Origin of the sequence: Nocardioides sp. (assembly GCF_035576065.1) — a bacterium.
Classification (GTDB): domain Bacteria; phylum Actinomycetota; class Actinomycetes; order Propionibacteriales; family Nocardioidaceae; genus Nocardioides.
Genome location: NZ_DATLWX010000009.1, coordinates 1 through 56,720, shown reverse-complemented (window position 1 = coordinate 56,720; position 56,720 = coordinate 1). Strand labels below are relative to the sequence as shown.

At 69.8% G+C, this 56,720-nt stretch carries 54 protein-coding genes, 1 tRNA gene, 1 rRNA gene and 1 riboswitch; of the genes, 40 read left to right on the top strand and 16 right to left on the bottom strand.

Annotation, left to right across the window (positions count from 1 at the left end):
* The first annotated feature begins 17 nt into the window (after positions 1–17).
* Together rrf and VNJ48_RS04610 are read left to right on the top strand one after the other, a co-directional pair.
* Positions 18–134, top strand: a 5S ribosomal RNA gene (gene rrf / locus VNJ48_RS04615).
* A 173-nt stretch (positions 135–307) separates the two neighbouring features.
* Entirely contained in the window at positions 308–652 is a 345-nt protein-coding gene (locus tag VNJ48_RS04610) for a single-stranded DNA-binding protein (protein WP_325599576.1), read from the top strand.
* On the opposite strand, the gene VNJ48_RS04605 is transcribed toward VNJ48_RS04610, so the two are convergent.
* Positions 612–1,748 (bottom strand): DUF1015 family protein, encoded by a 1,137-nt coding sequence (locus VNJ48_RS04605; RefSeq protein WP_325599574.1) that lies wholly within the window; start codon positions 1,746–1,748, stop codon positions 612–614. The two genes, VNJ48_RS04610 and VNJ48_RS04605, sit on opposite strands and share 41 nt — an antisense overlap.
* 47 nt (positions 1,749–1,795) lie before the next feature.
* On the opposite strand from VNJ48_RS04605, the gene VNJ48_RS04600 reads away from it, so the two are divergent.
* From VNJ48_RS04600 to VNJ48_RS04565, 8 genes are all read left to right on the top strand, one after another.
* The gene (locus VNJ48_RS04600) at positions 1,796–2,812 is read left to right on the top strand and encodes an HAD-IIA family hydrolase (RefSeq protein ID WP_325599572.1); all 1,017 of its coding nucleotides are present in this window, start codon (positions 1,796–1,798) and stop codon (positions 2,810–2,812) included.
* Between the two features lie 10 nt (positions 2,813–2,822).
* A complete protein-coding gene (locus VNJ48_RS04595) occupies positions 2,823–3,005 on the top strand; it encodes a hypothetical protein (RefSeq protein WP_325599570.1) in 183 nt (60 codons plus the stop codon).
* A 2-nt stretch (positions 3,006–3,007) separates the two neighbouring features.
* Entirely contained in the window at positions 3,008–3,847 is an 840-nt protein-coding gene (locus VNJ48_RS04590) for a TlyA family RNA methyltransferase (RefSeq protein ID WP_325599568.1), read from the top strand.
* Positions 3,844–4,821, top strand: a complete 978-nt coding sequence (locus VNJ48_RS04585) for an NAD kinase (RefSeq protein WP_325599566.1) — start codon at positions 3,844–3,846, stop codon at positions 4,819–4,821. The genes VNJ48_RS04590 and VNJ48_RS04585 overlap by 4 nt, the downstream gene beginning before the upstream one ends.
* Positions 4,814–6,565: a DNA repair protein RecN gene (recN, locus tag VNJ48_RS04580; protein ID WP_325599564.1), complete on the top strand. Its 1,752-nt coding sequence runs from the start codon at positions 4,814–4,816 to the stop codon at positions 6,563–6,565. Before VNJ48_RS04585 ends, recN begins: the two co-directional genes overlap by 8 nt.
* Before the next feature lie 104 nt (positions 6,566–6,669).
* Complete coding sequence (gene steA / locus VNJ48_RS04575; protein ID WP_325599562.1) at positions 6,670–7,893, top strand: putative cytokinetic ring protein SteA; 1,224 nt, start codon at positions 6,670–6,672, stop codon at positions 7,891–7,893.
* Positions 7,890–8,774 carry a copper transporter gene (locus tag VNJ48_RS04570; RefSeq protein ID WP_325599560.1) on the top strand — a complete coding sequence of 295 codons (885 nt, stop codon included), beginning with the start codon at positions 7,890–7,892 and terminating at the stop codon, positions 8,772–8,774. Before steA ends, VNJ48_RS04570 begins: the two co-directional genes overlap by 4 nt.
* A gap of 11 nt (positions 8,775–8,785) precedes the next feature.
* Positions 8,786–10,495 carry a CTP synthase gene (locus VNJ48_RS04565; RefSeq protein ID WP_325599558.1) on the top strand — a complete coding sequence of 570 codons (1,710 nt, stop codon included), beginning with the start codon at positions 8,786–8,788 and terminating at the stop codon, positions 10,493–10,495.
* Here the strand turns inward: VNJ48_RS04565 and VNJ48_RS04560 are convergent.
* Both VNJ48_RS04560 and VNJ48_RS04555 read right to left on the bottom strand, forming a co-directional pair.
* Entirely contained in the window at positions 10,492–12,282 is a 1,791-nt protein-coding gene (locus tag VNJ48_RS04560; RefSeq protein ID WP_325599556.1) for a M1 family aminopeptidase, read from the bottom strand. The genes VNJ48_RS04565 and VNJ48_RS04560 overlap by 4 nt on opposite strands.
* Positions 12,279–12,935, bottom strand: coding sequence for a hypothetical protein (locus VNJ48_RS04555; RefSeq protein ID WP_325599554.1), 657 nt, complete (start codon positions 12,933–12,935; stop codon positions 12,279–12,281). The genes VNJ48_RS04560 and VNJ48_RS04555 overlap by 4 nt, the downstream gene beginning before the upstream one ends.
* Before the next feature lie 69 nt (positions 12,936–13,004).
* Between VNJ48_RS04555 and VNJ48_RS04550 the strand changes: the two genes are divergently transcribed.
* The 4 genes from VNJ48_RS04550 to VNJ48_RS04535 all read left to right on the top strand — a co-directional run bounded on the left by VNJ48_RS04550 (position 13,005) and on the right by VNJ48_RS04535 (position 18,331).
* A complete protein-coding gene (locus VNJ48_RS04550) occupies positions 13,005–13,616 on the top strand; it encodes an NUDIX hydrolase (RefSeq protein WP_325599552.1) in 612 nt (203 codons plus the stop codon).
* A 76-nt stretch (positions 13,617–13,692) separates the two neighbouring features.
* Complete coding sequence (gene ald, locus VNJ48_RS04545) at positions 13,693–14,808, top strand: alanine dehydrogenase (protein ID WP_325599550.1); 1,116 nt, start codon at positions 13,693–13,695, stop codon at positions 14,806–14,808.
* On the top strand, positions 14,805–15,737 hold the full coding sequence (gene xerD / locus VNJ48_RS04540) for a site-specific tyrosine recombinase XerD (RefSeq protein WP_325599548.1): 933 nt from the start codon (positions 14,805–14,807) through the stop codon (positions 15,735–15,737). Before ald ends, xerD begins: the two co-directional genes overlap by 4 nt.
* A complete protein-coding gene (locus VNJ48_RS04535) occupies positions 15,737–18,331 on the top strand; it encodes a DEAD/DEAH box helicase (RefSeq protein WP_325599546.1) in 2,595 nt (864 codons plus the stop codon). Before xerD ends, VNJ48_RS04535 begins: the two co-directional genes overlap by 1 nt.
* Before the next feature lie 12 nt (positions 18,332–18,343).
* Here VNJ48_RS04535 and VNJ48_RS04530 read toward each other — a convergent pair whose 3' ends face one another.
* Entirely contained in the window at positions 18,344–18,883 is a 540-nt protein-coding gene (locus VNJ48_RS04530) for a gluconokinase (protein WP_325599544.1), read from the bottom strand.
* A gap of 323 nt (positions 18,884–19,206) precedes the next feature.
* On the opposite strand from VNJ48_RS04530, the gene VNJ48_RS04525 reads away from it, so the two are divergent.
* From VNJ48_RS04525 to der, 10 genes are read left to right on the top strand one after another with little or no spacing between them, the layout of a single operon-like run.
* Positions 19,207–20,202, top strand: a complete 996-nt coding sequence (locus VNJ48_RS04525) for a ParA family protein (protein ID WP_414689909.1) — start codon at positions 19,207–19,209, stop codon at positions 20,200–20,202.
* The gene (locus VNJ48_RS04520; protein ID WP_325599540.1) at positions 20,187–20,534 is read left to right on the top strand and encodes a hypothetical protein; all 348 of its coding nucleotides are present in this window, start codon (positions 20,187–20,189) and stop codon (positions 20,532–20,534) included. Before VNJ48_RS04525 ends, VNJ48_RS04520 begins: the two co-directional genes overlap by 16 nt.
* Entirely contained in the window at positions 20,531–21,448 is a 918-nt protein-coding gene (locus tag VNJ48_RS04515; protein ID WP_325599538.1) for a ScpA family protein, read from the top strand. The genes VNJ48_RS04520 and VNJ48_RS04515 overlap by 4 nt, the downstream gene beginning before the upstream one ends.
* Entirely contained in the window at positions 21,441–22,142 is a 702-nt protein-coding gene (gene scpB / locus VNJ48_RS04510) for an SMC-Scp complex subunit ScpB (protein ID WP_325599536.1), read from the top strand. Before VNJ48_RS04515 ends, scpB begins: the two co-directional genes overlap by 8 nt.
* Entirely contained in the window at positions 22,139–22,939 is an 801-nt protein-coding gene (locus tag VNJ48_RS04505; protein WP_325599534.1) for a pseudouridine synthase, read from the top strand. The genes scpB and VNJ48_RS04505 overlap by 4 nt, the downstream gene beginning before the upstream one ends.
* Positions 22,940–22,957: 18 nt before the next feature.
* Positions 22,958–23,344, top strand: coding sequence for a chorismate mutase (gene aroH / locus VNJ48_RS04500; RefSeq protein ID WP_325599532.1), 387 nt, complete (start codon positions 22,958–22,960; stop codon positions 23,342–23,344).
* Positions 23,337–24,410 carry a prephenate dehydrogenase gene (locus tag VNJ48_RS04495; protein WP_325599530.1) on the top strand — a complete coding sequence of 358 codons (1,074 nt, stop codon included), beginning with the start codon at positions 23,337–23,339 and terminating at the stop codon, positions 24,408–24,410. Before aroH ends, VNJ48_RS04495 begins: the two co-directional genes overlap by 8 nt.
* Before the next feature lie 11 nt (positions 24,411–24,421).
* Entirely contained in the window at positions 24,422–25,084 is a 663-nt protein-coding gene (cmk, locus tag VNJ48_RS04490) for a (d)CMP kinase (RefSeq protein WP_325599528.1), read from the top strand.
* Positions 25,081–25,869: a lysophospholipid acyltransferase family protein gene (locus VNJ48_RS04485; RefSeq protein WP_325599526.1), complete on the top strand. Its 789-nt coding sequence runs from the start codon at positions 25,081–25,083 to the stop codon at positions 25,867–25,869. Before cmk ends, VNJ48_RS04485 begins: the two co-directional genes overlap by 4 nt.
* Positions 25,866–27,221: a ribosome biogenesis GTPase Der gene (der, locus tag VNJ48_RS04480; RefSeq protein ID WP_325599524.1), complete on the top strand. Its 1,356-nt coding sequence runs from the start codon at positions 25,866–25,868 to the stop codon at positions 27,219–27,221. Before VNJ48_RS04485 ends, der begins: the two co-directional genes overlap by 4 nt.
* A gap of 2 nt (positions 27,222–27,223) precedes the next feature.
* Here der and VNJ48_RS04475 read toward each other — a convergent pair whose 3' ends face one another.
* The 5 genes from VNJ48_RS04475 to VNJ48_RS04455 all read right to left on the bottom strand — a co-directional run bounded on the left by VNJ48_RS04475 (position 27,224) and on the right by VNJ48_RS04455 (position 31,326).
* Positions 27,224–27,931, bottom strand: a complete 708-nt coding sequence (locus VNJ48_RS04475) for a M23 family metallopeptidase (protein ID WP_325599522.1) — start codon at positions 27,929–27,931, stop codon at positions 27,224–27,226.
* Between the two features lie 145 nt (positions 27,932–28,076).
* Positions 28,077–28,286: a hypothetical protein gene (locus VNJ48_RS04470; RefSeq protein WP_325599520.1), complete on the bottom strand. Its 210-nt coding sequence runs from the start codon at positions 28,284–28,286 to the stop codon at positions 28,077–28,079.
* Between the two features lie 57 nt (positions 28,287–28,343).
* Positions 28,344–29,948 (bottom strand): NAD(P)/FAD-dependent oxidoreductase, encoded by a 1,605-nt coding sequence (locus VNJ48_RS04465; protein ID WP_325599518.1) that lies wholly within the window; start codon positions 29,946–29,948, stop codon positions 28,344–28,346.
* Positions 29,945–30,895, bottom strand: coding sequence for an SDR family NAD(P)-dependent oxidoreductase (locus VNJ48_RS04460; RefSeq protein WP_325599516.1), 951 nt, complete (start codon positions 30,893–30,895; stop codon positions 29,945–29,947). Before VNJ48_RS04460 ends, VNJ48_RS04465 begins: the two co-directional genes overlap by 4 nt.
* Complete coding sequence (locus VNJ48_RS04455) at positions 30,895–31,326, bottom strand: SRPBCC family protein (RefSeq protein WP_325599514.1); 432 nt, start codon at positions 31,324–31,326, stop codon at positions 30,895–30,897. The genes VNJ48_RS04460 and VNJ48_RS04455 overlap by 1 nt, the downstream gene beginning before the upstream one ends.
* A 135-nt stretch (positions 31,327–31,461) precedes the next feature.
* Between VNJ48_RS04455 and VNJ48_RS04450 the strand changes: the two genes are divergently transcribed.
* Positions 31,462–31,911 carry a hypothetical protein gene (locus VNJ48_RS04450; RefSeq protein WP_325599512.1) on the top strand — a complete coding sequence of 150 codons (450 nt, stop codon included), beginning with the start codon at positions 31,462–31,464 and terminating at the stop codon, positions 31,909–31,911.
* Here VNJ48_RS04450 and VNJ48_RS04445 read toward each other — a convergent pair whose 3' ends face one another.
* Together VNJ48_RS04445 and VNJ48_RS04440 are read right to left on the bottom strand one after the other, a co-directional pair.
* The gene (locus tag VNJ48_RS04445) at positions 31,912–32,544 is read right to left on the bottom strand and encodes a DUF998 domain-containing protein (protein WP_325599510.1); all 633 of its coding nucleotides are present in this window, start codon (positions 32,542–32,544) and stop codon (positions 31,912–31,914) included. It lies immediately after the preceding gene.
* A gap of 27 nt (positions 32,545–32,571) precedes the next feature.
* Positions 32,572–33,144: a hypothetical protein gene (locus VNJ48_RS04440; RefSeq protein ID WP_325599508.1), complete on the bottom strand. Its 573-nt coding sequence runs from the start codon at positions 33,142–33,144 to the stop codon at positions 32,572–32,574.
* Between the two features lie 123 nt (positions 33,145–33,267).
* On the opposite strand from VNJ48_RS04440, the gene VNJ48_RS04435 reads away from it, so the two are divergent.
* On the top strand, positions 33,268–34,158 hold the full coding sequence (locus VNJ48_RS04435; protein WP_325599506.1) for a MerR family transcriptional regulator: 891 nt from the start codon (positions 33,268–33,270) through the stop codon (positions 34,156–34,158).
* A 14-nt stretch (positions 34,159–34,172) separates the two neighbouring features.
* Here VNJ48_RS04435 and VNJ48_RS04430 read toward each other — a convergent pair whose 3' ends face one another.
* The 5 genes from VNJ48_RS04430 to VNJ48_RS04410 all read right to left on the bottom strand — a co-directional run bounded on the left by VNJ48_RS04430 (position 34,173) and on the right by VNJ48_RS04410 (position 43,189).
* Entirely contained in the window at positions 34,173–39,428 is a 5,256-nt protein-coding gene (locus VNJ48_RS04430) for an AAA domain-containing protein (protein ID WP_325599504.1), read from the bottom strand.
* Positions 39,425–40,669 carry a M48 family metalloprotease gene (locus VNJ48_RS04425; protein WP_325599502.1) on the bottom strand — a complete coding sequence of 415 codons (1,245 nt, stop codon included), beginning with the start codon at positions 40,667–40,669 and terminating at the stop codon, positions 39,425–39,427. Before VNJ48_RS04425 ends, VNJ48_RS04430 begins: the two co-directional genes overlap by 4 nt.
* Before the next feature lie 117 nt (positions 40,670–40,786).
* Entirely contained in the window at positions 40,787–41,143 is a 357-nt protein-coding gene (locus VNJ48_RS04420) for a hypothetical protein (protein WP_325599500.1), read from the bottom strand.
* Between the two features lie 386 nt (positions 41,144–41,529).
* Positions 41,530–41,603 (bottom strand) — tRNA-Pro (locus VNJ48_RS04415).
* A 98-nt stretch (positions 41,604–41,701) separates the two neighbouring features.
* On the bottom strand, positions 41,702–43,189 hold the full coding sequence (locus tag VNJ48_RS04410) for a sulfatase (protein ID WP_325599499.1): 1,488 nt from the start codon (positions 43,187–43,189) through the stop codon (positions 41,702–41,704).
* 119 nt (positions 43,190–43,308) lie between these two features.
* Between VNJ48_RS04410 and VNJ48_RS04405 the strand changes: the two genes are divergently transcribed.
* From VNJ48_RS04405 to VNJ48_RS04340, 14 genes are all read left to right on the top strand, one after another.
* Positions 43,309–44,658, top strand: coding sequence for a hemolysin family protein (locus VNJ48_RS04405; protein ID WP_325599497.1), 1,350 nt, complete (start codon positions 43,309–43,311; stop codon positions 44,656–44,658).
* On the top strand, positions 44,651–45,718 hold the full coding sequence (locus VNJ48_RS04400) for a hemolysin family protein (RefSeq protein ID WP_325599495.1): 1,068 nt from the start codon (positions 44,651–44,653) through the stop codon (positions 45,716–45,718). The genes VNJ48_RS04405 and VNJ48_RS04400 overlap by 8 nt, the downstream gene beginning before the upstream one ends.
* 52 nt (positions 45,719–45,770) lie before the next feature.
* Positions 45,771–46,382 (top strand): CDP-alcohol phosphatidyltransferase family protein, encoded by a 612-nt coding sequence (locus tag VNJ48_RS04395; protein WP_325599493.1) that lies wholly within the window; start codon positions 45,771–45,773, stop codon positions 46,380–46,382.
* Entirely contained in the window at positions 46,379–47,269 is an 891-nt protein-coding gene (locus tag VNJ48_RS04390; RefSeq protein ID WP_325599491.1) for a DUF881 domain-containing protein, read from the top strand. The genes VNJ48_RS04395 and VNJ48_RS04390 overlap by 4 nt, the downstream gene beginning before the upstream one ends.
* Positions 47,266–47,598: a small basic family protein gene (locus tag VNJ48_RS04385; RefSeq protein ID WP_325599489.1), complete on the top strand. Its 333-nt coding sequence runs from the start codon at positions 47,266–47,268 to the stop codon at positions 47,596–47,598. The genes VNJ48_RS04390 and VNJ48_RS04385 overlap by 4 nt, the downstream gene beginning before the upstream one ends.
* Positions 47,591–48,373, top strand: coding sequence for a DUF881 domain-containing protein (locus VNJ48_RS04380; protein WP_325599487.1), 783 nt, complete (start codon positions 47,591–47,593; stop codon positions 48,371–48,373). Before VNJ48_RS04385 ends, VNJ48_RS04380 begins: the two co-directional genes overlap by 8 nt.
* Before the next feature lie 35 nt (positions 48,374–48,408).
* Positions 48,409–48,795, top strand: coding sequence for a glycine cleavage system protein GcvH (gene gcvH, locus VNJ48_RS04375; RefSeq protein WP_325599485.1), 387 nt, complete (start codon positions 48,409–48,411; stop codon positions 48,793–48,795).
* A 126-nt stretch (positions 48,796–48,921) separates the two neighbouring features.
* The gene (locus VNJ48_RS04370) at positions 48,922–49,449 is read left to right on the top strand and encodes an FHA domain-containing protein (protein WP_325599483.1); all 528 of its coding nucleotides are present in this window, start codon (positions 48,922–48,924) and stop codon (positions 49,447–49,449) included.
* On the top strand, positions 49,446–50,177 hold the full coding sequence (locus tag VNJ48_RS04365; protein WP_325599481.1) for a MerR family transcriptional regulator: 732 nt from the start codon (positions 49,446–49,448) through the stop codon (positions 50,175–50,177). Before VNJ48_RS04370 ends, VNJ48_RS04365 begins: the two co-directional genes overlap by 4 nt.
* A 31-nt stretch (positions 50,178–50,208) precedes the next feature.
* Positions 50,209–50,676 (top strand): bifunctional nuclease family protein, encoded by a 468-nt coding sequence (locus VNJ48_RS04360; RefSeq protein ID WP_325599479.1) that lies wholly within the window; start codon positions 50,209–50,211, stop codon positions 50,674–50,676.
* Positions 50,677–50,893: 217 nt separating this feature from the next.
* Complete coding sequence (locus tag VNJ48_RS04355; protein WP_325599578.1) at positions 50,894–51,466, top strand: MerR family transcriptional regulator; 573 nt, start codon at positions 50,894–50,896, stop codon at positions 51,464–51,466.
* 38 nt (positions 51,467–51,504) lie between these two features.
* A riboswitch (glycine riboswitch) is annotated at positions 51,505–51,613 on the top strand.
* 75 nt (positions 51,614–51,688) lie between these two features.
* A complete protein-coding gene (gcvP, locus tag VNJ48_RS04350) occupies positions 51,689–54,562 on the top strand; it encodes an aminomethyl-transferring glycine dehydrogenase (RefSeq protein ID WP_325599477.1) in 2,874 nt (957 codons plus the stop codon).
* A complete protein-coding gene (locus VNJ48_RS04345; RefSeq protein ID WP_325599475.1) occupies positions 54,559–55,893 on the top strand; it encodes a serine hydrolase domain-containing protein in 1,335 nt (444 codons plus the stop codon). The genes gcvP and VNJ48_RS04345 overlap by 4 nt, the downstream gene beginning before the upstream one ends.
* A 41-nt stretch (positions 55,894–55,934) precedes the next feature.
* Positions 55,935–56,582 (top strand): hypothetical protein, encoded by a 648-nt coding sequence (locus VNJ48_RS04340; RefSeq protein ID WP_325599473.1) that lies wholly within the window; start codon positions 55,935–55,937, stop codon positions 56,580–56,582.
* Positions 56,583–56,720 lie beyond the last annotated feature (138 nt).

Below are 56,720 nucleotides of genomic sequence, written 5' to 3'. Positions count from 1 at the left end.
GTGTGTTCCGCCAGAGTTACGGCGGCCATAGCGAAAGGGAAACACCCGGTCCCATACCGAACCCGGAAGTTAAGCCTTTCAGCGCCGATGGTACTGCAACCGAGAGGCTGTGGGAGAGTAGGACGCCGCCGGACATACATTGCGAAAGAGGGGTCACCGCGAGGTGGCCCCTCTTTTGCGTTCCCGGACGGATGGTCCGTAGGACGTCCACAGGCTGCGGTGTGCCGAGGTCATCCACAGCGTCGCCGTACGACCTCACGCCCATGTCGGAGGGAGTCGCCAACCTTGGTCTCGGAGGTGATGTGCAATGTCTGCACAGGACAGCGATGCAGTGAACACCGTTCGCCTGGTTGGCAGGGTCGGGGCCGAAGCGACCGAGACCGACCTACCCAGTGGCGACACGATTTCGAGCTTTCGGGTCATCGTGGCGCGACCGGAGAGGCACGGGTCGACCCAGCGCGTCGACACCCTGGACTGCACGGCGTGGACGTCGCGGGTCCGCAGGTCGGCCAGGACGTGGCGCAAGGACGATCTCGTGGAGATCGAGGGAGCCGTGCGCCGACGGTTCTTCGCCACGGCAACCGGACGAGCGTCCCGGGTGGACATCGAGGTCAGCGCGGCTCGGATGCTTCGTCGTGCACCGAGCGCATGAGCACTCCGAGGCTCGGTTTGGGTTGGAATGACGTGGCCTTCTCCGGGAGGAGCCCCCCGCGGTTGACCACGTCCCGCACCGCTCGGAAGTCCGGGGCCGGCAACAGGACTGCGACCGTGTCTCGTCCGGCGCGAGTGAGGGCTTCGTCCGCCGCGTGATGGAAGGCCACGACCGGCACGTGCTCGGCCAGCGCGGGGACGAGCACGGACTGGAGCCACTCGACCAGCTCGAGACCGAGGGCGCTGGGTGGCGTGATCACGGACCACTCGGCTCCGTCGGTGAGGACGAGGCTGTGAGAGGACAGCTCGGCCAGCGCGTCCTCGCGCGGCAACGCTTTCACCTGTGCCCCGGTGCCCAGTGCGGCTGCAGTGACGTCGGTCAGGGTGACGTGTCCGAGGGTGCGGTGAATGGGGCCGAGGAACAGCGGGGTGTCTGTCTGGTCCACCAACATCGCAAGTCCGCGGTCCCACGCGGTGCCCGGGTGCTCCTCCTGCAACTGCAGGTAGGCGGCGTAGCGGTGGTGTCCGTCAGCGATCAGGGCGGCACTGTTCCTCAGTGCATCGTTGATCGCGGTGATCTCCGCGTGGTCGCTGATGGCCCAGATGCGTTGCTGTCGTTCGGTGCGGTCGAGATACTCCACGTCCGGAGACCGAGCCGCAACCTTCTTGAGCAGCGCCCGGGCGTCGGTCGGGCCTTCGTGCACGAGCAGGATCGGTGCGGGATTCATCCCCATCTCGTGCATCCGGGATGCAAGCTCCCTGGCCTGTTCGGGATGGATGCCCTCATGCGGCCAAACGGCACGGTCGTCGAGCCCGGTAGCGCGTCGATCGATCGCCAGCGCGCCGACAAGGCCTCGCACGGTGAGCCCACCGGAGGTGTACTCGTGCAGGTAGAGGGCCGGCTGGTCCTCGCGGGTCAGCCGGCCGGCCGCCTCCCAGGCGCGCAGTCGCGCGCTGACGCCGCGATAGGGTCGGGCGAAGGCTCGCGCCGATGAGGGGTCGCCCACACGGGTGGACGTCAACAGCAGTGCTCGGAACGGAACGAGTCGCAAGGGCTTCGCCACATACGGAGGCGTGATCACCGGCGCGACGTCCATCGGAGCATCGTAGGGGCCAAAGAGTTACGGCCAACGGGAGGGTGAACGTGCTCAAGGCCTGTGGGGAACCACTGCTGAACAGCTACGACCTGGCGATGTTCGACCTTGACGGCGTCGTCTATGTCGGGGGCAGAGCGATCCCGGGGGTCCCGGACCGGCTCGAGCGCGTCCGCGCCTCCGGTGTACACCTTGCGTTCGTCACCAACAACGCGTCGCGAACGCCCGACCGAGTGGCCGAGAAGCTGACCACGATGGGCATCGAGGCCACCGCTGCTGACGTGGTGACCTCAGCGCAGGCCGCTGCCAGAGTCGTGAAGGAGCGGTTCGGCTCCAGTGCCTCGGTGCTGCTGCTCGGGGGCCGAGGTCTGGAGGCCGCTCTGGCAGCGGAGGGGCTGACGATCACGACCGAGCCGAGCGAGGCCGCGGCTGTCGTCAGTGGCTATGGCCCGGACGTGCTGTGGAAGGACGTCATGAGGGCTGCCACGCTGGTCCGCGGCGGACTGCCCTACGTCGCCAGCAACACCGACATGACCATCCCCACCGACTACGGCCTGGCGCCCGGGCACGGAGTGCTGGTCGGTGCGATCACCCGCTTCGCCGGGGTGGAGCCGATCGTGGCCGGCAAGCCCGCCCGGCCACTGCTGGACGAGACGATCCGTCGGGTCGGAGGCGAGCGACCGCTGATGGTCGGGGACCGGCTCGACACCGACATCGAGGGCGCCCACGCGGTCGGGGTGGACTCGCTGCTGGTCATGACCGGCGTCACCGGCCTACCCGAGCTGGTGGCCGCCCCACCGCGCCTGCGGCCCAGCTACGTCTCGCCCGATCTGGAGGGCCTCTTCCACACCCACGACGTGCCTGCACAGGCCGAGGGCCGGACGCGGCTGGGCGGCTGGGTCGCGACCGTGGAGGACGGAACGCTCCTCGTCGAGGGCGAAGGCCCGACCGCCGACTGGTGGCGGGTGGTGGCGACCTCCAGCTGGGACGCGTTCGACACGTCTGGCTCCGTGGTGGACGTGACGCAGGTGCAGCCACCGGACGGGGACGGTCGTGGTGGGCGGTAACCTCGCGTCCATGAGCGAGTTCGACGAGCACACCGGCGCCGACAGCGTCGAGTCCGACGGCGAGGTCTCCGCCGTGGCTGACGTGCTGGCCTCGATGGAGGGTCTCGAAACCCAACCTGTGGCCGACCACGCGGCCGTCTTCGAGCAGGCCCACGAGCGGCTACGCCGCGCGCTCGATCCGCGACACGGCTGAACGTGCCGCCTCGTCGCCTTCGGCTCGACGCCGAGCTCGTCCGGCGCGGACTGGCCCGATCACGCGAGCACGCCAGCGAGCTCATCGCCGACGGACGCGTCAAGGTGTCGGGCGCCGTGGCGACCAAGCCGGCCACGGCCGTGACGACCGACGTCGCCATCGTGGTCCGGCAGGATCCCGACCGAGTGGACTACGTCTCACGAGGAGGGCACAAGCTGGCGGGCGCGCTGAGCGCCTTCGCATCAGCGGGTGTCAGCATCTCGGGCAAGCGCTGCCTCGACGCGGGTGCCTCGACCGGGGGATTCACCGACGTCCTGTTGCGGGCCGGCGCTCGCGAAGTGGTGGCCGTGGACGTCGGGTACGGCCAGCTCGCGTGGTCCCTCCAGAGCGACGACCGGGTCGTGGTCCACGATCGCACCAACGTGCGCGAGCTGAGCCCGGACATCGTCGGTGAACCCGTCGACCTGGTCGTCGGAGATCTCTCCTTCATCTCCCTCGAGCTGGTCCTGGACGCACTGATCGCAGTGACGGCGTCCGATGGGGAGCTGGCGCTGATGGTCAAGCCGCAGTTCGAGGTCGGCAAGGACCGGGTCGGCAAGGGCGGGGTCGTACGAAGTCTTCACCTGCGGGCCGAGGCCGTGTCCGGGATCGCCCGCGCAGCCGCGACTCGTGGGTGGGGAGCGGTGGCGGTCACGACCAGCCCGCTGCCGGGTCCCTCCGGCAACGTGGAGTTCTTCCTGTTGTTGCGACGTGGACCGGCGGCCATCGACGACGACGACGTACGGGCCGAGGTCGAGCGCAGCGCGTCGCTGGGGGTGGCGGGTGAGAGGGTGGACCCGTGACCGACACCGCGCCCGAGCCAGACCCACAGCGCCGGGTGCTGCTCCTGGCCCACACCGGCAGGGCAGCCGCGCGCGACGTCGCCCGGGAGTGCGTTCGCGCGCTCAACAAGCACGGGATCGCCGTCCGGCTCCTGGCGCCGGAGGCTGAGGACCTCGATCTCGAGCCCACCTCCGGGACCGCGCCGGAGGGGTGGATCGAGATCGTCGACGACGAGGAGCACGCGGGCGCAGGCTGCGAGCTCGCGCTGGTCATCGGGGGTGACGGCTCGATCCTGAGAGCCGCAGAGCTGACGAGGACGAGCGGGACCCCGCTGCTGGGGGTCAACCTCGGCCACGTGGGCTTCCTGGCGGAAGCAGAGCAGGATGACGTCGCGATCACGATCGAGGCCATCGTGGAGCGGCGATACGTCACCGAGGAACGGCTGACCATCGACGTCACCGTGCACCGGGGCAAGGAGCTGATCGCCTCCACCTTTGCGCTGAACGAGGCGAGCGTGGAGAAGGCGGCACGCGAGCGGATGCTCCAGGTGGTCGTCGAGATCGATGGTCGGCCGCTGTCGCGGTGGGGATGCGACGGCGTCGTGTGCGCGACGCCCACCGGCTCGACGGCCTACAACTTCAGCGCGGGCGGGCCGATCGTGTGGCCAGGTGTGGAGGCGCTGCTGATCGTGCCCATCAGTGCGCACGCGCTCTTCGCCCGACCGATGGTGGTTGCGCCGACGAGCGTGCTGGCGATCGAGGTCCTGAGCGAGAACGAGGGCTCCGGGGTGCTGTGGTGCGACGGCCGCCGTACGGTCGACCTGCCACCCGGGGCGCGCATCGAGGTGCGTCGCGGAGAGCGGCCGGTGTGGCTGGTGCGGCTGCGCGAGGCGCCGTTCACGGACCGTCTGGTGGCCAAGTTCGACCTCCCCGTCGAGGGATGGCGCGGCGCCTCAGAACGCCGCCGCCGCGAAGAGGGCACCTCGGATGCTTGAGGAGATCCGGATCAGGTCCTTGGGCGTCATCGAGTCGTCGACCCTCGAGCTGGGCCCCGGCCTGACCGTCATCACCGGGGAGACAGGTGCCGGCAAGACCATGGTCGTCACGGCCCTGGGACTGCTGCTCGGGGGACGTGCTGACCCCGGCGCGGTTCGCACCGGCGCCGCAGGCGCCCGCGTCGAAGGCGTCATCAGTGTCTCCCGACTTCCTGAGGTGCTCGCAGCGGTCGAGGAGGCCGGAGGAGAGGCAGAGGACGGCCGGGTCGTCCTGGCACGCAACATCGCCTCGGAGGGCCGTTCCCGCGCGTGGGTCGGCGGCGCGACGGTGCCGGTCTCCGCGCTGGCCAGTGTCGCCGAGCCCTTGGTGGCGGTCCACGGGCAGTCCGACCAGCACCGTCTGCTCAAGCCAGGGGCGCAGCGTGACGCCCTCGACCGGTTCGGCGGCGCGACGCTGGCCAAGGCGGCTGCTGCCTACGGCCGTCTCTACGCACGACTCGTCGACGTCGAGCGAGAGCAGCGCTTGGTCGTCCTGAGCGCTCAGGAGCGGGCTCGCGAGGCGGACCTGCTCCGATTCGGTCTCACCGAGATCGAGGCCGTGTCGCCCGAGTCGGGTGAAGACGTGGCCCTGGCCGCCGAAGAGGGTCGTCTGGGGTTCGCGGACACCTTGCGCACGGCCGCAGAGCAGGCCCGCGAGGCGCTGAGCAGCGAAGAAGGCCGCGCCGACGCGTTGACGACCACGTCGACCGCACGGACGCTGCTCGACGGCGTGCGCGAGCACGACCCCCAGGCCGGCGAGCTGGCGGACCGGTTGTCCGAGATCACCTACCTGCTCTCCGACGCCGCCGCGGACGTGGCGTCCTACGCTGCCCGGCTCGAGACCGATCCTGCGCGGCTGGCCGCCGTCAGCGAGCGTCGCGCTGCGCTGACCTCGCTGACGCGGAAGTACGGCGACACGATCGACGACGTGCTGGCGTGGGCGGAGGCGGCGTCCTTGCGACTGCTCGACCTCGACTCGACCGACGAGAGGATCGCCGAGCTCGCGACCGAGCGCAGGCTGCTGCGCGACCAGCTCGCAGTCGCCGCTGCCAAGCTCACCGTCGCCCGGCAGCGCGCGGCCAAGCGTCTGGCCGCGGTCGTCACCACGGAGCTCGGCCTGCTCGCGATGCCGCACGCCGCCCTCACGGTCGCCGTACGCGACCAGGAGGTCGCCGAGCCTGAAGACCCGACCCCGGGGGCCTTGAAGGTCGAGGGCCGTTGGCTCCGAGCGACCCAGGCCGGTGTCGACGACGTTGAGCTCCTGCTGGCCGCCAACACGGGGGCAGACGCCCGGCCACTGCACAAGGGCGCGTCAGGCGGGGAGCTCTCCCGCGTCATGCTGGGGGTGGAGGTGGCCCTGGCCGAGACGAGCCCGGTGCCGATCTTCGTCTTCGACGAGGTCGATGCCGGCGTCGGCGGCAAGGCCGCCATCGAGGTGGGCCGTCGGCTGGCGCAGCTGGCGCGGGACGCCCAGGTGCTCGTGGTGACGCACCTGCCGCAGGTGGCGGCCTTCGCGGATCGACACGTCGTCGTGCACAAGGCAAGTGACGGCACCGTCACGACCTCGGGGCTCACGGTCCTCGACGACGCCGGGCGCGAACGCGAGCTCTCCCGCATGCTGGCGGGCCTCGAGGAGTCCGACAGCGCGCTCGCGCACGCCCGGGAGCTGTTGCACACCGCGGCGCCGGCCCGGGCGCACGGCTGAGCCGACACCCGACACGGGCGACACCGCTGACGCCGAGATGCGCGACTCGCCCACGTCGGGGGCTGCCGGGATCCGCGTCGCAGGGCTGACACCATGGATCGGTCATGAAATTCTCCCCCCAGCGACTCAGCCCACCGCGCGGTCGGCAGCGCCGATCAGCCCTCCCGGGCATCCATGGCGTGGCGCGCCTCGATCGCCATACCTCGCACCTCATCCCGCGGTTGCGCTCGGGTGACATCGCGATCGTGGACCACCTCGACCTGGACAGGTCCACAGCGCAAGCGCTCGTGGACGCGGACGTCGCAGCGGTGCTCAACGCTGCTCCGATGATCTCCGGCCGCTACCCCAACCTCGGTCCGGACGTGCTCCTGCAAGCAGGCGTGCCGGTCTTCGACACCTTCGGCGGCGAGATCTTCTCCAGGGTCCGCGACGGTGCCCGTGTGCGCGTCGACGACGGCGAGCTCTTCATCGGCGACGACCGGGTCGCGATGGGTCGACTCGTCGACGAGGAGGTCGTGCGCAGCGAGATGGAGTCCGCCCGCAGTGGCCTGCGGGCGCAGCTGGAGAGTTTCACCCACAACAGCACGGAGTTCCTCCGCCGCGAGCAGGACCTCCTCCTTCACGGTCGAGGCGTGCCCCGCACGGTCACCGACCTCACCGACCGGCCCGTCGTCGTCGTGGTGCGTGGACATGAGTGGGAGAGCGAGCTCACCGGCATCAAGGCTTTCATCCGTGAGCAGGACCCGGTGCTGATCGGCGTCGACGACGGCGCGGACGCGCTGCGGGCGGCCGGGCACACCCCCGACATCGTGGTGGCCCACGTGGCCGACGAGGAGCTGCCGTCCCTCGAGGTGCTCAAGAAGGCGCGCGACGTCGTGGCCCTGGTGGAGCGGGGTGCCGCGCACTCGGTCACCGAGCGGTTCGAACGCTCCGGCGTCAAACCGCTGAGGTTCGAGACCGGCGCCACGACCGAGGACGCCGCCCTGATCCTCGCGGACGCGGGTGGCGCCAGCTTGATCGTGGGGGTGGGGATGCACGCGACGCTGGACGAGTTCCTCGACCGCAGCCGCACTGGCCTCCCGAGCACCTACCTGACTCGGCTCAAGGTCGGTCCGCGTCTCGTCGACGCTGCGGCAGTGCCGCGGCTCTACGACGGCCAGGTGCGCCCTCGACACCTCCTAGCGGTCACCCTCGCGGGCCTGGTCGCACTCGCGGCCGCCATCGGGGTCACGCCCGTGGGCCAGGAGTGGGCCGACGCGGCCACACCCGTGGTGGCCGACGCCATCGACGATCTCATCGAACTCGTGCAAGGACTCAAGCTCCCGTGATCACCTTCCGACACTTCCTGACCAGCATCGTGGCGGTCTTCTTCGCGCTCGCCGTGGGTATCGCCCTGGGGGGCGGCCCGCTGTCCAACTTCAGCGAGCCGGAGCCGACGCCGGTCGCAGCGACGGAGAAGACGGCGGACGACCCTGCTCGCTTGTACGCCGAAGAGTTCGCCGGCGCCGTGAGCCCGGTGCTGACCAGTGCCAAGCTGGCGGACCGCAGCGTGGCCGTCGTCACCGTCCCGGGCGCCAACGAGGAGATCCTGACCGCGCTCGCCGAGGAGGTCTCCGCCGCGGGCGGGACCATCACCGGGCGCTACTCGCTCACCGAGGACATGGTCTCACCGGACCAGAAGGCGCTGGTCGACACCCTGGGCGCCCAGCTGATGACGCAACAGGGCAAGACGATCGCGGCCGACGCGACGACGTACGACCGGATCGGGCAGCTGCTCGGGGTGGCCGTCGCGACCTCGACCCCGGAAGGGGATCCGGCCACCGATCAGCAGAACAGGATCATCGAGACCCTGGTGGGAGCCGACCTGCTCACCCTCGAGGGCAGCGTGACCAAGCGGGCACCGCTGGTCCTGCTGGTGCTGGGCGGTGAACCGGCCGAGGAGGGCGGCGACGCGATCCTGGCCGGCCTCGCGGCTGGCCTGTCCCGCGCCGCGGGCGGAGTGGTCGTGGCCGGCACGCTGGCTGACGGCGGCGAGGGCCAGGTCGGGCGGCTGCGCGCGGAGCCGGTCTCGGCCGAGGTCGCCACCGTGGACGGCATCGACACCGCCGCCGGCCGGGTGACCACGGTGCTGGCACTGGCGCGGTCGTTGAGCACCCCGGGCGGGGCCTTCGGAGCGTCGGGTGCCGACGGACCCGCCCCGCTGGGGTAGGCTCGAACCCCGTGAAGAACCCGACGCCGACCAAGCACGTTTTCGTGACCGGAGGCGTCGCCTCCTCGCTCGGCAAGGGGCTCACCGCCTCCAGCCTGGGCAGCCTGTTGAAGGCGCGAGGACTGCGCGTGACGATGCAGAAGCTGGATCCCTACCTCAACGTGGATCCGGGCACGATGAACCCGTTCCAGCACGGCGAGGTCTTCGTGACCAACGACGGGGCCGAGACCGATCTCGACATCGGTCACTACGAACGGTTCCTCGACACCGACCTCGGTCAGATCGCCAACGTGACGACCGGGCAGGTCTACTCGGCCGTGATCGCCAAGGAGCGCCGCGGCGACTACCTCGGTGACACGGTCCAGGTGATCCCGCACATCACCAACGAGATCAAGGACCGCATCCTGGCGATGGGCGGCCCGGACATCGATGTCGTGATCACCGAGATCGGCGGCACCGTCGGTGACATCGAGTCGCTGCCCTTCCTCGAGGCTGCTCGCCAGACCCGGCACCAGATCGGCCGGGAGCACTGCTTCTTCATCCACGTCTCGCTGGTGCCCTACATCGGCCCCTCGGGGGAGCTGAAGACCAAGCCCACCCAGCACTCCGTGGCCGCACTGCGGTCCATCGGCATCCAGCCGGACGCCATCGTGTGCCGGGCCGATCGCGAGCTGCCCGACGGCATCAAGCGCAAGATCGCGCTGATGTGCGACGTTGACGACGAGGCGGTGGTCACCGCCGCCGACGCGCCGTCCATCTACGACATCCCCAAGGTGCTGCACCGCGAGGGACTCGACGCCTATGTCGTACGCCGACTGGACCTGCCGTTCCGCGACGTCGACTGGACGGTGTGGGACGACCTGCTCCGCCGGGTCCACCACCCCCAGGAGGACGTCACCGTCGCCCTGGTCGGCAAGTACGTCGACCTCCCCGACGCCTACCTCTCGGTCGCCGAGGCGCTGCGTGCCGGCGGGTTCGCGCACGAGGCCAAGGTCCACCTGCGCTGGATCGCCTCGGACGAGTGCGAGACCCCGCAGGGCGCCGCCAAGCACCTCCACGACGTGGACGCCGTGTGCGTCCCGGGCGGGTTCGGCATCCGTGGCCTCGAGGGCAAGCTCGGCGCCCTGACCTACGCCCGCACCAACCACATCCCGACGCTCGGCCTGTGCCTGGGACTTCAGTGCATGGTCATCGAGTACGCCCGCAACGTGGCCGAGATCCAAGGGGCCGGCTCCACCGAGTTCGAGCCCGACACTCCTGCGCCCGTCATCTCCACGATGGAGGAGCAGAAGCAGTTCGTCGAGGGTGCTGGTGACCTCGGCGGCACGATGCGGCTCGGCCTGCAGCCGGCCGACCTGGTGCCGGGCAGCGTGGTCGCCAAGGCCTACGGCGTCGACCGGGTCGAGGAGCGCCACCGCCACCGCTACGAGTTCAACGACGCCTACCGCGGCGAGCTGGAGAAAGCGGGCCTGGTCTTCTCCGGGGTCAACCCCGACCTCGGGCTCGTGGAGTTCGTCGAGCTGCCTGCCGACGTGCACCCCTACTACGTCGCGACGCAGGCGCACCCGGAGCTGCGGTCGCGCCCGACGCGGCCCCACCCGCTCTTCGCCGGGCTCATCGGCGCGGCCATCGACCGGCAGCGCGAGCTGCGGATCCCGATCGACGAGCACGGGCTGCGCCGCCTCGACACCGACGACGACCCGGAGCATGACTCCGTCTAGAGCTCGCGTGCCCGGTTCAGCTGGGCCAGCACGAACGACTGGGCCCGGACCTGGTTGCGGGCGTACTGGCTGATCGCGTCGTCCTCGCTTGCAGCTTCCGCGGCCTCGAGGAACGATGCGTCGCCGACGGCGTGGGGATACATCCCACGGACCACCACGCCCTGGTTGAGCATGCCGCCCTTGAGGTCGGGGAGCTCCTCGAGATAGCGATGGGTGTACGGCGCCAGCAGGTCGCCCTGACCCGGGCGCCAGAAGATCGCCCCGAGCTCGAGCGTTTCGCGACTGGCCGGCACGGCGTAGTCGACGAAGAAGGCCCGCCACACGGCTTCCTTGGACTCGGAGTCGGGCGAGGCGGCCAGGACCTTGAGCCGCTTGATACCGGCGTCCGGGTCGGGGTCACGGTCCAGCATCTGCGCCAAGGCGTCGTCGTCACGCTGGCCGAGCTCCGCGCGGCGGATGGCCATGCGCCAGGCGAGGTCGGAGTCCGCCGATGCGGACGCGGCCTCCTCGGCGGCGGACCAGTGCTCCTCGGTGCTCGCTGACGCGGCCAGGGTGCGCAGGGCGGGCTGACGGTGCTCGGGGTCGCGCGAGAGCACGAGAGCGGCGTCGGCCAGCGCCGACCGCAGCGCCGGAGACTCGGCGGGCGGGGCCCACCGGTCGGCCACGAGCGACCCCACGGACAGGAACGGCTCGACCAGTGCCGGGTTGCGCTCGGTGTGGAGGGCGGTGCTGATCGCGGTGGCCGCGTCGCGGGGCGCCAGCTCGGCGAGCAGCAGCAGCTGGGTGATGGTGCCGAGCACGAGCGCACGAGACAGCGGCTCGGGGAAGGCGCCGAGGTGGCGGAGCATGAGCCGCAGCGACTCGGCGTCCGGCCGGACGGCGGCGAAGGTCAGGTCGTCCGCGTTCAGCAGTCGCAGGTCGCCCTCGGGCAGGTCCACCCGGGTCGCGTCGCCGGTCAGCAGGGCCGGTGTGACGGCGACCCTCTCCAGGACATCGCCCGTGACGGAGTACGACGCAATGTCGACGCGGTGCGGGCGCGGGGCATCGTCGTCGGAGGACTCCGCCCGAATGGTGTCGCCGTCGAGCGCGAGCACGTCGGTGCCGGCGCGATCGAGCCATGCGGCCGTCCATGAGGACAGGTCCTGGCCGGCGGCGCCGGCATAGGCGGACATCAGGTCGTCGAGCACGGTGTTGCCGTACGCGTGGGCAGCGAAGTAGGCGCGCAGCCCTTCGACGAAGGCGTCCTCGCCGATGAAGGCCATCAGCTGGTGAAGGACGCTCTGCCCCTTGACGTAGGTGATGGCGTCGAAGTTGGCCATGGCCCCGTTGACGTCGATCACCTCGCCCCGGATGGGGTGACGACCCGGGCCCATGTCCATGTCGTAGGCAGTGCGCTTGTACAGCGCAAGGAAGCTCGCCCACTGGTCGGTGAACTCCGTCGCCTCCGCCATGGCCCAGTTGGAGGCCCACGACGCGAACGCCTCGTTGAGCCACAGGTCGTCCCACCAACGCATCGTGACGAGGTCGCCGAACCACATGTGCGCCATCTCGTGGAGCACGAACTCCGCCCGGACTGCGCGCTGGTTGTGCGACGGGGGAGTGCGGAAGAGCTGGGAGTCGCCGTAGGTCACGCACCCCCAGTTCTCCATCGCGCCGCCGAGGTTGGGGACGAACACCTGGTCGTAGCGCGACTGCGGGAAGGGGATGCCGAACTTGTCGCCGAAGAACGACAGGCCCTGGCGGGTGAGCGTCACCAGCTCGTCCAGGTCCCGCTCGAGGTGCCTCACCAGCGACTGGCGGCAGAAGACCCGAGGTCGTAGCCGTCGTGCTGCTGTCGGATCTCGTGGAAGGGGCCAGCGTTGACGACCACCACGTAGGTCGAGAGTCGCGGCGTGTCCTCGAAGGTCCACAGGCGGGTGGCGTCGTCGATCTCCTTGATGTCGGAGGGCGCCGAGTTGGAGGTGACCGTCCAGGTCTGGGGCGCGAGCACCGTGAACGCGTGCGGAGCCTTGAGGTCGGGTTGGTCGAAGCAGGCCCACAGACGCCGCGCCTCGTCGGTCTCCAGGCTCGTCCAGACGTACACGAGCTTGTCGGTGGGATCGACCGTGCGCAGGATGCCCTCGCCGCTGGCGGTGTTGGAGGTCGAGGCCTCGACGACCAGGAGGTTGTCGGCCGCCAGGGCGGGGAGGGGGAGCCGGCCCTGCGCCGCCGTACTGAGGTCGAGGTCGACGCCGTTGAGGGTGGCGCGCGAGATGTCTGCGACGCAGTCGACGAACGTCGAGGCGCCGGGCTCGGACGAGGTGAAGCTGATGGTGCTGACCGAGGAGAAGACCTCCCCTTCGAGCAGTCCGCTGAGGTCGACCTCGATGTCGTAGCGAACGACTGCGATCAGGCGGGACCGCTCGGCGGCTTCGGTCTGGGTCAGGCTCGACAGCGTCATGTTCGGCACTCTAGCCACGGGTCCTGACGGCGGCAGAAACACGGTCGGTCCTGGCCTAGGCTCGCCGTCATGAGTGACGAGCCCCTGATGTCCTTGACTGATCGTGAAGCTTCGTGGCCCGTGGTCAGTAGTGAAGAGGTCTACGGCGACGAGTGGGTCGTGGCGGTGCGGAAGGACGTCATCACCCGGCCGGAGCACCCCGAGCAGGAGTTCGCCCGGATCACGGTGGAGCACCCGGGGGCAGTCATCGTGCTGGCGGTCGACGACGACGAGCGGGTGCTGTGCCTGCGTCAGTACAGGCACGCCTCCGGTCACGTCTTCGTCGAGCTGCCTGCCGGCCTGCGCGACGCCGGGGACGAACCGGCGGTCGAGACCGCCAAGCGCGAGCTCCAGGAGGAGGCCGAGATGTCGGCGCGGTCGTGGCGCCAGTTGCTCAGCACCTATCCGAGCGCCGGTCTGACCGACGAGGTGCACGAGATCTTCCTGGCCCGCAACCTGACTCCGGCGTCCCGCGGCGACTTCGAGATGAAGCACGAGGAGGCCGAGATCGAGGTCTTCTGGGCGCCCGTGGACGACCTCATCGACGCGGTCCTGGCCGGCCGGGTGCGACAGGGTCCGCTGGCGCAGGCGGTCCTGGCCTACGACGCCCACCGGCGCCGCGGGACCCTGGACGAGGCCTGACCCCGCCCCGGAGTAATGTCCCCGGCTGTGAGCGGCGTCACGACGAGGTGCGCCCGGGACCTGCGAGGAGCGAGTCGTGAAGATCGGCGTACCCAAGGAAGTCAAGAACCGCGAGTACCGCGTAGCCCTGACCCCGATCGGCGTCCACGAGCTGGTGCAGCACGGGCACGAGGTCTACGTCGAGAAGGACGCGGGCTCCGGCTCCCTGGTCCCTGACGCGGAATACGTCGCCGCCGGCGCCACGATGATCGACACGGCCGACGACGTGTGGGGCACCGCCGAGATGATCCTCAAGGTGAAGGAGCCCGTCGCGGAGGAATACCACCGCATGCGTGAGGGCCAGGTGCTGTTCACCTACCTCCACCTCGCCGCCGACAAGCCGCTGACCGAGGAGCTGATGCAGCGCAAGGTCACCGCGATCGCCTACGAGACCGTCCAGCTGCCCTCCGGCGCACTCCCGCTGCTCTACCCGATGTCCGAGGTCGCGGGTTGTCTCGCCCCGCAGGTCGGCGCGCACTCGCTGATGAAGGCCAACGGCGGCCGCGGCGTGCTGATGGGCGGCGTCGGTGGCGTCGCCAACGCCAAGGTCGTCATCATCGGTGCCGGTGTCTCGGGTCAGAACGCCGCCAACATCGCGCTCGGGATGGGTGCCGACGTCACCCTGCTCGACACCGACCTGGACAAGCTGCGGATGTCGTTCTGGCGCTACAACAACCGGGTGCACGGCCTGGCGTCGTCCAAGCTCGCCATCGAGCAGCAGGTCATGGAGGCGGACATGGTCATCGGCGCCGTGCTGATCCCGGGCGCTGCGGCACCGAAGCTGGTCAGCAACGACCTCGTCTCGCGGATGAAGCCGGGCTCCGTGCTGGTCGACATCGCGATCGACCAGGGCGGTTGCTTCGAGGACTCCCACGCCACGACCCACGACGACCCGACCTACCCGATCCACGACTCGGTGTTCTACTGCGTCGCCAACATGCCCGGCGCAGTCCCGAACACCTCGACGTACGCCCTGACCAACGCGACCTTGCCGTACGCCGTCGCGCTCGCCGACAAGGGCTGGGCCCAGGGCTGTCGCGACGACCGCAGCCTTGCACTAGGGCTGAACACGCATGCCGGGAACCTCACCAACGCGCCGGTGGGCGAGGCGGTCGGCATCGACGTGGTCGGGCTGGATAGCGTCCTTGCGTGACTGACACGGCCGCGCTCACGCGCGCCATCTCCATCTACCTGGACCACCTGGCGGTGGAGCGCGGTCTCGCGGCCAACACCCTCACGTCCTACCGGCGCGACCTCAGGCGGTATGCGGAGTACGTGTCCGAGCAGGGCGTCAGCACCCTCGACCAGGTCACCGAGGCGATGGTCGCGGGGTTCTTGATGCGGCTGCGCGAAGGCGATGCCAACCACCCGCCGCTCGGCTCCACGTCGGCCGCTCGCACCGTGGTCGCAGTCCGCGGCTTCCACAAGTTCGCCGTCGCCGACGGGCTCGCGACGCTCGACCCCGCGAGTGCGGTCAAACCCCCGACACCGGCCAAGCGGCTGCCGAAGGCGCTGCCGCTGGCCGACGTCGAGGCGATCCTGGAAGCCGCCAGCGCCCCTGACACGATCCTGGCGCTGCGCGACCGAGCGTTGCTGGAGCTGTTGTACGGCACGGGCGCCCGGATCTCCGAGGCCGTTGGGTTGGACATCGACGACCTCGACACCGTTGACGCGACGGTCCTCCTGCGTGGCAAGGGCTCCAAGGAGCGACTGGTGCCCGTGGGCGCGTACGCCCTGGACGCGGTGGCGGCCTACCTCACCCGGGCCCGCCCGGAGTTCGCTTCCCCGCGGACGCCGGCGGGAGCGATGTTCCTCAACGCACGCGGCGGCCGGCTCTCGCGCCAGAGCTCCTGGGCAGTGCTGGTCAAGGCTGCCGAACGAGCGGGCGTCACCCGTGATGTCTCGCCGCACACCCTGCGCCACTCGTTCGCCACCCACTTGCTGGACGGTGGAGCCGACGTCCGGGTCGTGCAGGAGCTGCTGGGACACGCCTCGGTCACGACCACCCAGGTGTACACGCTGGTCACCGTCGACAACCTGCGCGAGGTCTTCGCGACGGCCCACCCGAGGGCGAGGGACTGATGAGCACTCATCTGAGCGCGGTGCGCGGGGACGCGGACGAGGTCTATGACGCCTTCGCCACGTGGGTGGGGGAGCAGGGGCTGGATCTCTATCCGCACCAGGACGAAGCGGTCATCGAGGTGATGGGCGGGAGCCACGTCATTCTGGCCACGCCCACCGGATCAGGGAAGTCGCTGGTGGCCGTCGGCGCCCACGTCGCGGCCTTGGCCCAGGACAAGGTGAGCTTCTACACCGCGCCGATCAAGGCACTGGTGAGCGAGAAGTTCTTCGCCCTGTGCGAGGTCTTCGGCGCAGACAACGTCGGGATGCTCACCGGTGACGCGGCCGTCAACCCCGATGCGCCCATCATCTGCTGCACGGCGGAGATCCTCGCCAACATCGCGCTCCGAGAGGGTCGCGCAGCCGACGTGGGGCTGGTCGTGATGGACGAGTTCCACTTCTACGCCGAGCCCGACCGCGGGTGGGCCTGGCAGGTCCCGCTGCTCGAGCTCGTCGACGCACAGTTCCTCCTGATGTCGGCCACGCTGGGTGACGTCTCGTTCTTCGTCGAGGACCTGAAGCGGCGTACGGGCCGCGACGTCGCCGTGGTGGCAGATGCCGAGCGCCCCGTCCCGCTGACCTTCACCTGGTCGCTGGAGCACCTGGACGAGACGCTCGAGGAGCTCGTGACGACCGGTCAGGCGCCGGTCTACGTCGTGCACTTCACCCAGGCGGCCGCGGTCGAGCATGCCACCAACTTGTTGAAGAAGCCGCAGAAGTTGGTCGACAAGGAGGCCATCGCCGACCGGATCGGAGCCTTCCGCTTCGGCGCGGGCTTCGGCAAGACGCTCTCGCGCATGGTCCGCAACGGCATCGGTGTGCACCACGCGGGCATGCTGCCGAAGTACCGGCGCCTGGTGGAGCAACTGGCGCAGGCAGGCCTGTTGACGGTCATCTGCGGCACCGACACCCTCGGCGTCGGCATCAACGTGCCGATCCGCACGGTCCTCTTCAGCGGACTCGCGAAGTTCGACGGCAACCGCCAGCGCGTGCTCCGCACTCGCGAGTTCCTGCAGATCGCCGGTCGCGCCGGGCGCGCGGGCTACGACGTCGCGGGCAACGTGGTGGTGCAAGCGCCCGAGCACGTGATCGACAACGAGCGCGCCAAGGCGAAGGCCGAGGCGAAGAATGCGGCCCCCGGGGCAAAGGAGAAGCGCAAGTCGAAGGCGCAGCTGAAGAAGCCGCCCGAGGGCACCGTCGTGTGGACCGAGCAGACCTTCGACAAGCTCGTCGCCGGGGTGCCGGAGCAGCTCACCTCGCGCATGCGCGTGGACAACGCCATGCTCATCAACGTCGCCACCCGGGAGGAGGACGCTTTCGCCGTGATGCGCCGGCTCCTCACCGACAACCACGAGGACCGCCGCCAGCAGCTGCGGCTGGCGAGGCGGGCCCTGAGGCTCGGCCGCAGCCTGCTGCGCACCGACGTGCTGACCCGGCTCGACGAGGTGGACGAGTTCGGCCGGCGCTACCTGTTGACCGTCGACCTGCCACCGGACTTCGCGCTCAACCAGCCGTTGGCCCACTTCGCGCTGGCTGCCCTGGACGTCCTCGACCCCGAGTCGGCGACGTACACCCTCGACATCGTGACCGTGATCGAGTCGGTGCTGGAGGCGCCCCGGCAGATCCTGATGGCGCAGCAGTTCGCTGCTCGCGGCGAGGCCGTGCAGGAGATGAAGGCGGACGGCATCGAGTACGAGGAGCGGATGGCACTGCTCGACAAGATCACCTGGCCCCAGCCTCTCGCGGAGCTGCTGGAGGGGTTGTACGAGATCTATCGCCAGCGCCACCCGTGGCTGCGGGAGGACGCGCTCTCGCCCAAGACGGTGGTGCGGATGATGTGGGAGCAGGGGATGAGCTTCACCGACTTCGTCGGCCGCTACCAGCTCGCCCGGTCCGAGGGACTGGTCCTGCGCTACCTCACCGACGCCTACCGCACGCTGCGCCAGACCGTGCCGGAGTCCCATCGCACACCTGAGCTGGACGACCTCGTCGAGTGGCTGGGGGAGACCATCCGCCAGACCGACTCGTCGCTGCTGGACGAGTGGGAAGCCCTCAGCGACCCAGCGCATGTGCCCGGGCGGGTCGCACACCACGAGCCGCCCCCGCCTCCGCGTCCGATCAGCAAGCAGGGGCGTACGTTCGAGGTGATGGTCCGCAACGCCATGTGGGCGCGGGTCGACCTGGTGTCCCGCGACGACCTCGACGGCCTGATGCGGCTCGAACGGGCGGCCGCCGAGCGCACCGAGCCCTCTCGCGGCGTGGGCATGGGCCGCTCGGTGTGGGACGCGGCGATCGAGGACTACTACGCCGAGCACGACACCGTGCTCCTCGACGCCGATGCCCGCGGGCCCGCACTCCTGGTGCTCGGCCCCGAACGGGCCGGTGAACCGGTGGGTGCCGAGGAGGGGACGTCCGCCCGGGTCCGCGAGGTCCGACAGATCATCCACGATCCCGAGGGTCACCACGACTGGGTGATCGACGCCCTCATCGACTGCGACGCGTCCGACGAGGCCGGCGAGCTCGTCCTCCCGACGGTGGCCATGCGGAGGTTGTGACCGCCTCGGAGATCAGCCAGCGCGCTCGAGTGCCTCGATCGCCGCGGCGACCACGTCGGTCGCGGGTCGGGACACGTCGATCACGACACCCCGCTCGCCCTCGCCCAGCGGCTCCAGCGTGTCGAGCTGCGAACGGAGGAGCGAGGGCGCCATGAAGTGCTCACGCGACTCCATGCGCGCCATGATCACGTCGTACGGCGCAGCGAGGTGGACGAAGAACACCGCGGCCGCGCCGGGCAACCGCCCGCGCAGCACGTCGCGGTAGTCCTGCTTGAGCGCTGAGCACGTCACCACGATCGAGATGCCGGCTGCGTGGTGGCGGGCGATGACGAGGCCCAGCGCCTCGAGCCACGGTTCCCGATCGCCATCGTCGAGAGCGACGCCCGCCGACATCTTGGCGATGTTGGCCGGTGGATGGAGGTCATCGCCCTCCACGAAGTCCCAGCCGAAGTGTGCGGCGAGCTCGACCGCGACGGTTGTCTTCCCGGTCCCGGAGACACCCATCACCACCACGTGCTGCGGATGCGGGCCTGGGGAGTCGGGCGCTGCCATGGCCTGAGCCTAGTTCTGGTTCCAGTTCTCCTCCGGAGCCGCCGCCGAGTGCACAGGTTTGTGCACAGGGCGTCGTTGCCTGTGCACTCAACCGGGGGTTTCTGCACAGATTTGGCGCAGGGGTTGTGGGACTGGACCCACCTGTTGTGGGAGCCGGGTCGGGGTCCTAGGCTCGCCCGGAACCTGATGCAGAAGTGTCGCCGTGTCGACAAAGTCTCACGCGTCTTCCGTGGTGCAATCGGGTGAGTCGAACTAGGAGCTGTGCGATGACGAGTGGCGGGTTTTCCCCCTTCCCAGGCCAATCCGGGAGCAGCGCCTCCGAGATGCCCCCGCTCGTGAGCCCGCCCCAGCCGCGAGCCACCGCAGAGGCCCTGAGCGGCTCAGGCGCATCGAGCGAGCCCCTGCCCTTCATCCGTTCCGAGCAGCCACCCGTGGAGTCCACCGTGGAACCCGCCTTTGTCCCATCGTCCTCGGCACCCGAGCTCGGCCCGACGGGCCGACCGCTGCCGGACTTCCCCGAGCCCAGTCCCGTGGGCGCTCGCACCCGGGCGCGCGTGGTGTCCATGTGCAACCAGAAGGGCGGCGTGGGCAAGACCACGACCACCATCAACCTCGGCGCGGCGCTCGCCGAATACGGTCGCAAGGTGTTGCTGGTCGACTTCGACCCGCAGGGTTCGCTCTCGGTCGGCCTGGGTCTGAACCCGCACGAGATGGACCTGACCATCTACAACCTGCTCATGCAGCGCGACGTCGCTCTCGACGACGTGGTGGTGCCCTCCGGTGTGCCCGGGATGGACCTGCTGCCCTCCAACATCGACCTGTCGGCCGCCGAGGTGCAGCTGGTCCACGAGGTGGCTCGCGAGCAGACGCTGCAGCGAGTGCTGGCGCCCGCGATGGACCACTACGACATCATCCTGATCGATTGCCAACCCTCGCTCGGACTTCTCACTGTCAACGCCCTGACCGCCTCCGACGGGGTCATCGTGCCCCTGGAGTGCGAATACTTCGCGCTGCGTGGCGTCGCCCTGCTCAAGACCACCATCGACAAGGTGCGCGAGCGGCTGAACCCCAAGCTGGAGATCGACGGCGTGCTCGGCACGATGTTCGACGGTCGCACACTGCACAGCCGCGAGGTGATGCAACGGCTCGTGCAGGCGTGGGGGGACAAGGTCTTCCACACCGTCATCCGCCGGACCGTGAAGTTCTCCGACGCCACCGTCGCCGGGGAACCCATCACGTCCTACGCGTCGGCCTCCACCGGCGCCAGCCACTACCGCGAGCTCGCCAGGGAGGTGCTCACCCGATGGCCCGCCGAGTAAGCCTGCCCGCCGCCGACGACCTGTTCCGCACCACCGCCGACGCCCCTGACACGGTGTCCCGGCCGGTGCGTGCCGTCGCCGATCAACCGGCCGAGGACGACAATGGCCCCAAGAAGCCCAGTGGCCGGGTCCGGCACGACGAGAAGATGACCGTCTACGTCACCTCTCACGAGCTGCTCGACATCGAGCACACCCGACTCATGCTGCGACGCTCACACGGCCTGGCCGTCGACCGGGGGCGGCTCGTGCGCGAGGCGCTTGCCCTGGTGCTGGCGGACTTCGAGGTCAATGGTGACGACAGCGCCCTGGTCCGGCGGCTGACCGAGGAGTGAGCGCTGGACTCAGCGAGGGCACCCTCGCGCCGGCTGCTCACGGCGATCCCGGTCAGGGCCAGGCCCCTGCCTTCGCCGTACACCTCGACAACTTCGAGGGACCCTTCGACCTCCTGCTGAGCCTCATCGCCAAGCACAAGCTCGACATCACCGAGGTCGCCCTCTCGCGGGTGACCGACGAATTCATCGCCCACGTCAAGGTGGGCGGCAAGGCCTGGGACCTCGAGCAGACCACCTCGTTCCTGCTGGTCGCCTCGACCCTGCTCGACCTCAAGGCGGCACGGCTCCTGCCCCAGGGGGACGTCGAGGACGAGGAGGACCTGGCCCTGCTCGAGGCCCGGGACCTGTTGTTCGCCCGGCTCATGCAATACCGCGCCTTCAAGCTGGTGGCGGGCGTGCTCGAGCAACGGCTGGCCGACGAGTCCACCCGGCACCCGCGGCAGGTCGGCATGGAGGAGCGCTTCGCGACCCTGCTGCCGGATGTCCTGATCGGCATCGGGCTCGAGCAGTTCGCGCAGCTGGCGGCTCGCGCGATGGAGCCCAAGCCGGTGCTGGAAGTCTCGCTGCAGCACATCCATGCGGCCAAGGTGAGCGTCCGGGAGCAGGCGGCGCTGGTCGTGGACCGGTTGCGGCGCTCCGGCACCATGACCTTTCGCGCCCTGTGCGGGGACTCTCCCGACCGGCTGACCACCGTGGCACGATTTCTCTCGCTGCTGGAGCTCTTCCGCGAGGGGGTCGTGGCCTTCGACCAGGTCACACCGCTGGGCGAGCTCACGGTGAGGTGGACCGGCAGCGACGACGCCGAGATCGAGATCCACGACGAGTTCGACGGGACACCGCCACCAGACGGTCCTGACACCACCTCCGAAGGCACCCCCGAGGACGAGCAACAAGCCAGGAGAGACGATGAGTGAGACCCCCCAGGAGTCCGAGGCGCCGCCGGCGACCACCGAGGTCGAGACGCTCGACGTCGAGGTCGCCGACCTCAGGCCCTCGCTCGAGGCGATCCTGATGGTCGCCGACCAGGCGCTCGACAAGGTCCAGCTCGCTTCGGCGGTCGGTCACCCGGTCGAGGCCGTGGGCGGCGCCCTGCTCGACCTGGCGGCCGAATACACCGAGCAGGGCCGCGGGTTCGAGCTCCGCAACGTAGCGGGAGGGTGGCGCTTCTACAGCCGCGACGAATATTCGGGAGTCGTGGAGGGTTTCGTCCTGGAGGGTCAGCAGGCGCGGCTGACCCAGGCGGCCCTGGAGACGTTGTCGGTCGTGGCCTACAAGCAACCGGTCTCCCGCGCCCGCGTCTCGGCGATCCGTGGCGTCAACGTCGACGGCGTCATGCGCACCCTGCTGACCAGGGGACTGGTCGAGGAAGCCGGCCAGGACACCGAGACCGGCGCCAACCTGTATCGCACCACCAGCTACTTCCTCGAGCGCATCGGCATCACGTCGCTGGACGAGCTGCCCGAGCTTGCGCCGTACCTCCCCGACATGGACGACCTCGAGGACGAGCTGACGCAGATGGCCGGATCGAACCACGAGGCGCCGCCAGAGGCTCAGGCCGAAGCCGAGCCCCCACCAGCCGCACCCGACGGCGGGACCGAGATCTCATGAAGCCCCACGACTCCGACCCCTCCAACCTCGTCTCGCAGCGACCCGAGCCCGACGAGGACGGGCTGATCCGGTTGCAGAAGCTGCTGGCACAATCCGGCGTCGCCAGCCGTCGCAAGTGCGAGGAGCTCATGCTCGAGGGCCACGTCGAGGTCGACGGAGAGGTCATCACTCGCCTCGGCACCAAGGTCGACCCCGCCACTGCCGTCATCCGGGTCGACGGCAAGCGGCTGCCGCCGATCAGCGCCTCGGTCTACGTCGTGCTGAACAAGCCGCGCGGCGTCGTCTCCACGATGAGCGACCCCGAAGGGCGTCCCAGCCTCGGCGAGCTCGTGGCCGACCGGTCCGAGCGCCTCTTCCACGTGGGGCGGCTCGACACCGACACCTCAGGTTTGATCATTCTCACCAACGACGGCGACTTCGCCCAGCGCCTCGCCCACCCGTCCTATGAGATCGAGAAGACCTACGTCGCCGAGGTCGAGGGTGAGCTGCACAAGGGCGTCATCAAGAAGCTGCTGGCCGGGGTCACCCTCGACGACGGCCCGGTCTTGGTGTCACGGGCGCGCATCGTTGAAGGAAGCCACGGGCGTACGTCGCGGTCGCGCACCATCATCGAGCTGGTCATCCACGAAGGACGCAACCGGATCGTGCGGCGGCTGCTCGAAGAGGTCGGTCACCCGGTCACCCGGCTGACCCGGACCCGGATCGGTCCGCTCGAGCTCGGGACCCTGCCGCTGGGGCAGATGCGGGAGCTCACCCTCGACGAGCTCGGTGTCCTGCTCGACAGCGCGGAGCTGTGACCATTTAGGGTGACGCCCGTGGCAACGAGGGCGATCAGGGGCGCGACCCAGCTGGACGAGGACACCCGCGAGCACATGCTCGACCGGGTCGCGGAGATGGTGACCGACGTGATGGAGGCCAACGGCCTCACCGTCGACGACTTCATCTCCGTCATCTTCACCGCGACCAGCGACCTGGTCAGCGAGTTTCCCGCGTATGCCGCCCGGCGACTGGGGTTCGGCGAGGTCCCGCTGATCTGCGCCCGCGAGCTGGAGATCGCCGGGTCCATGCCTCGGTGCGTGCGGATGCTGGCACACGTGGAGACCGACACGGCGCGAGCCGACATCACCCATGTCTATCTCCACGGTGCGGCCAACCTGCGTCGCGACCTGACTCGGACACGGGACGTCCGAGACGATGGGTGAGCCGTCGCTGGGACTCGTGCAGATCGTCGGTGCCGGTCTGTTGGGTACGTCGATCGGACTCGCCTGCCGGCGTGCGGGGATCGAGGTGGTGCTGGGCGACGTCTCCGCTGAGCACGTGCGGACCGCCAGCGGACTCGGCGCAGGTCGCCCGATGTCCGACGACGACCGGCCGAGCCTGGTCGTGGTCGCCGTACCTCCCGACCACCTGGGCGAAGCGATCGCCGGCGCCCTCCAGACCACCGACGCCGTCGTCACCGACGTCGGCAGCATCAAGGGTCGGCCCCTGGTCGACGTCACGGCCCGCGTGGACGCCGCCCAGCTGCGCCGCTACGTCGGTTCGCATCCCATGGCCGGCAGCGAGCGGTCGGGACCGTTGGCGGCGAGCGCCGCGCTGTTCGACGGGCGCCCGTGGGCGATCACGCCACACGACACGTCGGCACCCGCCGCCGTCGAGGTCGTGATGGAGCTGGTGGCCGTGTGCGGAGCCGTCGCCACCACGCTGTCGCCGGCCGAGCACGACCGCGCGGTCGCGCGCACGTCCCACCTGCCACACCTGGCCGCAGTCCTGGTCGCCGGCCGACTGGCGGGCGCCCCCGCCGCACACCTGGCCCTGTCCGGACAGGGTGTCCGCGACGTGACCAGGATCGCGGCCAGCGACCCCGCCATGTGGCAGCAGATCCTCGCCGCCAACTCCGAGGCGGTCACCGCACTCCTGGGTGAGCTCAGCGGCCAGCTCGACGACCTCATCGCGGCTTTTCGCGACGACCAGCCCACCGCGCTGATCGACATCCTCAGCGCCGGCGTCCTGGGCACCCAGGCGATCCCCGGGAAGCACGGAGGTCCCGTGCGCCCCATGCGGTCGATCTTCGTCTCGGTGCCCGACCACCCCGGCGAGCTCGCCCGGCTGTTCGGGGATGCGGGGGAGATCGGCGTCAACATCGAGGACGTGCACATCGACCACGATCCGGGCCGTCCGGTGGGCCTCACCGAGCTCGTGGTCGAGGAGGGTCGGGCCGAGCACTTGCTCGCGGCTCTGGAATCTCGTGGTTGGACGACTCACCGGTAGGCTCTGCTCCCGTGAGTTCCCTTGTCGTTGCCATTGATGGACCCTCCGGCTCCGGCAAGTCCAGCACCTCGCGCGGGGTCGCCGCACGACTCGGGCTGCGCTATCTCGACACCGGCGCGATGTTCCGGGCGATGACCTGGTGGATGCTGCGCCACGACGTGGACGTCCACGATCCGGCGGCCGTCGCCGCCCGTGTCGCCGAGCCACTCGTCGAGTCCGGCACCGACCCCCTCGGACCGACGATCCATGTCGACGGCCTTGATGCCTCGGTGGCGATCCGCAGCGACGAGGTCAACGCCGGGGTCAGCCCGGTCAGCGCGGTGCCGGAGGTGCGCGCGCGGCTGCTCGAGCTGCAGCGCGCCATCATCGGCGACGGCGGCATCGTCGTCGAGGGCCGCGACATCGGCTCGGTCGTCGCGCCGGACGCCCCGGTGAAGATCTACCTCAGCGCCGACCCCCAGGCTCGCGCCGTACGCCGCGCGGCCGAGGCGGGTGGAGACGTCGCGACGACGCAGGAGTCCCTGCTGGCGCGCGACCGGATCGACTCGGGTCGCACCACGGCACCGCTCGTGATGGCCGACGGCGCGGTCCACATCGACACGACGCCGTACACCCTGGACCAGGTCATCTCGCGGGTCGTGGCGCTGGTGGAAGGTGCCGAGGCGCGCGCGTGAGTGACCTGCCCCGGCCCAGCAGGCACCACCCGAGGCGGGCGCTGCTCCGGGCACTGCGGCCCGTCCTCGGCACGGGCATAGCTCGATGGTGGGACCTGCGTGTCCACGGTGCCGACGATGTGCCGGTCAGCGGTCCGGTCATCTTCGCCTCCAACCATGCGGGCTGGCTCGACGGCCCGTTGCTGGCGATGATGTCGCCCCGGCCCGTGCACGCCCTCACGAAGCAGGAGATGTTCGACGGGCTCCTGGGCACGTTCCTCACCGCCACCGGGCAGATCCCGCTCAACCGCTTCTCCGCCGATCCCAGTGCCATCAAGACCTGCCTGCGCGTGCTGGCCGACGGTGGCGCGATCGGCATCTTCCCCGAGGGCACGCGCGGAGCTGGCGAGCTCGAGGTCTTCCACCACGGGGCTGCCTTTCTCGCGCTCGTATCCGGGGCGCCGGTCGTGCCGGTGACGCAGGTCGGCACTCGCCTGCCCGGTGGGGGCACCAGCTCCATCCCGCCGCGGGGCAGCCGCATCGACATGTTGTACGGCGAGGCGTGGCGCACCGCCCGCACACCCTGGCCGCGCACTCGGGAACAGACACTCGCCACCTCGGCGTTGTTGTGGGACCACCTGCGCCAGCAGCAGTCCCGCGCGCTCGCCCTCGTCGGGCGTGACCTGCCGGGGCCCTTGCCGCCGGGAGACGCGGAGATCGAGCCCGACACCGGGTTCGTCGAGCACTCAGACCACCACCACGACATCGCGGCCGACAATTCGGCCGACCAGCAGGGAGCATCATGACCGACCACGACGAATTCACAGACGACGAGTTCACCGGCCCCACTCCGGTGCTGGCGGTCGTCGGCCGCCCCAACGTCGGCAAGTCGACGCTGGTCAACCGGATCATCGGCCGCCGCGAGGCCGTCGTCGAGGACAAGCCCGGCGTCACTCGCGACCGTGTCTCCTACGACGCACACTGGGCCGGGCGGGCCTTCACCGTCGTGGACACCGGCGGTTGGGACCCGGACGCGCAAGGACTCTTCGAGCGGATCGCCCTGCAGGCCGAGGTCGCCGTGACGCTGGCGGACGCCGTGCTGTTCGTCGTCGACGCCACCGTCGGCATCACCGACTCCGACGAGGCGGTCGTCAAGATCCTGCGCAAGTCCGGCAAGCCCGTCGTGCTGGCCGCTAACAAGGTCGACGACCAGCGCACCGAGGCTGAGGCGTTCGGCCTGTGGAACCTCGGTCTCGGCGAGCCGTTCGCGGTGTCGGCGCTCCACGGTCGCGGTTCCGGCGACATGCTCGACGCGATCATGGCAGCGCTGCCCGAGGCACCCCCGCAGTCCTTCGGTGAGGTCGGCGGCCCCCGCCGGATCGCATTGGTCGGCAAGCCCAACGTCGGCAAGTCCTCCCTGCTCAACAAGCTGGCGGGATCCGAGCGCGTGGTCGTGGACAACGTCGCGGGCACCACCGTCGACCCGGTCGACGAGCTCATCGAGATGGGCGACCGCACCTGGCGGTTCATCGACACCGCCGGCATCCGCAAGCGGGTGAAGGAAGCCTCCGGGCACGAGTACTACGCCTCGCTGCGCACCTCGACGGCCATCGACCGGGCCGAGGTCGCCGTCCTCGTCCTCGACGCCGGGGAGACGGTCTCCGAGCAGGACATGCGGATCATCCAGACCATCCGTGATGCCGGCCGCGCGATGGTGATCGCCTTCAACAAGTGGGACCTCGTCGACGACGAGCGTCGCTACTACCTCGAGCGCGAGGTGGAGCGCGACCTGGTGCAGGTGCAGTGGGCACCGCGCATCAACGTCACCGCTCTCACCGGCTGGCACGTCGACCGGCTGGTGCCGGCCCTCGACAAGGCCCTCGAGGGTTGGGAGACCCGGGTCGGGACTGGCGCGCTCAACACCTTCCTGGGCAGGCTGGTGGGGGAGCACCCGCACCCCGTACGCAGCGGCAAGCAGCCCAAGATCCTCTTCGCCACCCAGCCCTCGACCGCGCCGCCGACGTTCGTGCTGTTCACGAGCGGCAAGCTCGACGCCTCCTACGAGCGCTTCGTCGAGCGGCGGCTGCGTGAGGAGTTCGGCTTCGTCGGGACGCCGATCGTGATCAACCAGAAGCCGCGCGAGAAGCGCAAGCGCTGACCTCAGGGGGTCAGTGCGCGGTCGATCAGCCAGAGGTTCGGGTCGACCGGCGCGCCCCCGGCGGGTCGCACCTCTAGGTGCAGGTGCGGACCGGTGCTGTTGCCGGACGAGCCCACCGTGCCGATGGGGTGGCCGATCTCGACCGTCTGTCCGAGCATGACCGACGGCGTGTCCTGGTGTGCGTACCACACCTCGGTGCCGTCCACGAGGGTCAGGATGGTCAGCAGGCCGTACGACGGGTGCAGCGAGATGCCGGTGATGGTCCCGTCAGCGACCGCGACGAGCGAGGTGCCGATCGGGGCACTGAAGTCGAGGCCGGTGTGGGTGCTGCTCCACATGGGGCCGAAGGCTCCGAACCCGGCCGTGAGTTGGTAGCTGTATGCAGGCACCGGAAGGATGTACTCCAGTGACGCGACATCACCGAAGTAGCCCAAGGACTTGAGGCGGTTGGCCCGGACGTCCTGGAACTGTGCGTAGACCTCTGCGACCGTCGGCGCCTTCTTCGGCGACTTCTTCGCCGCCCGTTCGCGCTTGTCGTTGTCGCGCTTGTCCTTGCCGCGTTCGAGCGTCGACTCCAGCGTCGAGGGCGACATCGCCGCCTCGTTCAGCGTCGTGGTGGTGACGTCGCCCGTCGCGGGCACTGGCGCAGTCAGGAGCAGCACAGTGGCGAGGGCGACGAGGCCGGGGCGGAGGAAGCGAGCAGGAGACACGGAGCGGGACCCTTCGAGGTGGTGTTTCTCCCTCTATGCTCACCCGCGGCCCTGATTCGCGTGGCCGAACGCACGCAATTCCCGGAACTGTGTATCTGCTGTGACCATCTGCCCACGTGGGGGCGAGGCGCCTACTCGTCAGGCATCACTTCGACGGCTCGGGGACGTCGACCTTCTTGCACTTCACCTTGGGGTTCAACCCGAAGTAGTTGAGCGGACCGGCGACGATGGTCAGCGCCACGTTGCTGGTCTCGGCGCAGTTCGTCCTCGCGTCGGAGAAATAGTCGCGTTGGAAGGCAGCGACGACGCCGATGACGAGCCAGATGACGACCAGGAAGCTCACTAATCTGCCCATGCCCCGAACCTAGGCCTCGCGCGTCGAGGTGTCGCCACCCCAGGGGGTGTCGCGCCGTCAGCGACCCAGGGCGCCACGAGCCACGCTGGGGAGCAACCGGCCTGCTCGCGCGTGCCACAGGGCCGCGCGGGCGGCGTTGTCGCCGCACGCGCCGTGCACCCCGCCCCCCGGGTGCGCAGAGGCCGACCCGAGGAACAGCCCGCGGATGGGGGTCTCCGCGCGGCCGAGACCGGGCAGCGGTCGGAAGACCAGCTGCTGGTGCAGCTGCGCGGTGCCGCCGTTGAGCGCGCCTCCCACCAGGTTGGCGTTGCGCGCCTGCATCTGGTGGGGGCCCAGGACCCGTCGAGCCAGCACCTTCGTGCCGAAGCCCGGGGCGAGTCGCTCGAGCCGGGCCTGCATCCGGTCGGCGAAGCGCTCGCAGTCGTCGGTGTCCCAGGTGCCCCGGATGCTCCCGTCGCCCGCGTCCGAGGACGTGCGCTGCGGCACGTGCGTATAGGCCCAGAAGGACTCCGTTCCGGCCGGAGAGCGTGCGGGGTCGCTGCTGGTCATCTGGCCGGAGAGCATGAACGGCGCGGCTGGTATGGCGCCCGCCTGCACCTGGCTCATCGCGAGCGTCATGTCCGCCACCGAGTCGGCGACGTGCACGGTCCCGGGCGCCAGCTCGGGTGCCCCGGTCCACGGGATCGGACCGTCGAGGGCCCAGTCAACCTTGACCGTGCCCGGATCGAGCTCGAAGGACCTCATGGCGGTGCGGACCGACGACGGCACCGCCGCCGGGTCGAGCAGCTGGCCGTAGAGCGCGGTCGCCACCACGTCGGCGATCACCGCTCGGCGTACGGGATGCTGCTCCCCGTCCGCAGTGCGCACGCCGGTGGCGCGTCGCCCTTCGACCTCGATGCGGGTCACCTCGGCGCTGGTGCGGATCTCGCCGCCACCGGCGCGGAAGCGGCGCGCCATCGCCTGGGTCAGCTCGCCCGCACCGCCCTCCGGCACCGGGAAGCCCACGGTCTGGCCCAGCATGGCCAGCAACATCCCCAGCAGCCCGGATCCGGGAGCCTCGAGGGGGATGTCCGCGTGCGCCGCGTTGCCGGCGATCAGCACGCGGGCGGCTTCACCGCCGAAGCGCTTCCTGGTCATCTCCCCGGCCGGGGTCAGCATCGTCTTCACGAAGTCGAGCCCGCCCACGTGCCTGAGCGCGGCCAGCATCCCCGCACCGTGACGGACCGGGGGGAAGGGCGTGAGCAGCGAGCCGACGAGGTGTGGCCCGACCCGGTCCCACTGCGAACACATCTCCAGCCAGGCGTCACCGTCACCGGACTGGTGCGCGTCGAGGCCCGTCGCGGTCATCTCCCGGTCGCGGTGCAGCACGGCCCAGCTGCCGTCGGGCAGCGGGTGCCCGAGGACCGACGGTGCGTGACGCCATACGAGCCCATGGCTCTCGAGACCGAAGGAGGCGATGGTGGAGGAGATGGCCGCCAGGGGGTAGAACGCGCTGAAGGTGTCCGTGACGAAGTCCGGGTGCACCTCACGATCGCTGCGGACGGCGCCGCCCACCTCGTGTTGGGCCTCCAGCACGAGCACGGACCAGCCGGCGTCGAGCAGCCGGTTGGCGGCGACGAGTCCGTTGGGCCCGGCGCCGATCACGACTGCGTCCCACGTCATCGGGTGACCCTAGTGGCCTGGCCTCGAGCGAGCACGCCCACGTTGCGGGCGATCCCGAGGAGGGCGCTGCCCTGGTTGCCGCGCAGGTCGTGCTCCTCCTGGAGGGAGTCCAACACGTTGCCCGGGCCGTGGACCACCGCGGGCACGAGGTCCTGTGCCACGACTCGGAAGAGAGGCGACACCATGCGGTCATAGACCCACGGCAGGGCGACGAACCCGAAGCGGATCACGTTGTTGGCAGCTCCCACCTGACCACCGCGCCATGGCTGCTCGGCCGCGGAGAGGGTGCGGGCAGCCACGTGCTCCGGGCTGGCCACCGGGAAGGGCGGACGGCCGACCGAGTCGCTGTAGTTGGCGGCCAGCAGGTAGATCGGCGTGTCCACGCCGCCCGGAGCGATGTAGGCGAACCGGACGCCGGGACGATCCCGGTTGTCCACGCGAAGCTGCCGGAACAGGCCCCGGACGCCCCACTTGCTCACGACATAGGCCGCCATCTGGGGAGCGGCGATGTGTCCCAGCAGGGATCCGACGAGCACGAAGCTGCCGGCGTCCTGCTCGCGCAGCACGGGCAGCGCGTGCCGGGCGAGGTTGACCGCGCCCACGAGGTTGGTGGACAACACCGCGTCGAAGACCTCCGACGGCAGGGCGTCCACCGCGCCGTAGGCCACCACGCCTGCGTTGCTGACCACGACGTCGAGGCGGCCGTGCCGGGCCATGGCCGCCTCGACGGCACTCTGGACCTCCCCGTCGATCGCGACGTCGGTCGGGCAGACCAGCACCGAGGCCGCCCCGATGGCCCCGCACTCCGATGCCACCCGTTCCAGCGCGTCCTCGCCCCTCGCCAGCAGCACGAGGTGATCGCCGCGGGCTGCCGCGAGCCGCGCCGTGGCCTCGCCGATCCCGCTGGAGGCGCCGGTGACCAGCACGACCTGGGGCGTCTGGGGCATCAGCGTCGCTCAGCGAGGAAGGCGAGCCGACGCAGCGTCTCGGTGTTGCGCCACTTCAGCATGGGGGTGCGTGCGACCTGCGGGACCAACCGCCCGGGGCCGGCGACCGCGTCCTCGAGGATCGCCACGTCGGTCTCGTCGCCGACCGGACGGAGGGTGATCTTCACCTGCGCCTCACCGACCGGCCAGGCGCGTGCGCGCAGGGTGACCGAGCGGTTCGGCGCCGACTCGAGGACCTCCGTGTAGTCGTCGATCAGCGCCGGCCACAGCCCCACCGAGTGGTGCAGGCGGCTGCCGGCGGCCGGCCACTCGTCGTCCACCTCGCGCATGCGGGAGGCTCCGACGACCCACACCGGATACAGCCAGCCATCGCTGAGCACCTTCCACACCTTCTCCGGCGTGGCGTGCATGCGGCGGACGTTCTCGGCCATGTCAGGTCCTCTCGTTGGTTGCTCACTCACGCTAACCGCGGGCACCGCGCCACCCACCACCCCTAGGGCCGAACCTCGCAGGCGCGACCCGGCAGGAGGTGGTCGTCGCAACCGGCGTCGTGTGATGCTCGGGGGATGAGCGACCTACCTGCCCCCGAGCACCGCCGCCCCGAGGGCGTCACCGACGCCACGGTCGAAGCGCTCGGCAAGCTGTCCGCCGCCATCGACCACGTCGAGGATGCCCGCGGGCACCTCTACGCGTTCCACCGCCTGTGTGGCAGCGCCGAGACGACGATGGAGGAGGCGACCGCGATGATCCGGGGGGCCGGGCACGACGACATCGCCGACGCGCTCGACCAGGGCGTCCTGGGACGCAACCCGCTGCCGGGCATGTGGTCCTTCCAGATGGTCGAGTCGTACGACGACGGGTTCTACGCCGAGGCCAAGGGGATCCAGCAGCGCGCGATCGACGAGCTCATGGACGGCAAGCGCCACGTCTTCGAGGCGGAGATGAAGGAGCTGCGGCGCACGCGGGGTCGTGAGGGCCACGAGGTCACCCCGGAGCACGCCGACGGCGACATCTGATCAGTCTCCACGCCTGCGGCGAGGAAGCCGGGTCCAGGCGAACCCAGCCAGCCCGATCAGCACCGGCCACAGGGCGAGGCGCTCCAGCGCACCTGCGGCTGCACCGTCCCCTCCGAGGACGAAGGCCACCGCCGCGGCGCCGGTGACGGCTCCCGTCGCGATGAGGGCTCCCCCCAGGACCGGCTGTTCGCTCCGCAGCCGCGCTCCGAGGACGACCAGCGCAAGCGGTTGTGCGACGAACAGCGGCGTCGCCGCCATCGTGTGCAGAGCGGCGTCCTGATCGAGCGGCGCGAGGCCGGTGGCGAGCGAGCTCAGGCCGGAGACGACCAGCAGACCAGTGGCCCACGGTCCCAGCGGCCGTGACAGCAGCACCGCACCCCCCGCCAGCAGCACCCCGAAGCCCATGAACGAGGCGTTCATCAGGTCGTGGCGCGGCGAGCAGTAGGCCGCCGAGCAACCGACCTCACCCAGCCGGCTCACAGAGTCGGCGACGAAGCTGTAGCCCCCGGTGGTCGCCGCGCCGACCATGAACTCGGTGGCGATGTAGGCCGGGCGAACGAGAAAGACGAATGCCCCGAGGCCTACGGGCCAGGTCGTCGCCAGGTCTCGGGATGCTGCTGCGGGTGCCGGCATCCGCTCACCGTAGACCGTGCTGAGGGGTCAGGCGCTGCTGGCGCGGGGCCCTGCGCCCAGTCCCGTGTTCAACAGGTCGGCCACGGCCATGGGCTGCAGGTCGAGAACGCTCGCGACCTCCCGATACGTGTGCCCGCCGAAGAGGCACAGGGCGAGGCACGCCCGCTGGACCTGGGCGAGGTGACCGAGCCACTGCGGGGCCGGCGAGGCGCCAGGCGTCGAGGACGCGTCTGCCAGGAGCTCCTGGCTGCGCAGGTAGACGTGGTGGGCCCAGGAACGGTGGGAGTCGCCGGTGGAGCCGCAGTCAGCTGCGCGGGCGAGGTCGTTCATGCCCAGCCGCATGGCCCGCGCCGCGGCCGTCTCGTCGCCGAGGAGGGCGTACGCGAGGGTGTAGACAGACGCGCCGTGGCGGTCCCAGAGGTCTTCGAGGTCACGAGTCCTGGGGGAGCGGTCGGTGTCCGCCGCTGCGCGGAGTGTCGACCCACGCCGGTTGCCGCGTTTGACCTTGATTCTGGTCGACCAGACGCTTCCGCCTGCTCGCGCGATCGGATCCATCGCTGTGCCCTGTGCTGCGCCCGGGGGGAGGTCGGCAGTCTTCATCGGGTCTCTTCCTGAACAATCGAGGGAGGTCTTGGACCTGCCTGTCTCACATGAATCTAGTCCAAAATTCAACGCATGTCTAGGGTTTGCATAATGTTCGTCGGGCGATACGCTGGACAAACCATGTACACCATCAAGCAGGCGTCGAGGCTGTCCGGTGTCCCGGTCGCGTCCCTGCGGGCATGGGAGCGCCGCTACGGCATCGTGACCCCACAGCGGAACGAGGCGGGATACCGTCTCTACGGCGAGTCGGACCTGGCTGCTCTGTCCTCCATGCGCGCTCTGGTGGAGAGCGGCTGGTCGCCCGCAGATGCGGCCGAAGCGGTCCGCAACGGCACCGCTCCCGCTGCGCCGGAGATCGTCGATCCTGTCGTCATCAGTCCGGCCCCGCCCCATGCCGTCATCTACATGCAGCGGTTCCTGACCGCAGCGGCGCAGATGGACATGGCGGGGATCGAGGAGAGCCTCAACGGCGGCTTCGCGCTCGGCTCCTTCGAGCACGTGGTCGACTCCTGGCTCTTTCCCACCCTGGAGGCACTCGGCGAAGGGTGGATGCGCGGAGAGATCGATGTGGCAGGTGAGCATGCGGCCAGCTACGCGGTCCACCGACGGCTGTCTGCCGCCTTCGACGCGGCCGGCAGCAGGTCCCGGGGCCCGTCGGTCGTGGTGGGTTTGCCGTCCGGCAGCCAGCACGACCTCGGCGCCCTGGCCTTTGCGACCGCCATCCGACGGAGGGGGCTGGACGTCCTCTATCTGGGCGCCAACGTGCCGGTGAGCAGCTGGGAGGCAGCGGTGCACAGCCGCGGGGCGAAGGCGGCAGTCCTGTCCGTGGTCACTCCGGAGGACCGACCGTCCGCGATCGCTGTCGCAGAACGACTGCTCTCCCTCATCCCACCCCCGGCGGTGTGCTCCGGCGGTGCCGCTGCGGCCGGCCTCGCGGACGGAGTTCGCATGCTCACGCCCACCATCGGGGCAGCAGCCGAGGAGCTCGACCAGCTGGTCCACGCGACCTGACAGATGACCGCGCGTCAGGGGCGCTCGCCGTCCCCCTTGGCCGGCTTCTCGGTCACCAGGCGTCCTCGACGCTCGGTCCGCCGCGGACGTACGGCGACCTCAGACCGTGCGACCGGAGCCTCTCCGGCCAGCACGCGCTCGAGTCGGGCGATGCACTCCTCAGGGTCCTCCAGCCAGTCCTTGGCCAGCACGTAGGTGGTGACCCATCCACGCTCCGCCAGCGCGCGCGGACGATCGACGTACTGCTCCTGCACCTGCTCCTGACCCACTACGGAGGTGTCGACCAGGACGCCGAGCGCGTAGGACTGATGGTCAGGGGCGCGGACAGCGAGGTCCACGCGGAACGAGCTCTGCCCGACGTGGCGATCGACCACGTGACCCCGCTCCGCCAGCGCCTCACCCAGCTGCTCGACGACTGCATGGACGGTCCCTGAAGCACGCGCGCCGCTCGGGGCCAGCTCTCCGAGGATCCGGGCCGCAGCTCGGGCGTCGCCGACCGAGGTGGCCTCGGCGTAGGCCAGGAAGCGCGACAGCGCCGCGGCACCGGTGTTCCACGTGTTGGTGATGTCGCCGGCTCGGATCGAGGTCACCACTGCCATGTGCTGCTTCGCCCGCGAGAAGATGACGTTGAGGCGCTTCTCACCACCGTTCTGGTTCACCGGGCCGAAGTTCATCCGCATGCGCCCCTGCGGGTCGCGGGCGTAGCAGATGCTCAGGATCATCACGTCACGTTCGTCGCCCTGCACGTTCTCGAGGTTCTTCACGAACAGACCCACCTGCTGGCCGTCGACCTCGCGGAGTGTCTCCTCCTCCACGAGTGCGGCGAACTCGGCGTCGCTGGCGGCGAGGCGTTCGATGGCCTCCTCGATCTCACCTTGCTGGGCTTCGGAGAACGCGACGATGCCGACCGTGTGGCCGGTGCGCCGCCCCAGCAGCTCGCGGAGCAGGCCGGCGATGTAGCTGGCCTCGTCCGAGTTGCGCCTGGTCGCGTAGGTGCCGTGCTGCAGCAGGTGGGAGGACAAGGGACGATCGAGCAGCGCTTCGGTGCCTGCGGCGGCGTCGGCCACCGGGTCGGCGACGACGATCGGGGCGAGGGCCGGACCCGGCAGGTCCAGGTCAGGCACCGTGCGGAGGGCGGCGCCGTAGAAGGCTGCGTTGGAGAAGCCGATCAGGGCCTCGGACCGGCTCCGGTAGTGCCAGGCCAGCAGCGTGGACGGCAGCGTTGCCGAGGCCTGGGCCAAGAAGCTGTCGCCCTCCAGCGTGATGCCCAGCTGCTCGTCCTCCACGTCGTCGTCGCCGGGAGAGGTCGAGAAGAAGTTCGTCGGTGGCAGCTGCATCTGGTCGCCGACAACGATGACTTGAGGGGCTCGGAACAGGGCCGGGACGGCTTCCTCGACCGGCACCTGGCTCGCCTCGTCGAAGATGACGACGTCGAACAGGTCCGGATCGAGGGGGAGCGTGTCAGAGACGGAGAGAGGACTCATCAGCCAGACCGGCTTGAGGTCGCGCAGCACCTTGCCCGTCGAACCGGTGGCCAGGGTACGAACGGGCTTGTGCCGCATCACCTTGCCGAACTCGTGCTCGAGCTCGCGACGGCCCGCCACGTACTTCTTCTTGAGCGACTTGCCCTCAGCGTCGAGCTGCCCTGCCGGCGTCGAGCACACGGCCACCCCGGCCAGGAACGTCGACCGCACCCGAGCGTTCGCGATCGCGGCGTTGGCTGCCTGGAGTCCGGTCCCGATCTGGGCGAGCTCGCCGACCAGACGGTCGATGGTCGTTCCGTCGAGCCTGGCCACGGCACGATCGCCCGCGAACCAGGCGCCGAGGGCCTTCCTGGCAGTGCAATAGGTGAGTTCGTCGGTCGTCAGGTCGAGCTCCAACAGGGCCATCCGGGCGCTGGTCGGACACGTCGCGACCTCGCGCAGGGCGGGCAACAGCGGAGGCAACAGGTCCGCCTCCGACTCGAGATCGTCGAGGAAGTCGCCGAGGTCAGCGACCGGAGCGAGCGCCAGGTCGAGCAGGAGATCGGCGAGAACGGCGCGCACGGGAGCGAGCACGTGCTCCAGCCCGGCCAGCTGCTCCGCGACGTGCGTCCCCTCCGGGCCCAGCAGATGAGCGCGCAGCGCTGCCTCGGGTCCGTGAGCCGGCGCCCGCAGACGGGCCAGCACGGCCAGCGTCTCCGTCAGCTCCTCGATGCCGAAGTCGTTCGCCGCGACGTGCTGCATCTCGGCAACGGCCGCGTCGGCGGAGTAGGCATCGACGAGCAGCTGCAGGGAGGCGGTCACCGGGTGGTCCGACTGCGGGGCCTCACCCCGGAACTGCTCCGCCACCGCGGCCCTGGCGGCACGGAACCCGCCGCTGAACCCCGCGAAGAGGCTTCCCTCCTTGCGTACGGCGACGGCGAGTGCCGCCGCGGCTTCGTCCGCGTCGAGGGCCGGCCCCGTGGTGGACCGCCAGCCGGAGGCCCGTTGCCAGGCCAACCGGCGGGCCTGCTCGCGGGACTCGTACTCGCTCGCCAGGGAGTCGAGCCGGGTGACGCGTGGTCCGGTGCCCAGCAGGTCGAGTGCTCCCGCCCGGACCAGCACCTGGGCCGCGACGGCCGCATCGACCGACCGGGCCAGAGCTCCCAGGCTCTCGAGCGCTGGAGGCGGCAGGCTCGGGGTCGCGGTCAGGGCGACCTCGAGGGAGGAGACCGCCGCCCGTCCCTGCTCGACGAGCCGACGGAGCTGGGTGACCGGACGGTCGGCCTGGAGCACGGCGTCGCCCAGGGCGGTGACGTAGTGACCCGCGATGCGCGGATCCTCGCCCAGGGCGGCCAGTGCACGCTGGAGCTCCGCGGCAGGTCCGGCTGTCGGCCACCAGTCCTGTGGCAGTGGCAGCCCCTCGGACTGCTCGTCGGACAGCGAAGGCAGCGGGTCGAGCTCGCCGCGGAGGCGGACCAGCTGGTCGACCAGCTCGAGCGCCGTACGCCCGGCGTCCGGGACCTCTGCGGACATGGCCTCCGACAGACGGCGCAGGTTGTCCAACCTGCTCCGCAGTTCGGTCAGCAGCTGCTCACGATCGTGCTCAGCCTGGGCGAGGCCGCTGTCCGCCGCCGTGACGCCGTCCTCCATGAAGCCGTCGTAGATGCCCTTGAGGTCGGCGATGAACGCCTTCTTGTCGCCCTGGGCGTCGTGGACGAGACAGCAGAGGGGCCCAAGTCCGCGTTGCCTGAGCCGGCTGAAGACGACGTCGACGGCCGCCCGCTTCTCGCAGACGAACAGGACCGAGCGACCGAGGCTCACCTGGTCGGAGATGAGGTTGGTGATGGTCTGGGACTTGCCGGTGCCCGGCGGTCCCTGGATGACGTAGCTTGCCCTGCCGCGGGCTCGTGCGACGGCTGCGAGCTGGGTGGCGTCGCTGGCGACGACCGGGTAGAGCTCGATCAGGTCTGCCGAGGACGGCTCCGACAGCGGTCGCGGCTCGGTGTGGAAGACCACCTCACTCGCGGATCCCGACGGTGGCGCCTCGATCAGGGCTTCGTAGTCGTGTACCAGGGACATCCGACGATAGTTGAAGTTGCCGATGGTCACCTTGCACAGGTCGACCACCCAGCTGTAGGGGTCTCCGGTGGTGGCTCCCTTGCGCAGCTGATAGGTCTGCTGCGACAACACCCGATCATCGGTCGATGCCTCTGCGGCGAACAGGCTGGTGCGGGGCTCGGCGCCGCCGGCGAGCACTCGTTGCGGGAGGGCGGGCGGCAGCACCTTGCGGTGGAACAGCTGGATCCCGAGCGGCCGATAGTCGTCCCGGCTGTAGCTGTGGTCGGTCGAGACCCGGGTGCGGTTGCGAGCCGCGAGCTGTCGCCTGCGGAATGCGTCTGTGCGCAATCTCGCCTGGCGCTGCACCAGGTCGATCTGCGGCTTGTCCATCAGCGCGACCGAGACCGCCGGTTCACTGGCCTGGATGCGCTGGGACAGCTCGGCGTGGAACTCCTGAACCGTCGTCTCCGACAGGTCCACGCTCTCCGGAAGCTCGAGGTCGTAGAGCTCGCGCAGCCGATGGCGGAGCGCTGGGTTGACCTCCGCCACCGTCCCCGAGGGCGCGACGACGTAGGAGTCCCGGACGCCCTTCTTCTTGCTGAGGTCGACCGGCAGCATCAGCAGGGGCGACTCGATGACCTCCTCCGGCGGCCCCTTCGTCGCCTTCAGGTCGTGCCAGCGCAAGAACGCGATGACCAGGCGCAGCTGGGCGAAGCCGTATTCGGCGCGATCTCGCCGCGCCGTCGCGATGGCCTTGTCCAAGGTGGGCGCGAGATATGGAGACTCGTCGAACCGGAGGTACGACGACAACGACATCGGCTTCCCGGCGGAGAGAGTCGAGGCCACCTTGCCCCGCCACGTCAGCAGGGCATCAGCGGAGATGCCGCGGTGGTCGAGCTGCTGGGGCACGGATCCGACGGTGAGGTCCACGGTCTGCGCCGTGGCACGGAACCACAGCAGCTTGTTGCGCCGTGAGGTGTCGAAGAGCCGGTCCCGGAGCGTCGTGTGCAGCAGGCGGCGCTGGTGCTCCGGCGATGCGGTCTGGTAGCCGCTGATCTCATTGACGTCGAAGTCCTCCGGCACCTCGCGATAGCTGCTCAGTCGCAGCAGCACCTCCGCGAGGTCGGGGCTCCGCTGCGCCCGGTCCAACGCGGTCATCTCGCGCAGCACCCGGGCCACCACCGGGTGCAGTTGTGGCGCGACCACCGAGAGTCGTTCCCGTGCAGCCACCATGCCTGCGACGTCGTCAGCGTCGTACGGGTCGAGTCCCGTCACGAGCGCAAGCATCAACTGACCGAGTACGGCGATGTCGACCAGGCTGTCGTGGTGGCCGAGGAGCTCCTCCCACGAGTGCAGCGCTCCTACGTGCACCGGGTGCTCGAGCGGCGTGGGGACCGCCGACAGGTCGGGGTAGACGTCGACGGCGTCGACCTCGGTCACCCCGGAGCGCAGGTCGGTGCGAGCGGCGAGCCGGGAGACGACGTCGACCGCTCGCTCCGAGTCCTTCATGACCCTGGCGATCGCAGCCCTCTGCAGGCTGGGACGACGACCTGCCGGGTCGACGAGGGAGAGGACAAGGCCGTCGAAGTCGAGCTCGGCGCCCATGACCTGTTGGCGTTCGTGGAGGTCGGCGACCTCGACCAGAAGGGGGCGGCACCACGTCAGCAGGTCGTCGGCTGTTGCCGCCGGCCCCCCGTCCTGCATGCGCAGCCGAACGACGTCGAGAAGGTGCCCGAGCGCTTCTCTCATCGGCCAGCACGTTCCAGGAGCGCAGGGGCGGCCGCTCGCTGCGCGCGAAGGGGGCGGAGCCCGATCCCCAGCTCCTTGGAGGCCAGGCCCTCGTAGGCCTTCCCCAGCCCGGTCAGGTCAGCGAGGACCAGGGTGTGGGCGAGCGCGACCTCGTCGACGTCGGGGTCACAGGTCGCGAGATCGAGCAGCACCGCGGCGAGGTAGTCCTGGACCGCCCGGGGGAGGGCCACGCACTCAGCGTTCAGGGCCTCGTCCTGGTCGACCGCTGGCTCCGCACCGAACAGTCCAGCGTGCCCGAGTGTCGCGTCGGTGCGCAGGAACGTGGGACGCACCGCCTGCCCGACGAGCCTTCGGGTCAGGTCAGTCAGGTGGTGCTGGTCGAGGAGGTCCAGCCCGTCCAGTCCGTCCTCACGGCGCAACAGGTCGGCGATGAGACGTTCGGCCTCGGCGTGGTCGGATCCGGCGGCCCACAGCTCGAGGGCCCGTGCTCGGATGTAGAGCTCCGGGTGCAGCGCGTCACCGCTGGGGTCGCGTTCGGGCGCTGCCAGGACCTCGACCGCCTGCTTCAAGTACGACGGCCCGCTGACCTTGGCGAGACCTGTTGACACCGACACCAGCGCCTCGACCGTGGCGACCAGGTCGTCGGTGGCCGCCAGACCTCCGCGGTCCGCAGTCGTCTCGACGTGCAGCCGGAAGCGTCGAGCGCTCTCCGCGTGTGACGGCAGCGCGTCGCCGTCCACGGCCGCGGCCCAGAGCATCCGGTCGGCAGTCGCGAGCTCCCCGTCGTCGTCCTGCCAGAGCTTGTGATGAGTCAGCTCGTGACCGAGCACAGCGAGCAGGCGGGGGCCGTCCAGCTCCTCGAGCAGACGGCCCGAGAAGAGCACATGGACCTCGCCCGGCAGGCTGAGGCACGACGCATTGCCATGGTCGGAGAGCGCCTCTGTGGCTTGCGCCTGGTACATGGTCACCTCGTCCGACACTCCCAACGCCGCAGCTGCGCGGGTGGCCAAGGCGTGAAGCTCGGGATAGTCCTCGGCTCCGAGTCGGACGGTGTGCTGCAAGAGCTGGGACCTCGCCTGGGTCCGCTCGTCCAGGGTCAGTGGCTTGGCGAAGAAAGACCAGAGCTCCGGCTCTGTCCTCCTGAGGAGCGATGCCATCTCGTGCAGGTAGCTGGTCGGTGCCCAGGCACGCGTTGCGCCCTCGGGACCCACCACCTGGTGGGCGATCGCCTCGTCTGTCACGCCCGACAGCCTGCCAGAGGGACGGGACGCCGAAGGTGAGCACCGCGTCAGTCGGGACGACCGCGACTGACTGACGTCAGTCAGGCTGCGCCGGCACGTGTGCCGCCATGGGGACGGTCACTCGGTGGCCCCGCGCTCGACCTCTCCTCGCTCCAGCGCTTCGCTCGCCTCGACGCGAGACAACTGGCCTCGACTCCGATCAATGCTCTTGTGCAACCGTTCGATGCCGTCCTCGGCACGATCCAGGGATTGACGGGTCTGCTCGCGGTCAGAGGCCCCACTGTGCGGTGGTGGTTCCGCTCGCAGCTTGTCGGACAGGTCATCGAGGCGTTGCTCGCGGACGCCCTCGGATTGCTCACGTCGATCCGCCAGCACGTCGCGGCGGTCAGCAGAGGCGTCCCGCGCGTCGGCGATGCGGTCACGTCGGTCTGCGGTGCCGTCGCGGGAAGGTGCCTGCCTGTCTCCGGCTGCCATGGAGAGACGCTAGCGTCTCGTCGTGCGGCGTGGGTGTGTTTGCGGAGCCGGTCTAGTCCGTCCCCAGCGCGTTCGCCTTCGCGCGACTTAGGCCATGAGAGCCGCGAACTCCCGAACTAGGGACCAATGGCCCTAGTGGCGCTCTCCCGTGCGTGATCGTCTGCGGTTGACGGATTGGCCTGGGCGGGTGAACCCTCACCATCCCTTCAGCCTGGGTGACACGCCCCCGGGCTCGGCCATCTCCGTCGTGTCGTAGTCCCGTGCGGGACGTCCCTGAGTCCCAAGGATTTCCCGCACGGGCCTCAGGCACGCTCACCACGATGAGAACGCGGAAGAGGCCGCCCCCGCTGGTGGCGGGAACGGCCTCTGGCCTGCAGTTCTCTCGGTCGGGCTGACAGGATTTGAACCTGCGACCCCCTGACCCCCAGTCAGGTGCGCTACCAAGCTGCGCTACAGCCCGAGTGCTCGTACGCGACCAGCGAACCGGCGCGTCAGCGAGCGAAACCATACCTCAGCGCTGTGGTCGTGCTCGCATCAGGTCGGTCGAGGCGGGCGACCTCAGCCGGGCTCGGGGAGCATCCCGAAGGTCTGGTTGCAGTCCGCGCCGCGGCAGCTGAGGAGCTGCAGCCGTCGCTGCTCCAACAGCGTCCGGATCTCGGCGTAGGCCGGGTCGTCGAGGCGGTTGACGAGCTGCTGGGGATCGAGCAGCTCGTCATAGAGGAAGCCGTCGGAGCCGTTCACGCCGTACAGGAATCTCGAGGTCCGCACCCCGCGGTAGGCCCACCCGTCACCGCCGTCGTCCCCGGTCTGGACGAGCGTCGTGTCGCGGAAGGGCTGGTCCTGGCCGATGAGCGAGGGGACGAAGGACGTGCCGTCGAGCAGCCAACCGGGGGAGACCTCTGCCAGGGCGGTAAAGGTGGCCGGCAGGTCGACCAACGTGACCGGCAGGTCGGAGGTGACGCCCGTGCCGATGCTCGGTCCGCGGACCAGGAGGGGCACCTGCAGGACCTCGTCGGTCAGGACGTTCTTGCCCACAAAGCGGTGCTCACCCAAGGAGTAGCCGTTGTCAGAGGCGAAGACGATCACGGTGTTGTTGAGCTCCCCGACACTGCGCAGCGTCTCGACCAGCGACTCGACGGCGCGGTCGACCGACTGCAGTGCGCGGAGCCGGGCCCGGTGCTCGGTGACCACCATGTCCTCGTGCGCCAGCAGGCGGTTGCGGAAGGGGCGCGGCTGGTCGAGGACGTTGCGCTCGTTGAAGGACGAGGCCTTCAGGACCGGCGGGACTGCGTCGGCGAACCTGCCCTTGTCGATGGGAGCAGCCGGCGCCGGGACGGGCTTGCCTTGGCGGTTGATCCGGTAGTGGGGGCCGAGGTGCCAGGAGTAGATGAGGAACGGCTGGTCCTCCGCGGCGAAGTCGCGGACGGTCGCGTTGGTCCGGTCCGCGATCACATCGGTGACGTAGCTGTCGCGGAAGGCCACGGGGGAGCCGTCGTTGTCGAAGGAGAAGTCGAAGTAGTCGTAGACCCCGGCGCTCAGCGCGTCCCATCGGTCCCAGCCGCTGGGGCGTTGGTCGAGGTCGGTGTAGCCGTTGAGGAACTTGCCGACGAAGCCGGTCTGGTAGCCGCCCTGGGTGAACCACGAGCTGATCTCCTGGCTCGGGTCGAGGGCCTGGAAGCCGCCGAAGGGGCCCGCGTTGTGCTGGACGCCGTTGTTCTGGGCGTACTGGCCCGTGACGAGCTGGGCCCGAGCGGGGCAGCACAGCGGGTGGGGCGAGATCGCGTCGGTGAAGTCCATGCCGCGGTCCGCGAGGAGTTCCCGTGTGTGCGGCATCCACCGCAGCTCGTCGGCGCGCATGTCGTCGGTCATCACGAACACGATGTTGGGACGTTCCTGGCCCGGCACGTCCGATCCGGCCGCCGGCCCGGACGCGACCTGGGCGGCGGTCGGGACCGGGGTGGTGTCCTGGTCGGCCACCGTGACTCCGAGAGCGGCACACAGGCAGACGATCAGCGCGGTCGTCCCGCTACGCACCCACGCCTGCATGCTGTCCCTCGGTCGCCCCGGAATGAGGTCTGATAGTAGGCGCTCGGTCGCGCCTACCCCAAAGCACGAGGCCTTGCCCCGGCGCGTCCACGACAACCCTTGCTCCCTTAGGCTGAAGTGTGACTCCGTGGCTGCTCCTGCTCGTCGCGTTGGCGATGATAGCGATCTGCGGACTCTTCGTCGCCGCCGAGTTCGCCTTCGTCACGGTCGACCGCGGAAGTGTCGACCGGGCCGCCGAGGCGGGGGACGCCAGCGCCAAGGGCGTCCAGGAGGCTCTTCGGACGCTCTCGACCCAGCTCTCGGGCGCGCAGGTCGGGATCACCATCACCAACCTTGCGGTGGGTTTCCTGGCCGAGCCCGCGATCGCCCAGCTCGTCGACGGGCCCCTCCGGTCGGCCGGGGTGGCGGACAGCTGGATCAGGCCGATCTCCGTGGGGATCGGCCTGACGCTGGGCACCATCTTGACGATGCTCTTCGGGGAGATGGTGCCCAAGAACCTCGCACTGGCCATGCCGTTGGAGACGGCGAGACGGACCCAGCGCTTCATGCGTGGATTCACCACACTCAACAAGTGGCCCATCCGGACCCTCAACGACTCCGCCAACGCGCTCGTGCGCCGCCTCGGCATCGAGCCACAGGAGGAGCTGCGGTCCGCCCGGAGCTCAGAAGAGCTCGCCTCGCTCGTGCAGCGCTCCGCGCACCAGGGAACGCTCGATGCTGAGACCGCCGAGCTCATGGAGCGCAGCGTCGAGTTCGGCACGCGGACGGCCGGCGAGATCATGACCCCGAGGGTCCGCACCACCACCGTCGAGGAGACCGACCGAGCCTCCGCCGTCATCGAGCTGACGCGTCAGACGGGTCTGTCCAGGTTCCCCGTGCTCGACGCCGAGGACACGGTGGTCGGCACGGTCCATGTCAAGCACGCCGTAGCCCTGCCGATCCACGAGCGGGCGACCACCCGCACCAGGCACATCATGGTCCGCCCGACCGTCGTCCCTGACAGCCTGCGGCTCGACCCGCTGTTGGCGCTGCTGCGGGGAGACGGCTTCCAGATGGCGATCGTCCTGGACGAGTACGGCGGCCACGCCGGTGTGGTCACGCTCGAGGACGTCGTGGAGGAGATCGTGGGCGACATCTCCGACGAGCACGACCGCCTGGGAGCGCGTGCCCGCCAGCGCCGGGACGGCAGCTGGAGCCTCTCCGGGCTGCTGCGACCCGACGAGGTGGAGGACGCCACCGGTGTCGACCTGCCCGACCACGAGGACTACGACACCATCGGCGGTCTCGTGATGCGCGAGCTCGGGAAGATCCCCCAGGCCGGGGACCGGGTGGAGGTCGCCGTACCGGACCACACGGACCCGGACGGACCGCGCCAGCACCTGGCGACGCTGACGGTGGAGCGCATGGACGGCCTTCGGGTCGATCGGGTGGAGCTGCGCCTGGTGACGAGCGAGGACCACCATGGGTGATCTCGGCGGTGTCCTCGTCGCAGTCGTGCTCCTGGCCTTCAACGCCTTCTTCGTCGGGGCCGAGTTCGCCCTGCTGTCGGCGCGACGCAGCCAGATCGAGCCCCGCGCCCAGGCGGGCTCGCGCGCCGCTCGCACCACGCTGGCCGCCATGGAGCAGGTCTCCTTGGTGATGGCTGGCGCGCAGCTCGGCATCACCGTCTGCTCACTCGGCCTCGGCGCCGTCGGGGAGCCGGCGGTGGCCCACCTGCTCGAGCCCCTCCTGGATGCGCTGCGCGTGCCCGACGCCGCGCTCCACCCGATCTCCTTCGTGATCGCCTTGACGATCGTGGTCTACCTCCACGTCGTGCTGGGCGAGATGGTCCCCAAGAACATCGCGCTGGCAGGGGCGGATCGCGCCGCGCTGCTCCTGAGCCCGCCGATGATGGTGGTCGTCACTGTGGTGCGCCCCGTCATCCTGCTCCTCAACGTGACCTCCAACGGCATCCTGCGACTGATCGGGATCGAGCCCAAGGACGAGGTGAGCTCGAGCTTCACCCGAGAGCAGGTCGCAGCGCTGGTCGAGCAGTCGCGCGGCGAGGGGATGATCGCGGACGACGAATATGACCGCCTCGCCGGCGCCCTCGGTTTCACCGAGAAGGTCGTCACGGCGGTGCTCATGAGCTTCGAGGGCATCACCACCGTCTCGGAGGGGGCCACGCCCGCCGACGTCGAAGCGCTGTGCGCCGCCACTGGGTTCAGCCGCTTCCCCGTCGCCACGGAGGACGGCACGCTGCTCGGCTACCTCCACATCAAGGACGTGCTCGAGAGCGACGACGCACGCCGAGCACGACCCATCGACGACAAGTGGGTGCGACCCTTTGCGACCGTCGGCCCCGACGACCTCCTCCACGAGGCCCTCGAGAGCCTCCAACGGCGCGGCGCCCACATGGCCCGGGTCGTGACGCGGGAGGGCTCGGTCCTGGGGCTGGTCACGCTCGAGGACGTCCTGGAGGAGCTCGTCGGAGAGATTCGTGACGGCTCGCACCACGAGTGGGCCGGTAGCCCGGACGAGGCTGGATAGGGTGAGGTCCGCAGCGCCACGACGAAGACTTTCCCCGACGGCAGGTGATTCAGTGCAGGAGCAGACCGGTCGCCGGACCGGGGAGTCCCGCGTCTGGACGATCCCCAACCTGCTCAGCATGCTGCGCCTGGCAGGGGTCCCGCTGTTCCTGTGGCTCGTCCTCGGGCCTGAGGCTGACCTCATCGCCCTGGTGGTCCTGATGGTCTCGGGCATCACCGACTACCTCGACGGCTATCTCGCTCGGCGCCTCAACCAGTTCACCAGCCTGGGTGAGATCCTCGATCCGGTGGCCGACCGCCTCTACATCCTCGCCGTCGTGATCGGGCTCGCGCTGCGCGACATCATCCCGTGGTGGGTCGCGATCATCCTGCCCCTGCGTGACCTGCTGCTGTGGGGTCTCGTCCCGCTGCTGCGCACCCGCGGCTACCACGCACTCCCGGTGCACTTCCTCGGCAAGGCAGCGACCTTCAACCTCCTCTACGCCTTCCCCCTGCTCCTGCTGGGCGAAGGTGACGGGGTGGTCTCGACCATGGCACGCGTCTTCGGTTGGGCGTTCGCCTTCTGGGGGATCGGTCTGTACTGGTGGGCAGGGCTGCTCTACGCCTGGCAGGTCCGCAAGCTCCTGCGAGACACACCTCGGCGACCGGCGCCCTCGGGAGCATGACCATGGTCGATGTCGAGGAACGACGATCACCCCCGGGCGGAGCGCTGCCCCCGCACGTCACGACGCCGCTGCTGCAGCTGATCACCGAGCGGTCGCTCGACGAGGACTATGCGCACGTCGCGGCCCGTCGCAGTGCCGACAGCCTGGGCACGACGCCACGGTCAACCGGGTGGACGACGGTCCTGGCGGTGGCGACGTTCGGAGCCCTGGCCACGATGGCGGCCGTCCAGACCTCACGCGACTCGGACGTGCAGGAGCTCAGCCAGAATGGGTTGATCAGGCAGATCGAGGCTGGCCGCGGTGAGGTGGCCCAGCTCCAGCGGCAGATCACCACCCTCACCGACGCCGGCATCGCTGCCGAGACGACCAACCAGACCCTCGAGACGCAGGCCGTCGACCAGGCGGCCCGGCTGCGCCGCCTCGAGATCCGCACCGGCTACGTCGCTGTGCGCGGACCCGGCGTTCGGATCGAGGTCACCAGCGCACCCGATGCGGACCCCAACGACGAGGTCCGCGACGAAGACCTGGCGCTCCTGGTCAACGGCTTGTTCGTCGCAGGAGCCGAAGCGATCGCGGTGAACGACTTCCGGATCATCGCCCTCGGCAGCATCCGCAACACCAACCGAGCCATCCACGTCAACGGACGTCCCCTGACCCCGCCCTACGTCATCGAGGTGATCGGCGACCGCGCGACCGTCCAGGCGCGACTGCTCGAGTCCGCCTCCGGCCTGGAGTTCTTCGGCCTGGCCGATGCCCTCGGATTCCGCTACGTGTCGCAGAATGTCGATGACGTGCGGATCCCGGCCGCCAGGCTGCGTCCGTTGCGACATGCAGAAGAGGACGCCGACGCCGACGACCGCACCGACGAGGAAGGAGCCCAGCCGTGATCCCCGCCCTGGGACTCCTGCTCGGCATCCTTGCCGGACTGGTCTTCACCCCCGACGTGCCTCTCCGGCTGGAGCCCTACCTCCCGATCGCCGTCGTGGCCGCGCTGGACGCGGTCTTCGGGGGCCTGCGAGCGTTCCTCGACGGCATCTTCGACGACAAGGTCTTCGTGGTGTCCTTCGTCAGCAACGTCGTCATCGCGGCCGCCATCGTCTATCTCGGCGACCAGCTCGGGGTCGGCGGGCAGCTCACGACCGGCGTCATCGTCGTGCTGGGGATCCGGATCTTCTCCAACGTCGCGGCCATCCGCCGCCACCTGTTCCATGCATGACGACGAGCCCCGCTCGAGCGGGACAGCGGACGAGCCGGACGTCCCCGCACCGGAGGCAGCCGGTCGCGATCGGCTGCTGGCCACGCTGCGCACGCCCACGTGGTCCCAGGTCGTCGTCGGGTCGCTCTTGGCCGTCGTGGGCTTCGCCGCGGTCGTGCAGGTCAACAACACGCAGCTGGACAACACCTACGCCGGCCTCCGCGAACAGGACCTGATCGAGATCCTGACCGGACTCACCGGCACGGCCGAGCGAGCACGCCGCGAGGTCGACCGGCTCGAGCGGACGCGCGACGAGCTCCAGTCCGAGTCCACCCGCCGCGACGCTGCACTCACCCAGACCGAGGAGCGGGTCCGGACGCTCAACATCATCGCCGGCCTGGTCCCGGTGACGGGGCCCGGCATCCGCATCCGCATCGAGGAGACGACCGGGCAGGCAACCCTCAACTCGCTGCTGGACCTGGTGCAGGAGCTGCGGACGGCCGATGCGGAGGCGATGGAGTTCAACAATCTGCACCGCCTGGGCGCCAACAGCGCGTTCGACAACGCCACCGGTGGCATCGAGCTCGACGGCAAGCTCCTGGAGCCCCCCTACGTCATCGACGTGATCGGCGATCCCCACACCCTGAACGGCGCCTTGACCTTCAAGGATGGCCCGATCTCCCAGCTGAACGACGACGGCGCGGAGGTGGACGTCCAAGAGCTCGAGAAGGTCGACATCGTGAGCGTGCGCGCTCCGGCCCAGCCCGAGAACGCCCAGGTCGACACGAGCCAGTAGCCTGCGGCGTACCCACCTGAATCGAAGGAGACGACGTGTATCCCGAGGACCTGAAATACACCACTGAGCACGAGTGGGTGCGCAGCCCCGGCGACGCGGAGGGCTCGGTCCGGATCGGGATCACGCACTTCGCCCAGGAGGCGCTCGGAGACATCGTCTATGTGTCGCTGCCGGAGCTCGGCGAACGGGTCAATGGAGGCGACACGTGTGGCGAGCTCGAGTCGACCAAGTCCGTCAGCGACATCTACGCGCCGGTCACCGGCGAGGTGGTCGCCCGCAACGAGGCCCTCGACGCCACGCCTGAGCTCGTGAACAACGACCCGTACGCCGCAGGGTGGCTCTTCGAGGTCGTCCCGGCCGACAGCGCCGACGTCGACGGGCTGCTGGACGCAGCGACCTACCAAGCCGGCCTCGAGGGCTGACGCGAGCCCGACCGCGACCAATCGTCGCGGCCGGCCGCGCGGCGACTGATAGGTTCAAGACACCAGCCAGAGTTGAGAATCGCCGCCAGTACCCCGGGTTCGGGGGCTGGCCCACGAGGAGGTTTCATGCCGTTCTGCACCGCCTGTGGCCAGCAGAATCCTGACGACGCGCGGTTCTGTTCGCAATGCGGCACGCGATTGGTGGCCAAGGACGCCGCCGCCGGCGCGCCCGAGGACGAGCGGGCGGAGCCGAACGACAGCACCTCCACGATCACCTTCGGAGTTCCCACGGTCGACACCTCCGACCGCAAGCTCAGCCCGGTCGACGCTGCGGCCGTGGACGCGCTGCCCGAGGGGCACGCCCTCCTCGTCGTGCAGCGCGGACCCAGCGCCGGCAGCCGGTTCCTGCTGGACACCGATCTCGTCGGGGCGGGGCGTCACCCCGACAGCGAGATCTTCCTCGACGACGTGACCGTGTCGCGTCGGCATGCCGAGTTCCGCCGCAACGGCAGCGACTTCACCGTCAGCGACGTCGGCAGCCTCAACGGGACCTACGTCAACCGCGACCGCATCGACTCCGTGCAGCTGAGCGACGGTGACGAGGTCCAGATCGGCAAGTACCGCCTCGTCTACTTCACCAGTGCCGCAGGGTGAGCCAACCAGCTCCGTCCTCCCGGGCGCGGATGAACATCGGGCAGGTCCTCGACCTCCTGCGCAGCGACTTCCCGGGTGTGACGATCTCCAAGATCCGGTTCCTCGAGGACCAGGGGCTGATCAAGCCTGAGCGCACCCCTGCCGGCTACCGCAAGTTCTCTGCCAGCGACGTCGACCGGCTCCGCTACATCCTGCGCATGCAGCGCGACCATTACCTTCCCCACAAGGTGATCGGTGAGCACCTCGAGGCCATCGACCGTGGCCTCGAACCGCCAGCGATCGACGGCGTGGTGCCGACTGTGCCGAAGGTCGCTCTCGCCGCCGACGGCCTGCCGTCGCCCGAGTCGTTCCGCAGCACCAACGACGTGCGCCTGTCCCGGCGCGAGCTCATCAAGATCGCTGAGATCTCCGAGGTGCTCCTGGTCGAGCTCGAGCAGTTCGCGCTCATCTCGCCGAGACCCGGCACCGGTCACTACGACACCGACGCCCTCGTGCTGGCCCAGACGGCGCGTCAGCTCGCCGACTTCGGCTTCGAGCCTCGCCACCTCCGGGCCTTCAAGACGGCCGCGGATCGCGAGGTCGGGCTCGTGGAGCAGGTGGTGGCACCGCTGCAGCGTGGTCGCGACGCCTCGGCGCAGGGTCGCGCGGACGACGCAGTGAGCGAGATCGCGGCGCTGTCCGTACGCCTCCATGCCACGCTCGTCAAGACGGGCCTGCGTCGCTCCTGATCGCTCATCCGGGTCGGAGTAGGGTTGGCGTGTGCGCGAAGTAGACGTCATCGGAGTCAGGGTGGAGATGCCTTCCAACCAGCCCATCGTGCTGTTGCGCGAGTCGGGCGGGGAGCGCTACCTGCCGATCTGGATCGGCGCCGTCGAGGCGACCGCGATCGCCTTCGCCCAGCAGGGAGTGACCCCGCCGCGCCCTCTGACCCACGACCTGATGAAGGACGTGCTCGACGCGACGGGCCTGCGGCTGAGCGAGGTCCGCATCACCGACGTCAAGGATGGCGTCTTCTATGCCGAGCTGGTCTTCGAGAGCGGCCAGGAGGTCAGCGCCCGGCCCTCGGACTCCATCGCGCTGGCGCTGCGCACCGGTGCCCGGATCGTGTGTGCCGAAGGCGTCCTCGACGAGGCTGGGCTGGCCGTGCCGGCCGAGCAGGAGGACGAGGTCGAAGCGTTCCGCGAGTTCCTCGACCACGTCTCCCCGGAGGACTTCGAGGCTCAGTAGGACCAACCCTCAGTCTCACCCTCAAGTGAAGGTTGAGGGTTGCGACACGCCGCGGCCACGATTGACCAAGCCGGTACGGCGGCCTACCTTGAACTGTCTCTGTTGTAACTCCACCCGTGTGGTTGTCTCTTCTGCCAGCCTCTTCCCCCGGAGCTACGCCCAACGGAGTAGGACCGTGGAGGTCTCTGTGGATGTCAACGAGAACGATCAGGACCGCTTGGCGGCTGCGCGTGCAGCGGAGGCGGCCGAGGTCGCCGGCGAGCAGGGTCTGCTCTTCACCGACGACGTCTCGCCCCTCCCGAGCGGCACCGGCTACCGCGGCCCGACAGCGTGCAACGCTGCCGGCATCACGTACCGTCAGCTGGACTACTGGGCGCGCACCGGACTGGTCGAGCCGACCGTCCGCGGTGCCACCGGCTCCGGCTCGCAGCGGCTCTACTCCTTCCGGGACATCTTGATCCTCAAGGTGGTCAAGCGGCTGCTCGACGCCGGGATCTCCTTGCAGCAGATCCGCATCGCGGTGCTGCACCTGCGCGAGCGCGGCACCGACGACCTGACGCGCGTCACGCTGATGAGCGACGGCGCCAGCGTCTATGAGTGCACCAGCAACGACGAGGTCATCGACCTGTTGCAGGGTGGCCAAGGCGTCTTCGGCATCGCCATCGGCGGTGTCTGGCGCGAGATCGAGGGCACCCTCGCCGAGCTGCCCAGCGAGCGCACCGCCGAGGCCATCGCGGCCAGCCCGAGCGACGAGCTCGCGGCGCGGCGTGCAGCTCGCATGAGCGGCTGAGGTTTCTCGGCCGGGACCGGCTAGGCTGGCCCTGCTGACTATCCCGCGCGGGAGAGTCGACGGCGCGGCCACTCGTGGTCGCGTGCGTTGCGCCGAAGGGGCAATTCCTCCCCGGAACCTCTCAGGCAACCGGACCGCGCGGAGGAGGCAACTCTGAAGGCGGGCTCGATCGTCGCCGACAGAGGGGGAGGCGCCTGCTGAATCGCCAACCAGGGAGCCTCCATGACGGACTCGTCCGCGCCGAACTCGCCCTTCGTCGACCGCCACATCGGCCTTCGACCCGCAGACATCGACTCGATGCTGGCCACGCTGGGACACGACTCCTTGGAGTCCTTGATGGACGCGGCGGTGCCGGGTGGCATTCGCGCCGCTGCCCACCTCGACCTGCCGGAGGCGGCCACCGAAGACGCCGTCGCGCGCGAGCTGCGACACCTCGCGGCGCTCAACAGCCCGGCCGAAGCGATGATCGGGTGCGGCTACCACGCCACGATCACCCCGCCGGTGATCCGGCGCAACGTGCTGGAGGACCCCAGCTGGTACACCGCCTACACGCCGTACCAGCCCGAGATCTCCCAGGGCCGGCTCGAGGCGCTGATCAACTTCCAGACAGTCATCGGAGACCTGACCGGTCTGCCGACCGCCAACTCCTCGCTCCTCGACGAGGGCACCGCTGCTGCTGAGGCGATGACGCTGGTCCGCCGCGGCAACCGCAAGGCCGAGGGTCCGTTCGTGATCGACGCGGACGCCCTGCCGCAGACCATCGACGTCGTGCGCACCCGCGGGGAGGCCATGGGGATCGAGGTCGTCGTCGCGGACCTCACCGATGGCCTGCCCGAGGGCGAGCTGAGTGGCCTGCTCGTGCAGTACCCCGGCGTCAGCGGTCGCATCATCGACCCCCGGCCACTCATCGAGGCAGCGCATGACCGCAACGCCCTCGTGGTCGTGGCCGCAGACCTGCTGGCCCTCACCCTGCTCGAAGCCCCCGGAGAGATGGGCGCCGATGTCGTCGTGGGGTCGTCCCAGCGATTCGGTGTCCCGCTGTTCTACGGCGGCCCGCACGCAGGCTTCATGTCGGTGAGCGCCGGGCTGGAGAGGCACCTGCCCGGGCGCCTGGTAGGCGTCTCCATCGACGCGGAAGGCCGTCCGGCCTACCGGCTGGCGCTGCAGACCCGCGAGCAGCACATCCGCCGCGACAAGGCGACGTCCAACATCTGCACCGCTCAGGTGCTGCTCGCCGTCGTCGCCTCGATGTATGCCGTCTACCACGGGCCCGAGGGCCTCAAGGCGATCGCGCAGCGCGCCCACGACTACGCCGCTCGCATCGCTGCGGCCCTGAGCGCCGGGGGAGTGGAGGTCGTCAACGAGACGTTCTTCGACACCCTCACCGCCCGCGTCCCGGGTCAGGCGGCACACGTCGTCGCGGCGGCTCGTGCCCTGGGCGTGCACCTGCGTCTGGTCGACGCCGACCACGTGGGTCTGTCGACCTCGGAGACGACGACCCCGTCCACCGTCTCGAGTGTGTTGCGCGCGTTCGGCGTACCTGCCCCCGACACCGACGTGGCGGCGCCGACCGCCATCCCGGCTGAGCTGGAGCGACGTACGGACTACCTCACCCACGAGGTGTTCGACACGCACCGCAGCGAGACGCAGATGTTGCGCTACCTACGGCGGCTCTCAGCGCGCGACTATGCGCTGGACCGCGGCATGATCCCGCTCGGCTCCTGCACGATGAAGCTCAACGCCACCACCGAGATGGAGCCCATCAGCCTGCCGGGCTTCGCGGACCTGCACCCGTTCGCCCCGGCCGAGGACGCCGGCGGCTATCGTCGGCTGGTCGACGACCTCGAGGGCTGGTTGGCGGAGGTGACCGGCTACGACCAGGTCTCCATCCAGCCCAACGCCGGCTCCCAGGGCGAGTTCGCCGGGCTCCTGGCCATCCGTGGCTTCCACGCTGCAAACCATGGTGCCAATGGCGGTGCCGACGGCGGCGGGCCTGTCCGCAACGTCTGCCTCATCCCGTCGTCCGCCCACGGCACCAATGCCGCTTCGGCGGTGATGGCCGGGATGAAGGTCGTCGTGGTCAAGGCGGGTGACGACGGCGCGGTGGACCTCAACGACTTGCACATGCAGTGCGAGAAGTACGCCGACACGCTGGCCGCGATCATGGTCACCTACCCCTCGACCCACGGCGCCTACGAGGACAGCATCACCGAGCTCTGCAAGATCGTGCACGACCACGGCGGTCAGGTCTACGTCGACGGTGCCAACCTCAACGCGCTCCTCGGCTATGCCAAGCCCGGCGAGTTCGGCGGCGACGTCTCGCACCTCAACCTCCACAAGACGTTCTGCATCCCGCACGGTGGCGGTGGACCGGGTGTGGGTCCGGTGGCGGTGCGGGCACACCTGGCGCCGTACCTCCCCTCCCACCCGATGCACCCCGAGACCGAGAAGCGGATGGGGATCGGACCCATCAGCGCAGCGCCCTACGGATCCGCGGGCATCCTGCCGATCTCGTGGGCCTACATCCGCCTCATGGGCGGTCCGGGGCTGACCCGTGCGACCGCCGTGGCGGTGCTGTCGGCCAACTACATCGCCCACCGCCTGCGCGAGCACTTCCCGGTGCTCTACCGCGGGCACGGCGGGCTGGTGGCGCACGAGTGCATCCTCGACGTACGCGGCCTGACCAAGGACTCCGGCGTCAGCGTCGATGATGTCGCCAAGCGGCTCGTCGACTACGGCTTCCACGCGCCCACGATGTCGTTCCCGGTCGCCGGGACCCTGATGGTGGAACCGACCGAGTCCGAGGACCTCGCGGAGATCGACCGGTTCTGCGACGCGATGATCGCCATCCGTGGCGAGATCGACCAGGTGCAGGCGGGGGAGTGGAGCCCGGAGGAGTCGCCGTTGCGCCACGCCCCCCACACCGCACGCGCGCTGGTGGGCGAGTGGGACCGGTCCTACTCCCGCCAGGTCGGCGTCTTCCCGACGGGCATCGACCCGGACAAGTACTGGCCGCCGGTGGGACGCATCGACCAGGCGTACGGCGACCGCAACCTCGTCTGCGCCTGCCCGCCACCCGAGGCCTTCGCCGAATGAGCCAGCCGCTCGCCGACATCACCGACCGGCGCTTGCGCTGGCTGCTGGCAACGGCCCAGGCGGAGGGACAAGTGCCCTCCGTCGTCGCTGGCCTCGTCCGCGACGGGGAGCGGGTGTGGACCCACGGTGTGGGCGCCGTGCCGGGGGAGCCCCACGACACGCAGTACAAGATCGGCTCCATCACCAAGACGTTCACCGCGGTGCTCGTCCTGCAGCTGGTCGATGAGGGCCAGCTGTCGCTCGACACACCGGCTTCCGAGGTGCTCGGTGAGGTCGGGTACGCCGACCGCACCATCCGTCAGCTGCTGGCCCACTCCGGTGGGCTCCAGGCTGAACCGGCCGGCGACTGGTGGGAGCGCAGCGAGGGCCGGTCCTTCGAGGAGCTCGCCGCTGCCAACGACGGGTCCGCCGCGGCCTTCGGGACGGACCGGCAGTTCCACTACTCCAACCTCGGCTATGGCCTGCTCGGCGAGGTCGTTGCCCGACTGCGCGGCCAGACCTGGTGGGAGGCCACCTCCGAGCGGATCCTGGGCCCGCTCGGGATGACTCGCACGTCCTACCAGGCCTCCGGTGTGCACGCCGAGGGTTGGTCGGTGCACCCCTATGCGCAGACCCTCATCCCCGAGCCGCTGCCCGACACCGGCGCCATGGCTCCCGCAGGTCAGGTGTGGAGCACCGTGGCCGACCTGGGGACCTACTGCGCCTTCCTGCTCAACGGCCAGGCCGACGTGCTCAGCTCCGAGACCCTCGCTCTCGCCTTCACGCCGCAGTCGGGCGACGAGCACTCCGGTCTCGCCTACGCCCACGGGCTCGGCTTCCAGATCTTCCGCGGCGGTTCGGGGACGCTCGTCGGCCACAGCGGCTCCATGCCTGGCTTCCACGCCATCTGCCTGGTCGACCGCAGCCGGCGCACCGGGGTCGTGGGGCTGGTCAACGCGATGACCGGGATCCCGGTGATGGCCTTCGGTGCCTCGCTGCTGGACGAGCTCGAGAAATGGGAACCGGCGCTCCCGCCCGTCTGGGTTCCCAACGAGGTGGTCCCCAAGGAGCTCATGGACGTGCTGGGTGTGTGGCACTGGGGCCCCACCCCGTTCGTGCTGGCCTGCGAGGGCGGCAACCTCGTGGCTCGCCGCCGCGGCGTCGAGAACTGGCGATTCACGGTGCAGGACTCACGGATCGTGGGCAGCCGGGGCTACCACGCAGGCGAGGAGCTTCGAGTCGTACGCCGAGGTGACGGCACCGTCTCCCACCTCGACGTGGGCACCTTCATCCTGACCCGCGAGCCCTACGAGGCCGGCGCCCCGATCCCGGGGGGTCTGCCGGAGCTGTGATCGACACCCCGGCGCCGGTCTAGACCTGCACAACTGGCGGGGTGTGGCACAGGGCCACGGCTCGTATCGTCCTGCTCCTGGACATTCGGATCCGCCGGGGCAGCTATGCCAACGTCACCGCCACGCTCGCCCTCGTCGTCGCCCTGGGAGGCACCAGCGTCGCCGCCGTGGGGTTGGCCAAGAACAGCGTCGGGACCCCGCAGCTGCAGAAGAATGCCGTGACCTCTGCCAAGGTCAAGAACGGCTCCTTGAAGTCTGTCGACTTCGGGTCAGGGCAGCTGCCCACTGGGCCGGCGGGGGCCACGGGCCCCGCCGGACCGCGAGGACCTGCCGGCCCCGCCGGTGTTGCCGGCCCTGCCGGTGCCACGGGTGCCGTGGGGGCAACAGGCGCAACAGGCGCAACAGGGCTTCAGGGTGCGGCTGGACCGCTCGTCGACGTCCTGCCCTCGGGCAGGACACTCCGGGGCGCCTTCGGCTTCGGGGCGACCGCCAGCGGGGCCGACCAGTTCCAGGAGGACGCCGTGAGCCTGCCGTTCCCGCTGGCCAGCGACCCGGCGGTGACCATCCGGCCCGCTGGCGCTCTGGCCACGGCGGACTGCCCGGGGACCCGCGACAACCCGCAGGCCGCGCCGGGGAACCTGTGCGTCTACGTCGGCCACACCAACCGGATGAGCGGACTGGCGTGGTAGGCCCGGAACTCCCGAAGATGTCCCTAGGGGCAAAGTAACCGGGTATTTCCGCGGCCGGCCCGGGTCGGTAGACGATGCTGGTGGGCAAGCTGTTCGCAACCGCCGATGGCCAGCACGCTCACTTCGCGTTCCTTCCAG

Bases quoted from the DNA above. Each gene is read 5' to 3' on its own strand.
- VNJ48_RS04435 (WP_325599506.1), top strand. From the start codon at position 33,268: ATGTACACCATCAAGCAGGCGTCGAGGCTGTCCGGTGTCCCGGTCGCG.
- VNJ48_RS04525 (WP_414689909.1), top strand. From the start codon at position 19,207: ATGCCCCCGCTCGTGAGCCCGCCCCAGCCGCGAGCCACCGCAGAGGCC.
- VNJ48_RS04470 (WP_325599520.1), bottom strand. From the start codon at position 28,286: ATGGGCAGATTAGTGAGCTTCCTGGTCGTCATCTGGCTCGTCATCGGC.
- VNJ48_RS04595 (WP_325599570.1), top strand. From the start codon at position 2,823: ATGAGCGAGTTCGACGAGCACACCGGCGCCGACAGCGTCGAGTCCGAC.
- VNJ48_RS04345 (WP_325599475.1), top strand. From the start codon at position 54,559: ATGAGCCAGCCGCTCGCCGACATCACCGACCGGCGCTTGCGCTGGCTG.
- steA (WP_325599562.1), top strand. From the start codon at position 6,670: ATGAAATTCTCCCCCCAGCGACTCAGCCCACCGCGCGGTCGGCAGCGC.
- VNJ48_RS04495 (WP_325599530.1), top strand. From the start codon at position 23,337: ATGGGTGAGCCGTCGCTGGGACTCGTGCAGATCGTCGGTGCCGGTCTG.
- recN (WP_325599564.1), top strand. From the start codon at position 4,814: ATGCTTGAGGAGATCCGGATCAGGTCCTTGGGCGTCATCGAGTCGTCG.
- scpB (WP_325599536.1), top strand. From the start codon at position 21,441: ATGAGTGAGACCCCCCAGGAGTCCGAGGCGCCGCCGGCGACCACCGAG.
- VNJ48_RS04530 (WP_325599544.1), bottom strand. From the start codon at position 18,883: ATGGCAGCGCCCGACTCCCCAGGCCCGCATCCGCAGCACGTGGTGGTG.
- VNJ48_RS04605 (WP_325599574.1), bottom strand. From the start codon at position 1,748: ATGGACGTCGCGCCGGTGATCACGCCTCCGTATGTGGCGAAGCCCTTG.
- VNJ48_RS04610 (WP_325599576.1), top strand. From the start codon at position 308: ATGTCTGCACAGGACAGCGATGCAGTGAACACCGTTCGCCTGGTTGGC.
- VNJ48_RS04460 (WP_325599516.1), bottom strand. From the start codon at position 30,895: ATGCCCCAGACGCCCCAGGTCGTGCTGGTCACCGGCGCCTCCAGCGGG.
- VNJ48_RS04505 (WP_325599534.1), top strand. From the start codon at position 22,139: ATGAAGCCCCACGACTCCGACCCCTCCAACCTCGTCTCGCAGCGACCC.
- VNJ48_RS04370 (WP_325599483.1), top strand. From the start codon at position 48,922: ATGCCGTTCTGCACCGCCTGTGGCCAGCAGAATCCTGACGACGCGCGG.
- VNJ48_RS04535 (WP_325599546.1), top strand. From the start codon at position 15,737: ATGAGCACTCATCTGAGCGCGGTGCGCGGGGACGCGGACGAGGTCTAT.
- VNJ48_RS04380 (WP_325599487.1), top strand. From the start codon at position 47,591: ATGCATGACGACGAGCCCCGCTCGAGCGGGACAGCGGACGAGCCGGAC.
- VNJ48_RS04420 (WP_325599500.1), bottom strand. From the start codon at position 41,143: ATGGCAGCCGGAGACAGGCAGGCACCTTCCCGCGACGGCACCGCAGAC.
- VNJ48_RS04465 (WP_325599518.1), bottom strand. From the start codon at position 29,948: ATGACGTGGGACGCAGTCGTGATCGGCGCCGGGCCCAACGGACTCGTC.
- VNJ48_RS04410 (WP_325599499.1), bottom strand. From the start codon at position 43,189: ATGCAGGCGTGGGTGCGTAGCGGGACGACCGCGCTGATCGTCTGCCTG.
- VNJ48_RS04455 (WP_325599514.1), bottom strand. From the start codon at position 31,326: ATGGCCGAGAACGTCCGCCGCATGCACGCCACGCCGGAGAAGGTGTGG.
- VNJ48_RS04440 (WP_325599508.1), bottom strand. From the start codon at position 33,144: ATGAAGACTGCCGACCTCCCCCCGGGCGCAGCACAGGGCACAGCGATG.
- VNJ48_RS04550 (WP_325599552.1), top strand. From the start codon at position 13,005: ATGAGTGACGAGCCCCTGATGTCCTTGACTGATCGTGAAGCTTCGTGG.
- VNJ48_RS04390 (WP_325599491.1), top strand. From the start codon at position 46,379: ATGACCATGGTCGATGTCGAGGAACGACGATCACCCCCGGGCGGAGCG.
- VNJ48_RS04555 (WP_325599554.1), bottom strand. From the start codon at position 12,935: ATGACGCTGTCGAGCCTGACCCAGACCGAAGCCGCCGAGCGGTCCCGC.
- VNJ48_RS04400 (WP_325599495.1), top strand. From the start codon at position 44,651: ATGGGTGATCTCGGCGGTGTCCTCGTCGCAGTCGTGCTCCTGGCCTTC.
- der (WP_325599524.1), top strand. From the start codon at position 25,866: ATGACCGACCACGACGAATTCACAGACGACGAGTTCACCGGCCCCACT.
- VNJ48_RS04445 (WP_325599510.1), bottom strand. From the start codon at position 32,544: ATGCCGGCACCCGCAGCAGCATCCCGAGACCTGGCGACGACCTGGCCC.
- gcvP (WP_325599477.1), top strand. From the start codon at position 51,689: ATGACGGACTCGTCCGCGCCGAACTCGCCCTTCGTCGACCGCCACATC.
- VNJ48_RS04430 (WP_325599504.1), bottom strand. From the start codon at position 39,428: ATGAGAGAAGCGCTCGGGCACCTTCTCGACGTCGTTCGGCTGCGCATG.
- VNJ48_RS04450 (WP_325599512.1), top strand. From the start codon at position 31,462: ATGAGCGACCTACCTGCCCCCGAGCACCGCCGCCCCGAGGGCGTCACC.
- VNJ48_RS04520 (WP_325599540.1), top strand. From the start codon at position 20,187: ATGGCCCGCCGAGTAAGCCTGCCCGCCGCCGACGACCTGTTCCGCACC.